Raw genomic sequence first — 57372 nt, 5'->3', positions numbered from 1 at the left:
CGTGGCGCCCGCGCGGTCCAGCGGGGCGATGCGCGTGACTTCGATCTGCGGATCGCCTTCCAGCCGGCCGCCGAAGCGTTCGACCAACTCCATGAGTCGTGTGCCCATGCCCTCGCCTCCTGTCGCATCGTGACGTGTGTAGGCGGTTCGACCGATGCGCCGGCGCAGCAGTTCCGGATCGCGAAGAGAATACTAAAGCGGTGTGAGCTACCGCAAAAGAAAAGGCTGTGTTCGCGTTAAGTATGTGAACTGAATCTGGTTGCGGAGGTCATACGTATCGTCGAGTTAACTCATGAGGAGTGACGATGCGCAGCCTGACGTTCGACGACGTGTTCGCCAAGTTGTCGGCGGTACAGCTGTCGGCTTCCGACCTGGTCCGGCTGCGCGAATGGATCGCGGGCCTCGCGCATCCGGCGGAATGCATCGCGCTGATCGAACACGCGGCCCGAGGTCGGCCATGTCCGCGCTGCGGCTGTGGTCGCGTACACCGCTGTGGCCAGGCGAGCGGCCTGCAGCGCTTTCGTTGCCTCGCCTGCGGGCATCACGCACGAGGCGGTGAACGTGTCGGCCGGCATTCGGGCGCGCGGCGCGATCCACATCCAGAATGTCAAGAGCTGGCTGGTGCGGTTTCGCGGTGTCGCGAGCCGCTATTTGATCAACTATTCGGGATGGCAACGGTTGCTGGACGCGCGGCGCCTGACGATGCCCGCGCACCTGCTGTGCGCTGCGGCGCAGCGCGGCTAGGCGGCAGCGCTCGCTTACCTAATTAACGCGAACACAGCCAAAGAAAAAGCCCCGCTTGCAACCGGCGCGCAGCATGCCGGTCGAAAGCGGGGACAGGGGACGTAATGGGTACTGCGTGATCAGAACTTGCCGCGGAGGCCCAGCTGGAAGGTACGGCCCGGATCATACGAGCTGAACGCCGCGTTCGGGAACTGGAAGTAGCCTTCGCGCTTGGCCTTGTTCAGGTTGACGATGTCGAACGTGATCGTCGGCCAGTTGTCGCGGCCCAGCACCTCTTCCAGGTCCACGCTGGACGAGAAGTCGGCCTGCTTGTACGAGCGGCCGTACAGTGCCGCCAGCGTCACGCCGCTCTGGTTCGCGTTGGCGCTCTGGCTGCCCTGCTGGTACTGGTGCGAAATGCGCGCCATGTAGCCGTGGTTCTCGTAGTAGAAGCCGAAGTTGTTGCTCTTCTTCGGTACGTTCAGGGCGACGAAGCCGTTGGTGCCCTCGCCGCTCGCGCTCTGGTTGATCAGCGTGGCCGTCTCGCTGAAGCCGAAGCCCTTGATCGGCAGCAGCTTGTCGAGCGGCTGGACCCAGCCGATTTCCAGGCCGCGCACGGTCAGGATGCCGCCGGCGTTACGCTCCTGGCTCATCACCACGGTGGCCACGTCCGGACCGCCGCGCGAGTTGATCGCCACCTGCTGGGTCGGGATCAGGTTGTTGTAGGTAATGCCGTAGGCGGCCAGGGCGCTGAACGGCATCGTCAGGTTGTCGATGACGGTGAAGCCCTTCACCTTCTTCTGGAACACGGTCAGGCTGACGTAGCCTTCACGTCCGGTGTACCAGTCGATGCCCAGGTCGATGTTGTTCGACAGGTAGGGTTTCAGTTCCGGGCTGCCGATCGTGCCGACGTCGGCCGACGTGCCGCTGAAGTTGATGCCCGGACGCAGCGAGTTCGGGTTCGCGCGGGTCATCGTCTTCGACAGCGCGACGCGGGCCACGACGTCCTTGCGCAGCGTGATGGCGGCGGTGGCCGACGGCAGCGTGTTGTTGTACGTCGTGTCCTGGTACACCCACTCGGTCACGTTCGGGTACTTCGAACCGTTCTGCGTCAGGGTGGCGTTGCGCGGGTCGCTGAACGAGTTCAGGGAGCCCACGTCCTGCTTGGTACGGACATAGCGTACGCCGGCGTTGTAGCGCACGGGGAAGCTGCCGAGCTTGGTCTCGCCGCTGACCTCGGTGTAGAAGCCGGTCGTCTTTTCACGCACATAGCCCGAGCTGGCGCCGGTCGACGAGCTCGTGGAATCCGGCGCGCTCGAATTGTAGGCGTCGTAGTTCGAATCCTTGCGGAAGCGATCCCAGTCGACGACCACGCGGCCGTTCGGGCCCTGCACCAGGTAGCTCGACAGCTTGTTCAGCGGGATCAGCGAACCCTGGTATACCAGCGGCGCGGTCTGGCCGGCCGTGTAGCCGGTGCCGTAGCCCGGGTACAGCGCGGCGGCGCTGGCGCCCGGCGTGCTGGCGCCGTCGCAGGCCGGGGCGCCGTTCGGGCCCTGCAGGAACACGCTCGGGTTGTTGCCGCAGACGGCAGCCTGCCACGCGGCCGAGTTGTCCTGGCCGCGGATGCGGCGGTCGATGTCGTCGTAGGCGAGGCCGGCCTTGAGGCTCAGCTTCGCATCGCCCCAGGTCAGGTCGGTGTGGAAGCCCTTCGTGCTCGTCTCGCGCAGCTCGTTCTGGATGTTGACGCGGCCGCCGGCCCAGACGAAGTTCGCCGGGTCGTTGACGTCCTGGTTGAACGTGATGTTCGGCACGCCGCCGCCGTTGTTGTTGAAGGTGGCGACGAGGCCGCTGCCGGCGGCCGTGATCGGCATGACGGTCGGCGCTTCGTGCGAGAACGTCGACTTGGTGGCGTTGGCCTGCGCATCCAGTTTCAGGGTCGGGGTGATCTTCCACTCCATGCCCGGGTTGATGCCTTTCAGGTCGGTACGGTCGCGGCGCGGGCCGAACTCGATGAAGTAGCTCGCGTTGGAATACGTGCCCGACGTGACCGTGCAGCCGATGGTGCAGTTGGTGTTATCGACCTGCATGTTCAGCGGGATCGACGCACCGTTGCGGACCGCCCACGTGTAGGCGATGCGCTGCATGTCGTCGTCCTTCTTGCTGTACAGCGTGTCGACGTAGAAGTGCAGGTTTGCCAGCGGACGCCATTCGGCGCTCAGGATGGCCGCGCCCTTGTCGCGCGTGCCGAAGTAATCCATGAAGCGGCCCAGGCGCGGCAACAGGGCGTTGTCGATCTGGTCGATCGTCAGGCCCGGGTTGTGCGACAGCAGGAAGGCCTGGTCGATCGGGGTGCCCGCCACGAGGCCCGCGCCGGCGCCGGCCGGTACGGTGGCCGGAATGGTCCAGTTGCCGCCGCCGGTGCTGTTGCGGGTCGGCGAGGAGCTCTGCGCCGCCGTCAGGTTCGGGTTGGTGAGACCCACGGTCTCGTAGCCGGTCGTGCGCGATTTCTGGCGGTTGACGGTGAAGCCGGCCAGGATACCGAACGTGTCGCCCCAGGTCTTGCTGGCCACGAGGGAACCGCGGCCGCCGACGCCGTCGGCGATCTGCTGCTTCTGCGCAATGGCGCCGTACGAGACGTGCGTGCCCGGATTGTCGAACGGACGCGCGCTGCGCATGTTCACGACGCCGGCGGCGCCGCCTTCGATCAGGTCGGCCGTCGGGCTCTTCGCGACGGTCAGTTTGGTGAACAGGTCGGTCGGCAGCAGGTCGAGGTCGACCTCGCGGTTCGTGTTGGCGCCGTCGATCGGGCCGGACGAGGCCACGGCGATCTGCGCATTGTTCAGCAGGATCTTGGTGAAGCTCGAACCGAGGCCGCGGATCTGGATGTTCGTGCCCTCGCCCGTCACGTCGCGCGCGATCTGCACGCCCGGCACGCGGCTCAGCGATTCGGCGATGTTCTTGTCGGGGAATTTGCCGATGTCTTCGGCGCTGATGGTGTCCTGGAAGCCGATGGCTTCCTTCTTGTCCTTGGCCGACGAAAGCAGACTGGCGCGGTAGCCGGTCACCTTGACGACGTTGACATCGGCCTGGACGGCGGGCGCGACTTGCGCGGGTGCATCCTGGGCCGGTGCTGCGGCTTCCTGCGCATAGGCTTGCTGGATGAGGCCGGCGAGCACGCTCAGGCCAAGCACGACTTGCCGGCGCTGGCGGCGCCGCTGTACGGACTTCTCGATCATTGCTGTCTCCTGTGTTTTTCTGTGCCAAGGACGCGCCGGTAGGCCGTCTTTATCGTTGGCAAACCCAGTGTAGGAGCACAATGTTAGTAGTGTCAATTGCGCAAACAAAAATGTTATGCGCAAACATCATGGCAAACTTCGCGTTTATATGGCATTTAACGCGAGACCGCCTTTTAATATTCTGAGCTACGCTTATTTTCTCGATCAAAAAATGGTAGCGTATAGCAAATAAAAAATCGTTGCAGATGTCTGACATCCGATGAAAAACAAGCAGGGAACCGGCATTTTGAGACATTTATTGCCAAAAATACAGGGCTCGACAGCGCTGATCGGCAGCATTGTCGAGCAAATGCCCTGCGTCTGATCAGACATCAGATGTCTATTCGAGTTGACGACAGTGGGGCTCTGCCCGCTCAGCGGCGCACGACGATGGGCCGCAGCCCGAGCCTCGCCGGCAGCGCACGCGCCGCTTCCTGCGCCAGCGCGCGGGTGTCGAATGGACCGCCATACAGGCGATTGACGCTGCCGGAGCGAACGACCTCGATCGCCAGGTCGACGCCGGATTGCTTGAGCTTTTCGCTGATTTCCTCGGCCTTGCCCGCGCGTCCGTAGGCGCCCAGCTGCAGGTAGAAGCCGGACCTGGGCGCCGCCTGGTCAGGCGCCGCGGCCGCTGCGGCCGCCGCGGCCGGCGCCGGCGCGACGGCGGCGCTGTCCGTGTCGGCCCGGTCTTCCAGCATCAGGGCCGCGATGCCCGGCGGCGGCAGCGCCTGCGCCTCGGACGCGGCGGCGCGGCGCGCGGACGCGAGGCGGATCTCGTCGCCCGGGAACAGGCGGTCGAGCTGGACTTCGTGGCTGCCCTTGCCCAACAGGCCCAGCTTCAGGGCCGCCGTGTACGAGACGTCGACGATGCGGTCGGAATGGAACGGCCCGCGGTCGTTGATGCGCACGACGACGGACTTGCCGTTCTCCAGGTTCGTGATGCGCGCGTACGAAGGAATCGGCAGGGTCGGGTGCGCGGCCGTCATCTTGTACATGTCGTAGGGCTCGCCCGACGACGTGCGCTGGCCGTGGAACTTCACGCCATACCAGCTGGCCACGCCGCGCTGGGTGAACGGTTCATCGTTGACGAGCGGCGTGTAGGTCTGGCCGAACACGGCGTACGGCTTGTTGCCGAACCTGGCATAGGGTTCGTACTTGACGACGGCGTCCGGGGTGTCCATCAGGCCCGGCGGCGGATTCGCGCCGGGGCCGTCGTCCTGGTAGTAGCCGCCACGGCCGGAGCCGGCCGCGGGGAGGTTGGGAAGCGAGGGATCCACGCGGGTCACCTTGTGCCGCCAAGGCAGGGGAATCAGGCTTTTGTGTTCGCCGTTCTGGTCCGTGGTACTGCATCCCGCCATCATTGCCAGCACAGCAATGACCGCTGGGAGCGACCTCGGAACGGCCATCGCGTTCTCTTGCATATCAGGTCTGCACCAGTTTGCGGTGTCGTTGAATACTCATCAATATACCACTGCATAGGCCCAGGGTAATCAGCGCGGTACCGCCATAGCTCATGAAAGGCAGCGGAACGCCGACCACCGGCAGGATGCCGCTGACCATCCCCATATTGACGAAAGCATACGTAAAGAACATCATCGCGACCGCCCCCGCCAGCAGGCGCGTGAACAGGTTCGGCGCATTGGCCGCGATCATCATCGCGCGCCCGATCAGCAGCAGGTACAGGAACAGCAGTATCAAATTGCCGATCAGACCGAACTCTTCGGAATATACCGAAAAGATGAAGTCGGTGGTGCGCTCGGGAATGAACTCGAGATACGCCTGCGTGCCCTTCATATACCCCTTGCCGGACACGCCGCCGGAACCGATCGCGATGGTCGACTGGATGATGTGGAAACCCTTGCCGAGCGGATCGGACGTCGGGTCGATCAGGGTCATGACCCGCTCGCGCTGGTAGTCGTGCATCAGCGACCAGGCCACGGGCAGCGCGGCGCAGCCGGACGCGAACAGGGCGCCGAGCGCCTTCCACGACAGGCCGGCCAGGAAGATCACATAGAAGCCCGACGCGCCCACCAGCAGCGCCGTGCCGAGGTCGGGCTGCTTGGCGATGAGGCCGAACGGGATCACGAGCAGCACCGCCGCCACCAGGAACGACTTCCATTTGAGGGCCCCGGCCCGTGTCTGGAAATACCAGGCCAGCATCAGCGGCGTGGCGATCTTCATGATCTCGGACGGCTGGATGTCCACGCCCACGTGCAGCCAGCGCCGCGCCCCCTTCTTGATGGTGCCGACGGCCGCCACGGCCAGCAGCAGCGCCACGCCGAACGTGTACACCGGCACCGCGAGGCGCAGCAGGGTCTGGGGCGGCACGATGGCCGCGGCCCACATGAACACGAAGGCCGCGACGATGTTGCGCATCTGGCCTTCCAGGCGGCCGGGGAAGTCGTGGCCGGCCGAGGACAGCGTGACGAGTCCCACGCACAGCAGCAGGAACAGGATCAGCGACAGCGCCGGATCGAACACGGTGAAATACGGTTTGAGGCGCCGGCTGAGCGAGCGGCGTTCGGGAAAGTGCGCCATGATTCAGTCCTTGTTGCCGGGGGTCTCGCCGCCCGGCTGGAAGTCGGCGCCGGCCGTGGGCGCCACCTGGTCTTCGTCGGCCGGTACCGGGTCCGCGGGCTTGGGCGGCGGCTTGTCGGCGTCGCCCGGGCGCTTGCCGAGCAGGTAGTAATCGATCGCCTTGCGCGCGATCGGCGCCGCCACGGCCGCGCCGAAGCCGGCGTTTTCGACGACGAGCGCGAGCGCGATGCGCGGGTGGTCGGCGGGTGCGAAGGCGATGAACAGCGCATTGTCGCGCAGGCGCTCCGGCGTCGCCGCCGCATTGTACTTCTGGCCCTTCAGGCCCACCACCTGAGCCGTACCCGTCTTGCCGGCGACCGTGTACGGGACGCCGCGGAACTGGAGGACCGCGGTGCCGGGCGCTTTGGCGTCCGACGTCACGCCGACCATGGCGCGCTTGACGATGTCGATGTTTTCCTGCTTGACGGCGATGCGGCCGGACGCCTTCGCCACCGTCAGCGTGCGCGCGTGGTTGCCGCCGTCCTCCAGCATCTTGACGAGGTGCGGCTTCATGATGACGCCGTCGTTGGCCAGCGTGGCCACGGCGTGTGCCATCTGCAGCGGCGTGTAGCTGTTGAAGCCATTGCCGATCGAGATCGAGATCGTGTCGCCGCCCACCCACTTCTGCGCCGCGCGGTTGCGCTTGAAGCGCTCGCGTTTCCACTGCTGCGACGGCAGGATGCCCGTCTTTTCGTGTTCGAGGTCGATGCCCGTCTTCTCGCCGAAACCGAACGGCTGCATGAAGTCGTGGATGCGGTCGATCCCCATTTCGTTGCCGAGCTGGTAGTAATAGACGTCGCACGACACCGCGATCGACCGGTACATGTCGATGAAGCCGTGACCGCCCTTCTTGTCGTCGTTGAAGCGGTGGCCGCCCAGCATGAAGAAACCCGGGTCGCTGATGCCGTACTCGGGGCGGCGCAGGCCATATTCGAGCGCCGCCAGCGCCATGTACGGCTTGAACGTCGAACCGGGCGGGTACGTGCCGGACAGCGGGCGGTTCATCAGCGGCTTGTCGGGCGACGTATTCAATTCGTTCCAGCTCTGCGAGTCGATGCCGTCGACGAACAGGTTCGGGTCGAAGCCGGGCCGCGACACGTACGCAAGCACGTCGCCCGTCGACGGTTCGATGGCGACGAGCGCGCCGCGGTAATCGCCGAACGCCTGCTCGATGACCTTCTGCAGCTCGATGTCGATCGACAGGATCAGGTTGCTGCCCGGCGTCGGCGGCGTGCGCGAGAGGGTGCGGATGGCGCGGCCGCCGGCCGAGCGTTCCACTTCCTCGTAGCCGGTCTGGCCGTGCAGCTGGTGTTCGTAGCTCTTTTCCAGGCCTTCCTTGCCGATGTGGTCCGTGCCGTTGTAGTTGGCGGCATCGTCGCTGGCGTCGATGATCTTGGCCTCGGCCTGGTTGATGCGGCCGATATAACCCAGCACGTGCGACGCCACCTCGCCCAGCGGATACTGGCGGAACAGGCGCGCCTGCACCTCGACGCCGGGGAAGCGGAAGCGCTGCGCCGTGAAGCGCGCCACTTCGTCGTCCGTCAGGCGGGTGCGGATCGGGACGCTGGAAAAATTCCTGGACTCTTCCATCAGCCGCTTGAAGCGCTTGCGGTCCTTCGGTTCGATCGTCACGAGCTTGGACAGTTCGTCGATGACGGAATCCAGGTTCGCCTCGAGCTTCGACGGCGTGATCTCGAGCGTGTAGGCCGAGTAGTTGCTGGCCAGGACGACGCCGTGGCGGTCCACGATCAGCCCGCGGTTCGGCACGATGGGCACGAGCGCGATGCGGTTGTCCTCGGCCTGCGCCATGTACTGGCTGTGCTTGACGACCTGCAGCCAGACGAAGCGTGCGACGAGCAGGCCGAAGCAGATGAAGACGAACAGCGCGATCGCCGTGAGGCGCATGCGGAACAGGTGGATCTCGCGATCGCTGTCTTTAATCTCGGTCATTCGGAATGGCGTGAATGGTTCTTCAGATCGGACGCGTATGGTCCTTGTCGACCGCGCGGCGCTGCGGCGCCAGCAGCAGCCACGTAATCACCGGCCACAGCGCGACGGCGACGACGCTCTCGATGAACACGAGCGCGCCGGGAAAGCGGCCCGTGACGAAGAAGCGCACCATCACCTGGATCGCCTGGGTCAGCAGCAGGAGCGGGAACACGTGCATCGCCTGCGTGACGAGCGGGAACCATAGCACGCGGCGGTGGATCATGATCGCCAGGTACGACAGCAGCGTGTAGGCCAGGGCGTTCTCGCCCAGCAGCGTCGCGTCGTGCACGTCCATCAGGAGACCCATGCAGAACGCGATGCCGATGCCGACCTTGCGCGGCTGGTGGATGCCCCAGAACACGAGCACCAGCGCGACGAAGTCCGGCGCGCCGACCCAGCGGCCCCAGGGCAGCAGGTTGAGCATGAAGGCGCACACCAGGCTGAACGAGATGAACAGCGGGCTGACCGGCAGCAGGATGTAGTGCGGACGGTTCGTCGTCGGCATCAGTTGCCCTCCTTCGGCCGGGGCGCGGCGTTGGCGGCGGGCGCCGCGGCGGTGCCTTGTGCCGGGACGACGGCCGGCTGGCGTGCGGCGGTGGCGACGGTGCCGGTGGCCGGCGTGCGCGCGACAGTCGGCGCGGCCGGCGCGGCGGTGCCGGTGCCGGCGGCCGGCGCGCGCGCGACCGTCGGCGCGGCCGCGGCCGGAGCACGGGCGGTGGGCGGCGCCGGCGGGCGGGCAACGGGTGCCGTGGCGGCCGGCGTGCCGGCGGCGGGTGCGCCCGTCGCGGGCCCCGGCGCGCCCGTCGCGGCCTTCGGGGTCGCGCGCGCGGGCGCGGGCGCGGCGGCGTTCGCGTGCGGCGTGGCCGGACGCGCCCCGTTCGCGGCGCCGGCGGCCGGCGCGACGGCCGGGGCCAGCGGCTGCGGCGCCAACGGCAGCGGCGGCAACGGTGCCATGCGCGGCAGATTCTTCCGGGACGCCGCGCTGGCGGCGGCCTTGGCCGGTTCCGCGGGCGGGCGCGGCGGCAGCGGCTGGTCGGACATCACGATCAACAATTGGCGGTAGCGGTCGATGCCGGCCAGCGGCTGGCACACGACGCGGCCGAAGGCACCCTGCACCACGTTCTCGACCTGGATCACCTTGGCCACCGCGAGGCCGGCCGGATACACGCCGTCCAGGCCCGACGTCACGAGCACGTCGCCGACCTGGATGTCGGCGTTCGGCGCGACGAAGCGCAGGTCCAGCAGGCCGGACTGGCCGCGGCCGTAGGCCACGCTGCGCAGGCCGTTGCGCAGCACCTGCACGGGGATCGCCTGCTCCTTGTCGGTCAGCAGCGTGACTTCGGACGTGAACGGGAACACGCGCGTGACCTGGCCGACGACGCCGGCGTTGTCGATCACGGGCAGGCCGAGCTTGACGCCGTTGCGGGTGCCGCGGTCGAGCACCACGCGGCGCGTGGACGGGTCGCGCGCGTCATACAGGATCTCGCTCATCTGCGAACGCACGGGCAGGTGTTCGCGCGCGTCCATCAGGCGCCGCAGCTGGGCGTTCTCGGCCATCTGGAGCTGCGCCTGCTGCATGGCCTGGGCCATCGCGACCTGCTGGCTCTTGAGGTCGTGCACTTCCTTCTGCAGGGCGGAGATCGAGGAGAAATACGTGCCCATATTCGCCAGCGCATCGCGCGGCATCAGGGCAGCCATCTGGAACGGGTACAGGACCGTTGCCGCCACCTGGCGCACGGCGGTGAGCGCATGCAGGCGGGCGTCGACCACGAGCAGAGCGATCGAGAGCAGAGCGAACACGGTCACCTTGACCCTTGCGGGGGCGCCTTGCTTGAACAGCGGCGGAGGACTGTATTCCATGACTTCCAATAATGCGGGGCTAGCTGCGCCCGCGTCGATGTAGACGCCCGGCGCGAGGATACGACTGCCGGGCGGCGCCAAACGCGGACGGCGCGTGTCGCCCCGGGATCGCCGGAACGGTCACACGCCCTGTCCGCGTTGCCACTGCCGGGTTACTCGTACGAGAAGATCGAGCCCAGCTTGTCCATGCGCTCGAGCGCCATGCCGGAGCCGCGCACCACGCAGGTCAGCGGATCCTCGGCCACCAGCACCGGCAGCCCGGTCTCTTCCATCAGCAGGCGGTCGAGGTCGCGCAGCAACGCACCGCCGCCGGTCAGCATCATGCCCTTCTCGGCGATGTCCGCGCCCAGTTCCGGCGGGGTCTGCTCGAGGGCGTTCTTGACGGCCGAGACGATGTTGTTGAGCGGGTCGGTCAGCGCTTCGAGGATCTCGTTGGACGAGATGGTGAAGGAACGCGGGATGCCTTCCGACAGGTTGCGGCCCTTGACTTCCATCTCCTTGACTTCGGAGCCCGGGAACGCGGAACCGATGGCCTTCTTGATCGACTCGGCGGTCTGCTCGCCGATCAGCATGCCGTAGTTGCGGCGGATGTAGTTGACGATGGCTTCGTCGAACTTGTCGCCGCCCACGCGCACCGAACCTTTATAGACCATGCCGCCCAGCGAGATGATGCCGACCTCGGTGGTGCCGCCGCCGATGTCGACGACCATCGAACCGGTCGCCTCCGACACCGGCAGGCCGGCGCCGATCGCGGCCGCCATCGGCTCTTCGATCAGGTAGACCTGCGACGCGCCGGCGCCCAGCGCCGATTCGCGGATCGCGCGGCGCTCGACCTGCGTCGAACCGCACGGCACGCAGATGATGATGCGCGGCGACGGCCGGAAGAACTTCGAGTCGTGCACCATGCGGATAAACTGCTTGAGCATCTGCTCGGTGACGGTGAAATCGGCAATCACGCCATCCTTCATCGGACGGATCGCTTCGATGTTGCCGGGAACCTTGCCGAGCATCTGCTTGGCTTCCTTGCCGACTGCCTGGATCGTCTTCTTGCCGTTCGGACCGCCTTCCTGGCGGATCGCGACGACCGAAGGTTCGTCCAGTACGATGCCCAGACCGCGGACATAGATCAGCGTGTTGGCGGTACCCAGGTCGATGGCCAGGTCGTTCGAGAAATAGCTACGTAAAAAACCAAACATGTGTGTCCTGATGTGCGCAACGAGGTGCGCCTAACATTAATCGGGGAATCTTCGCCGCGACGCCGAATCCGCATCGAGGGCTTTTTCATGCGTGGAAGTCGGGCCGGTTTGCCCGGAGAACGCATTAGCCCGCCATTCTACCTTATAATTTGCCGATTAAACGCTGAAAAACGGGTGGTTTCATGCCCATATCAGCCGGTGAGATGGACGGTATTAGAAAGCTTTTATCAGCTTTAGCGCGCCGTTGTCCAAATTTCATTATCTACACATTCATCTTTGAACGCGGTGCCGAACCGCGCTTTTTGCCATGTCCCTGACACTTTCAGACGTAAAACGGATCGCCAATCTGGCTCAGCTCGATATGGACGAGGCACATGCCGAAATCGCCTTGAACGAGCTGAACGGGATCTTCGCCCTGGCCGAGCAGATGCAGGCCGTCGACACCAGCGGTGTTGCGCCATTGTCGCAACCGCTGGCGGCCGTGCTTGCCCTGCCGCTGCGCCTGCGCGAGGACGTGGTGACCGAAGACAACCACCGCGACGACTACCAGGCCCCGGCCCCGACAACCCAGGACGGCCTGTACCTCGTGCCGAAAGTCATCGAATAACCCGCAGCGAACGCCGACCATCATGATGCATCAAAAAACCATCAAGGAGCTGTCCGCGCTCCTGCACACGAAACAAGTCTCGGCAACGGAGCTGGCGCAGCACTACCTCGACCGCATCGCCGCGAGCAGCCACAACGCCTTCCTGGACGTGAATCCGGAGCTGTCGCTGGCCCAGGCCAGGGCCGCCGATGCCCGCATCGCGGCGGGTAACGCCGGGCCGCTGACCGGCATCCCCATCGCGCACAAGGACATCTTCGTCACGCAAGGCTGGCGCTCGACCGCGGCCTCGAAGATGCTGGGCAATTACGTGAGTCCGTTCGACGCCACCGTCGTGACGAAATTCGCGGACGCCGGCATGGTCACCTTGGGCAAGCTGAACTGCGACGAATTCGCGATGGGCTCGTCGAACGAGAACTCCGCGTTCGGCGCCGTCAAGAATCCGTGGGATGCGCTGGCCGTGCCGGGCGGCTCGTCGGGCGGCTCGGCCGCCGCGGTCGCCGCGCGCCTCGCGCCCGCCGCGACCGGCACCGACACGGGCGGCTCGATCCGCCAGCCGGCCGCGTTCTGCGGCATCACCGGCATCAAGCCGACGTACGGCCGCGTGTCGCGCTTCGGCATGATCGCGTTCGCCTCGTCGCTCGACCAGGGCGGCCCGATGGCCCGCACGGCCGAGGACTGCGCGCTGCTGCTGAACGAGATGGTCGGCTTCGACGAGCGCGACTCGACGAGCCTCACCGCCGAGCAAGGCAATGCGCGCGAAGACTTTGCGCGCGACCTGAACGCTTCGTTGCAAGGCCTGCGCATCGGCGTGCCGAAGGAATACTTCGGCGAAGGCCTGGCCGGCGACGTCGAGCAGGCCGTGCGCGCCGCGCTGGACGAATTCGTGAAGCTGGGCGCGACGCTGGTCGAGATCTCGCTGCCGAAGACGGCGCTGTCGATCCCCGTCTACTACATCATCGCGCCGGCGGAAGCGTCGTCCAACCTGTCGCGCTTCGACGGCGTGCGCTACGGCTACCGCGCCCCCGAGTACACCGACCTGCAGGACATGTACAAGAAGACGCGTGCGCAGGGCTTCGGCAAGGAAGTCCAGCGCCGCATCATGGTCGGCACGTACGTGCTGTGCCACGGCTACTACGACGCCTATTATGTGCAGGCGCAGAAGATCCGCCGCCTGATCGCCGACGACTTCCAGGCCGCGTTCCGCGACCAGTGCGACGTGATCATGGGCTCGGTGGCCCCGAGCGTCGCCTGGGACCTGGGCTCGAAGGCGAACGACCCGGTGGCGAACTACCTGGCCGACATCTTCACGCTGTCGACCAGCCTTGCCGGCCTGCCCGGCATGTCGATCCCGGTCGGCTTTGGCCAGGGCGAGAAGAACGCGAAGCGTCCGGTGGGCCTGCAAATCATCGGCAATTATTTTGCCGAGGCGAAGCTGCTGAACATCGCGCACCAGTACCAGCAAGCCACGGATTGGCATACCCGCGCGCCGGAAGGCGTTTGATGCATGGTGGGCACGGGGTGCCCACCCTACGGCACGAATGCATCGTAGGGTGGGCTCCCCGAGCCCACGCGTGACGCATGAAGGGCCCGCGCGTGACGCGTGACGAGCCCACGGCGGCACATGCGAACGTAACGACAAAGAGAGAACACTATGCAATGGGAAGTCGTCATCGGTCTTGAGAACCACGTCCAGCTCACGACCAACTCCAAAATCTTCAGCGGCAGCTCGATCAAGTTCGGCGCCGCGGCGAACACGCAGGCCAGCCCCGTGGACCTGGCGCTGCCGGGCGTGCTGCCCGTGATGAACAAGGGCGCGGTCGAACGCGCCATCCGCTTCGGTCTCGCGGTGGGCGGCAAGATCGCGCCGCATTCGGTCTTCGCGCGCAAGAACTACTTCTACCCCGACCTGCCGAAGGGCTACCAGATCAGCCAGTTCGAGGACCCGGTCGTGCAGGGCGGCAGCCTCACGTTCGCGTTCGAGAAGGACGGCAAGCTGGAGACGAAGACCGTCAACCTGACCCGCGCCCACCTCGAGGAAGACGCCGGCAAGTCGCTGCATGAGGACTACCACGGCATGAGCGGCATCGACCTGAACCGCGCCGGCACGCCGCTGCTGGAGATCGTCTCCGAGCCGGAAATCCGCAGCGCGGCCGAAGCCGTCGCGTATGCCAAGGCCCTGCACGGCCTCGTGATGTGGCTCGGCGTCTGCGACGGCAACATGCAGGAAGGCTCGTTCCGCTGCGACGTCAACGTATCCGTGCGCCCCGTCGGCCAGAAGGAATTCGGCACCCGCTGCGAGATCAAGAACCTGAATTCGTTCCGCTTCATCGAAGAAGCCGTGCATTACGAAGTGCGGCGCCAGATCGAGCTGATCGAGGACGGCGGCAAGGTCGTGCAGGCCACGCGCCTGTGGGACCCGGACCGCAAGGAAACGCGCCAGATGCGCAGCAAGGAAGACGCGCAGGACTACCGCTACTTCCCCGACCCCGACCTGCCGCCGCTCGCGATCTCGCAGGAGTGGATAGCCCGCGTGCAAGCCGGCATGCCGGAACTGCCGGCCGCGATGCGCGAACGCTTCATCGGCGCCTATGGCCTGCCCGAGTACGATGCGCTGATCCTGACGTCGTCGCAGGCGATGGCGACGTATTACGAAGCCGTCGTCGCCAAGGCCGGCAAGGAGAACGCCAAGGCCGCCGCGAACTGGCTGATGGGCGACGTGTCGTCCGCGCTGAACCGCGCCGACGTCGCCATCGAGGCGTCGCCGGTCGAAGCGTCGCAACTGGCCCTGCTCTTGCAGCGCATCGCCGACGGCACCATCTCGAACAACGCCGCCAAGAAGGTCTTCAGCCTGATGTGGGACGCGCAATCGGCGGACGACCATCTGGCCGACACCATCATCGAGCGCGAAGGCCTGAAGCAGATCTCAGACACGGGCGCGCTCGAAGCGATCGTCGACGAGGTCCTGGCGGCCAACGCCAAGTCGGTCGAGCAGTACCGCGCCGGCAAGGAAGCGGCGATCAACGCGCTGATCGGCCAGTGCATGAAGGCGTCGAAGGGCAAGGCGAATCCGGCGCAGGTCACGGAACTGCTCAAGAAAAAGCTGGCAGGCTGAAAAAACCGGGGTCAGAGCCCGGTTTTGGGTAATTGCCCCAGAGATCGTGCCAAAAAACGGGCTCTGACCCCGGTGTCATTCATAGCGGAGCGCCTCGATCGGGTCGAGCCGCGCCGCCTGGCTGGCCGGCACGACGCCGAACACGACGCCCACCGAGCCCGAAAACAGCACCGACAGCGCCACCGCCCACCACGGCACGACGGCCGGCGGGAAGTCGGGGATCATGGCGGCGATCGCCGCGCCCAGCGCGTAGCCGATCACGAGGCCCAGCAACCCGCCCAGCAGCGACAAGGTGACGGCCTCGATCAGGAATTGCAGCAGGATGTCGCGGCTGCGCGCGCCGATCGCCTTGCAGATGCCGATCTCGCGGGTGCGTTCCTTCACCGACACCAGCATGATGTTCATGATGCCGATCCCGCCCACCAGCAGGGCGATGCCGACCACGCCGCTCATCACCAGCGTCACCGTGCTGCTCAACTTGTCGAAGGACTTCGCGATCTGGTCGGCCGATTCGATCTCGAAATCGTCCGGCTCGTCGGCCTTCAGGCGGTGGGCCTGGCGCATGACCATGCGGATGTGGCTGCGGGTCGCGTCCAGCCGGCCCAGGTCGCGCACCGCGACGGTGATCTGCAGTTGCGGGCGCGTGTTGTTGCCGATGATGCTTTGCCCCGTCTTGAATGGGATGATCATGTAGTTATCCTGCGACATGCCGAAGATCTCGCCCCGCTTTTCCATCACGCCGACGATCTTGAACCACTCGTTCGCGTACAGGACGAATTGCCCGACCGGGTTGGGCGGCAGGTGCAGGTCGTCGATGAGCTTCTCGCCGATCACGGCCACGCGGCGCGCGCTGGCGTCGTCGGACGCGCTGAGAAACCTGCCCAGGCGCGCGTAGCGGCCGTTCACTTCCTGGTAGCTGGCCGTCGTCGCGAACACCTGGGCCGTGGCCGACAGGCCGGTGAAGCGCACTTCGGAAAAGCCGGGCGTGAAGACGGGGCTCAGGTCGCGGATGCCCTCCACGCGCAGGTGCAGTTGGGCCACGTCCTCGAAATGCAGGAAGTTCACCTTGCCGCGCATGACGTCCTTGAACTCGTTGTGCGGCCGGATCGTCAGGCCGTTGCCGCCCAGGCCCTCGAACTGGTCGCTGACGCTCTTGGAGAGGCCCTGGATCAGCGAGATCACGGTGATCACGGACGCCACGCCGATCACGATGCCGAGCGACGTGAGGAAGCTGCGCAGGCGGTGCGCGCGGATCGACGCCAGCGCCGAGCGCAGGCTTTCGAGGAACAGGTTCATGCCGCGTTCTCCGCGTCGTTTGCCGTATCCGACACGATCCGGCCGTCGCGCAGGCGCACGATGCGCCGGCATTGTGCGGCGATCTCGGGTTCGTGGGTCACCATGACGACCGTCTGCCCGCCCGCGTGCAGTTCGCGGATCAGCGCCAGGATCTCCTCGCTGGTGGTCGAATCGAGGTTCCCCGTCGGCTCGTCGGCCAGCAGGATCGCGGGATTGCCCACGAGCGCGCGGGCGATCGCCACCCGCTGGCGCTGGCCGCCCGACAGCTCGTTGGGCCGGTGGTGCACGCGTTCGCCCAGGCCCACGCGCTGCAAGGCCCGTTCCGCCAGCGCCAGGCGCTCGCGCAGCGGTATGCCGCGATAGATCAGCGGCTGCGCCACGTTGTCGAGCGCGCTCGCGCGCGGCAGCAAATGGAAACTCTGGAAGATGAAGCCGATCTCCTCGTTGCGCACGCGCGCCAGCTCGTCGCCGGACATGGTCGCGACCTCGCGCCCGTTGAGCCAGTACGCGCCGCTGCTGGGGCGGTCGAGGCAACCGACGATGTTCATCATGGTCGACTTGCCGGACCCGGACGCGCCGATGAACGCCACGAACTCGTTGGCCCGGATGTGCAGGTCCACGCCCTGCAGCGCGTGCACGGTCTGGTCGCCCATCTGGTATTGCCGGGTCACGCCTTCGAGCCGGATCACGGGTGCTCTCCATCGGTGGATTTGACGTCGGCGACCTTTACCTCGGCCTTCTTGGCCGTGACGGCATCGCCGTCGTGCAGCTCGCGCAGCAGGCGCGCCGGACCCACGGCGATCGTCTGGCCGACCGCCAGGCCCTTCGTCACTTCCTGGTTGGCGTCGTCGGACAGCCCCAGCTCCACCGTGGTCTTTTTCACCTTCCCGTCCTGTACGGCGAACACGTAACTGGCGTTCTTGACCTTGTCCTTGGCGCCCGGGATTTCCTCGCTCATCACGGCCTGGATCGGCACCGCGGCGCGGGCCGCGCCGTTGCCGACGACGATCTCGACCCGGCACGTCATCCCGGACCGCAGCGCCAGCTTCGTGTCAAGCAGGTGCAGCTTGACGACATAGCTGCGGCCCTGGCTCTGCGCGCCCAGCGTGTTCCGGGGCGCCATGGCCACGCTCTCCACGCTGCCCGTCACCGGCTGGTCGGGGAACGCGGCCGGGAACACCTTGGCCTGCTGGCCGACCGCCACGCGCGCGATGTCCGCTTCGTCCACGTTCACTTCCGCCATGATCGAGCCGACGTCGGCGATCGTCATCAAGGACGATCCCGCGATGCCGGTCGCGCTGGCGACGGCGGTCTCGCCGACCTTGATCGGCACGGCCGTCACGGTGCCGTCGATGGGCGCGCGCACCTCGGTCTTGGCCAGGTGCTCGCGCGACTGCGACAGCAGCGCGCTGGCCTGTTCGAGCGATTCGCGGCTGGCGCGCACCTCGACCTTGGCCAGGTCCATCTGGTGCACGGCGTCGTCGTACTTCGAGATGTCGATGTACTTCGCCTTGTACAACTGGCCCGTGCGGTCCAGGCTGCGCTGCTGGTTGGCGAGGTTGATCTGGGCGCGCTCGATGGCGATCGCCGCATTGCGCCGGTTGGCTTCCTGCTGCGCCACCTCGGCCTGGTACACGGTCGGATCGAGCCGCAGCAGGATCTGCCCGCGCTCGACCCGGTCGCCCTCCTTCACCAGCACGCCGGACACCTTGCCGATCACCTCGGCCGACAGCTGCACCTCCTGGCGGAACACGAGGTTGCCCGTGGCGAGGATCGACGGATGGATCGCCAGTTTCTGCACCGTCGCCAGCTCGGCCTCGCGGCGCGTCGGCTTGCCCGCGAACTTGATCGCCAGCGGGACGAGGAAGAACGCCGCGACGACGGCCGCGCCTATCGCTTTCTTGTTCATGCGCTTACCCGACGAAGGCGATCTTCGCGGCCCAGATGCCGTAGACCAGTGCATACGGCAGCACGGCGACCGTCACGCAGGCCCCGGTCGAACGCCCCGTCCAGGCCTTCAGGCCGATCACGGCCAGCGCGATGGACCACAGCGACGTCAGGTCGAGATTGGTGGCGAAGCCGAACCAGGGGTTCGACATCGGCACGTGCAGCAGCAGGTAGTTGAGCGACACCATGTTCATGTCTTCCGGCGCCAGGCGGCCGCCCGACGTCACGATCTGCAGCGCCGACAGCGGCAGCGCCAGCAGGCGCGGGATGCTGGTCCAGACGGCGAAGCCGAACCACTTGCCATAACCGATGCCGGTACCCATCACCTTGGCCGCCAACAGGTAGTACAGCGCCACCAGGGCGCAGAGGACCGGCGTGCCCAGCACCGCGCCGGCACCGGAACTCCACATCATCGTCTTCGGCGTCAGGAAATGCTCCAGCGCGGCCCGCGCTTCCGGCTTGGCCGCCCCCTGCGCCGCCAGCATGTGCTCGCGGAACCAGGCAAAATCGAGCGTCGAGATGTACCAGTACGTGACGCCCAGCGTCAACAGGACGAGGACCAATAAGGGAATCCAGGGGCGCGGCTTGTCCTTCAGCCGCGCGAACGTGGGCGACGGTGCGAGGATGACGTTACCGATATCGAAGAATGCCTGTGTGGCCATATGTTGACTCCCTAGTCTTGTTTGCGATGCGCAGCGCCCGCTGCACAGCTGCCGGTAGTCTAGGGGATTTGCGCCACGGAAAACTCACCAATTGTCATTACGAAATCGTCCACGCGGCGGCGAAACCGCGTTTTCACTCTGGGACGGCGCGCCGCCGTTTACGCGGCCCTTGCGCGGCGCGCGCAACTTTATACACGGCGTTTACATCCCGTCCAGCAGCGCCAGCGCCTGCTCCCGCGCCGCCGCCCGCAACGATGCGCGCAGCGCGGCATCGTCCGTCGTGCGCGCCAGCACCATGCCGCCGACGCACAGCGCCACGATCGCCTGCGCGCGCTGGTCGCCGTCGGGTTCGTGCGCGAGCGCGCCCGCGTACACCTGCACGAGATTGCGGATCAGCTGCGTGTACGCCTTCTGCGGCGACAGTCCCGCGCGCGCCACGTCGCCCGGCAATGCATACAACGGACAATGCGCCTCGATGTTGTCGAACACCTCGTCGCTCAGGTAGATGTCGACCAGCATGCGCGCCAGCCGGTGCGGTTCGGGCGGCGGCCTGTCCTTGAAATCGGACATGAACGGATTGCACGTGCTGAAGCTGGCGACGGCCGCCGCATACAGCTCGTCCTTGCTGTCGAAGTGGTGATAGAAGCCGCCGCGCGTCAGGCCGGCCTCGGACATCACGCGGTCGATCGACACCTGTTCGAAGCCATGGCGGTTGAACAGCCGGCGCGCCGCATGCACGATGCGTTCGCGGGTCTGGGCCTTGTGTTCGCTGCTGTAGGGCATCTCGCATCTCCTTTCGAGAACGGCATTATGCGCGCATCCACATTATGTTCTTGAACATATTTTGTGCCCGCGTATGCTGGTCGACATTCACCCCAAGGAGACGACCGATGCCTACCCTGACCACTTTCCGTTCCGTTCCTTCGTTTGCCGTCGGCCACGTGCGCGACCTGCGTGTGCGCTGGGCCCTCGAGGAGATCGGCCAACCGTACGACATGCGCCTGATCGGCTTCGAGGAGAAGGACTCGCCCGCGTATCGCCGCGAGCAGCCGTTCGGCCAGGTGCCGGTGCTGCAGGACGGCGACCTGACGCTGTTCGAATCCGGCGCGATCCTGCTGCACCTGGGCGAGCGCCATCCCGCCCTGCTGCCGCGCGATCCGGCCGAGCGCGCGAACGTCACGATGTGGATGTTCGCCGCCCTGAATTCGGTCGAGCCCTATCTCGGCAACCTCGCCAACCTCGTCGCGTTTTCCATGGACCAGCCGTGGGCCGCCGCGCAGCGCCCGGTGCTGGAAGAGATCGCGCTGAAGCGCCTGGGACAGGTGGATGCGTGGCTGGAAGGCCGCGCTTACCTGGCCGGCGATTTCAGCGCGGCCGACATCCTCATGACGACCGTCGTGCGCCTGCTCGACGGCATGGGCTATGTCGAGCGCTTCGCGCGTCTCACTGCCTGGCGCGACCGCTGCACGGCCCGTCCCGCCTACCGCAAGGCGCTGGCGGACCAGGTGGCGCAGTTCGCGGCGGCGCCCATGGCGGCCTAGGTTTTTACGCCATCGTTGCGAGCACGCCCGATCTTTATACACCGCGTTTACGCCCGCTCCGCTACGCTGATCTCGTCATCATTCGTCGAAAGGACGTCATATGTTCGAGATCATCGCCGTCGCGGCCGCGGGTCTGCTGCTTGGCATCCTCCTGGTGTTCGTGCGCAGCTGCGTCGTCTACATCCCCAACGACAAGATCGGGGTCGTGGAAAAGAAATGGTCGGGACGGGGCTCCGTGCGCGCCGGCTTCATCGCGCTGCAGGGCGAGGCGGGCTTCCAGCCGGACTTGCTGCGCGGCGGCTTCCACTTCTTCGCGCCGTTCCAGTACCGCGTGCACCGCGAAAACCTCGTGACCATCCAGCAGGGCACCCTCGCCTATGTGTTCGCGCGCGACGGCCTGCCGATGGCGCCGAGCCAGAACCTCGGCTGCAACAAGGTCGCCGCCGATTTTACCGACGTCGCCGCGTTCCTCGCGCAAGGCGGCCAGAAAGGCTTGCAGCGCAAGATCCTGCGTGAGGGCACGTATGCCATCAACCTCGCGCAATTCGTCGTGCTGGCCGAGGACCGCGTGTACGCACTGGCGCTGCCGGGCGACGCCAACGTCGATGGCAAGGGCGGGATCGGCGGCATCCTGGCCGCCGTCCACGACGACCTCGTCGCCCGCGGCGGCTTCCGCCCGCTCGTGATCCGCGAAGACAAGCTGGCCGTCGTCACGACGCACGAAGGCCAGTCGCTGCCGGAAGGGACGATCGTCGCGCCCATCGTCGGCGCCGATCCGGCCGACGCGGCGCGCTACCACCACGATTACCAGAACCCGGAAACATTCATCGACGCCGGCGGCTACAAGGGCCGCCAGCTGCAGGTGCTCGTCGAAGGCACCTATTACCTGAACGCGCGCTTCGCGTCGTGGGAGATCGTGCCGAAGACCGAAGTGCCGGTGGGCTTCGTCGGCGTCGTCGTGTCGTACACCGGCAAGGCCGGCACGGACCAGACAGGCGACGACTACCGCCACGGCGAGCTCGTGGCCACCGACGAGAAAGGCGTGCAGGCGACGCCGCTCCTGCCCGGCAAGTACGCGCTGAACCCGTACGCGAAGCGCGTGATCGAAGTGCCGACGACGAACTTCATCCTGAAATGGCAGGCCGGCGCCATCGGCTCGCACGAACTGGACAAGCATCTGTCGGAAGTCTCGCTGATCACGAAGGATGCGTTCGAGCCGGACCTGCCGCTGTCGGTCGTCGTCAACATCGACTACAAGATGGCGCCGCTCGTGATCCAGCGCTTCGGCGACATCCGCAAGCTGGTCGAGCAGACGCTCGATCCGATGGTCGCCGCGTATTTTAAAAACGTCGGCCAGCGCAAGACGCTCATCGAGCTGCTGCAGGAACGCTCGGACATCCAGGAACGCGCGATGGCGGAAATGCGGCGCAACTTCGAGGGCTATAACCTGACCCTGAACGAAGTCCTGATCGGCACGCCGCGCGCGAAGGAAGGCGACACGCAGATCGAGACGATCCTGCGCCAGCTGCGCGAACGGCAGGTCTCGCGCGAGCAGCTGGAGACCTACCGCACCAAGGAAGCGGCCGCGCAGCAGGAACGCATCCTGCGCGAAGCGGAGGCGCGCGCCAAGCAGCAGACGTCGATCACGGAATCGGAACTCGCGGTGCGCATCGCCGAGAACCAGGGCAGCGCGGCCGTGCAGAAGGCCATCAAGGCGGCCGAGGAAGCGCGCCAGCACGCGGCCGGCGCCGCCGACGCCAAGCGCCGCCTGGCCGAGGCGGAAGCGTTCCAGCTGGAAGCCGTCGGCCAGGCGCAGGCCAAGGCGACGGAACTGAACGTGGCGGCCTACGGCGGTCCGGAACTCCAGTTCCAGCAGACCGTGCTGCTGCGCTTCGCCGAAGCGATCGAACGGGGCCAGGTGGCGCTCGTGCCGTCGATCCAGGTGGGCGGCAGCGACGGCCGCGGCACGGCGCTCGACGCCTTCCTGGCGATGGCCGTCAAGCAGCAGATGGCGGCGCCGGCACCAGCGGTATCGTAGGTCTCCCGCGTCGGCGCACGAAGTCGGACGCGATGCCGGCGCGGATGTGTTCGAGCCGGCGGCCGTCGCGGTACAGCAGGTTGTAGCTCTCGAACGGGACGAGGCGGCCGTCCGGCAGCGCGAAGTGGATGCACGATTTCTTCAGCGCGCGCACGTCCAGCGAATACGCGTCCATGAACTGCACGATCAGCACGCGGAACACGTTGTCGTAACGGAGTGCGGACGGCGCGCTGATCAAGGGCAGGCAGCACATCAGCTCCGACAGGCAGTTGGCCTGCGATTCCGGCGAGTGGTTCGTCGAGAACAGCTTGAATACCTGGTCCTTCACGACGTTGCGCATCCCCGCATCGCGCTCGAACACGATCGTGTTGCCGCTGCCTTCGACGAGCGCCTGCGGATCGAGCCAGCGCGTGAGCGGCACGGTGCCCTGCTCCGTCTTGATCGCGTAAGCCATCGCCAGCGTGTCCGGGTTGCAGGGCACCGGCACCACGTCTTCCAGCGTGAACAGGCGGCTCTGTTCGGCGATGCGGCGGCGGATCTCGGACACCGTCAGGCGGTGCAGGCGCGGGTCGTAATCCTCGACGCGGCCGGCGTCCTGGATCGGCTGCAGGGTCACGCCGCGCACGCAGGGCTGCTGCAGCGCGAAGTCGATGATGTCTCCGATCTCGCCGTCGTTCAGGCCTTTCTTGAGCGTGACGACGAGCGTCGTCGACAGCCCGGCCTCATTGAGGTTGTCGAGCGCCTGGCGGCGGATGCGCGTGAGGTCCGCGCCGCGCAGTTCGCGGTGGACCTCCGCGCGCAGCGAATCGAACTGCAGGTAGACCTCGACGCCGGGCGCGTAGCCGGCCAGGCGCGCAACGAAACCCTTGTCCTGCGCGAGCACGATGCCGTTCGTGTTGACCATCACGTGCTTGATGGGGCGCGCCTTCGCGGCATCGAGGATGTCCCAGAACTGCGGGTGCAGCGTGGGTTCGCCGCCGGACAGCTGCATCACGTCGGCCTCGCCCTCGTTGGCGACGACGGCGTCGAGCATGCGAATCACCTCGTCGAGCGGGCGATGCCGTTCGCGGTGCGTGCCGCTCTCCGCATAGCACACGGGGCAGTTCAGGTTGCAGTTGTCCGTGATTTCGACGACGGACAGGCACGAGTGCTGCATGTGGTCGGGGCACAGGCCGCAGTCGTACGGGCAGCCGTATTCCATCTTCGTGTTGAACTGCTGCGGCATCTCCGGATGCTTGACGAAGACTTCGCGGCACAGCCGGTAGTAGGCGACGTCGTCGCTGACGAGCACGCGTTCAAGGCCGTGCGCGCCGCACCACTTGTCCATGTAGACCTTGTCGTCCTTGAACACGATCTTCGCTTCGACCGGGTGCAGGCAGGTCGAGCACACGGAGGTCGTGGTGTCGTAGAACAGGTAGGGGCGGGATTTGCGGCTCATGGCAGTTCCTTGCGCGGCGGTGCCGGGTAATCCCGTTCGGACGCGGCGACCTGGCGGCGCAGGTCGGCGGCGAGGCGCTCGGCGGCGGCGACCGTGTCCGCCGGCAGCGCGGCCCTGGCCTCGGCGATGGCCTTCGCGTTGCCGGTCAAGGTCAACAGCGCCAGCGTCTCGGTGCGCTCCACGGGCTTGATGTACTTGGACTCGGCCTGCGACGCAAGATACCCGGCGTTCGCGCCGCCGCAATGCACGATGCCGCGCGCCCGCCAGAGCAGGGATTCGTCGGGCAGCCCGGCGACGCCCAGCATCTGCGCTGCCCTCTGCGCCGGCTCGACGTGGTAAATGCCCGGCCCGGGCCGGTACGAGCAAGCCTTCGTGGCCGCACGCTGCAGCAGCGCGATGCCGCGCGTGAGCGCGCGTGGGTCGGGCGGAAAACGTCGGGGCACGTGCAGAAATACCGCCGACCCGGTCAGGATCTCGCCCAGCATCGCCTGGGCCATGCCGTAGTCCTGTGCGGCGGCCTGCTCCAGCAGGGCCAGCGCACGCGGCGCGTCGTCCTGCCTTCGGTCCGACGCCGACACCAGCGCATAGGCGAGCGCGGTGCGCGCCGCCGGATCGCCCGCCGCGGCTGCCGGCGTCTGCTCGGCGATGCGGCGCTGGCGGTCCGCCTCCGCGTCGCGCTTCTGGCGCTCGTAGCGGTTCTTGTTGACCGCGTCGATCGCGACGCAGCCGGTACCGCCGATGAAGGCGAGGGCGAGGATCAGCATCCCGCCGCGTGCGCGGGAATCGGATAAAAACGTCATGTGCGGGCAAGCTCCCGGGATTGAAAGAACACGAACGGCAGGTAGCACGCCAGCGCCAGCACGCATACCCACTGGATGCCGGACAGCCCGAACGCATACGCATAGGCCACCGGCTTGATGCCGTCCACGAACAGGCGCCAGGCCAGGTAGGACGCCAGGTACAGCTTGAACGCGAGCCCCGGGCTGCGCGCGAGCGGCCTGCGCGCGCGCCACAGCAAGGCGCCCACGGCCAGCACGAACAGCATGTCGTAGATCTGGGTCGGATGGCGCGGGATGCCGTCGCCGAAATCGACGCCCCACGGCAGCGTGGTCGGCACGCCGTAGGTGCCGTCGTGCAGGCCGGCCAGGAAGCAGCCGATGCGGCCCACGATGGTTCCCGCGATCAGGGGCAGGATGAACTGGTCGCCCGTCGACCCGCGGATGCCCGCGGTCTTCTTGGCGATCTCCACGCCGAGCAGGCCGCCCAGCAGCCCGCCGACGATCGACTGGCCCGACGCGATCAGGCGCCAGTCTGGATCGAGCCCGTGCCACAGGTGCGGCATCTCGATCCAGAACACGAGCTTGTTGCCGATGGCGGCGCCGAGGATGCAGCCGACGACGACGGCGAAGGATCCCGGTTGCAACAACGCGGGCTGGGACGCGCGCCGGCGCTGCCAGCGGTACAGCTGCACGCCGCCGGCCAGGGCCAGCCATTCGAACACGAGGTGGACCAGCTGCGCCGTCGCGGCGGGGAGGACGGGACCGGTCATTCGGTGCCGGGCAGGCGCTTGCGCCGCAACCTGAGGACGAAGAACAGGCATGCACCAGCGATGGCGAGTCCGGCCAGCCCGCAGATGAGCATGAGCTGTCCGATGCCTCTGCTTTCGGCCGACGAGTCGGACATGCTGACGATGCCGCCGAAGGTGCCGACGGCGCCGCACAGGCCGAAGCCCGCGAGCGCCAACGAGAGCATGACGGTCAGAATGCCGCGGGCGATATTGTTCATGGCAGCTCCGGAAAAGTTGCCGCCATTACATCACATTACGCGGGATCACACCACGCCGTATTGCTGGCGATACGCCGCCACGGCGTCCTTGTACTGGGCCAGCTTCGGATCGGCCTCCAGGTAGCCGAACAGGTCGGTGAGGCTGGCGATCGAGATGACGGGGATGCCGTAGGTCTGGCTGACTTCCTGCACGGCCGACAGCGGCGACAGCACGCCGTCCTTGCCGCCCCGTTCCATGCGGTCGAGCGCGATCAGCACGGCGGCAGGTTCGGCGCCGGCGGCGCGGATCATCGCGACGGATTCGCGCACCGACGTTCCCGCCGAAATCACGTCGTCGATGATGACGACCCGGCCGGCCAGCCTGGCGCCGACGATCGTGCCGCCCTCGCCGTGGTCCTTGGCTTCCTTGCGGTTGTAGGCGAACGAGGTGTTGCGGCCTTTTGCCGCCAGCGCCACGGCCGTCGCGGATGCCAGGGTGATGCCCTTGTAGGCGGGGCCGAACAGCATGTCGAATTCGAGGCCGGAATCGAGCAGCGTCTGGGCGTAGAACCCGGCGAGCTTGCCGAGCGTGGCGCCGTCGTGGAACAGGCCGGCGTTGAAGAAGTACGGCGACTGGCGGCCCGCCTTGGTGGTGAATTGGCCGAACTTCAAGACTTCGGCTTCGACTGAAAACGCAATGAACTGTTGGCGCAGATTGTCCACGACACGACCCTCGAACTGTGAAAACCGGTATTGTAATCCGCCCCGCGCGCACCCGCGAAGCCGGCTTTCCACCAGCCGCGCGAGGCGCCGCAGCCGCCGTTCGGTGCGCGGCGCCCGCAGCGACCGGCCGAGCATGGCGAGGAATGCCTCCTCGGCGCGGCCGGCCGCCTCCAGCGCGGCCACCAGTCCGGCGTGGCGGGCGCTGGCGCACGCGATCTCGTCCAGGCTGCGCGCCTGGTCGGTGACGTCGCGCGTGAAGCAGCGGGTGTAGCGCAGGTGGCCGTCCTCGAAGCAGGCGTTCGAGCGGACGACCACGTGCCGGATCGAGCCGTCCTTGCAGCGCAGGCGCGCCGGCTCGTCGAGCACCGTTTCTCCGGCCGCGAGCCTGGCCAGCATGTCGTCGGCGGCGGCGGCATCGGCGTGAAAGCGGGCGACGTGGTGCCCGACGTATTCTTCCCAGCGGTAGCCGAGCATCTGCAGCTCGGCCTTGTTGGCCCACAGGATGGTGCCGTCGGCGCCGATCCGGTGCAGGCCTTCGGCCGCGTTCTCCACGACGTCGGCGAATTCGCGCTCGCGCCGGAGCAGGTCTTTTTCCGCCTGCCGGCGGCGTGCCGCCTCCGCCTGCAGCGCATGCATCTTCTGCTCCAGCCTGACCAGGTTGATGTCGACGCCCCGCCCGGGCGGCAGCGGGGCGGCGGCGTCCGCGCACGCATGGTCGTGCTCCGCGCACACCTGGCGGAACACGTGCGCCACGTCGGCCGTCGGAAACAGGCCCCACGGATACGCGCAGAACAGCGAAAAATCGAGCTTGCGCGTCAGCTCGTTCCACAGCCGCTCCAGATGCAACGCCGCATCGTAGCGGCCGCGCGCGCACAGCAGCGCCATCATGTCGCCGAACACGTGCACGGGCGCCCCGCCGGCGCGCGCTTCGGCCACGATCCGGCCGACCTCGTACTCGAAGCGGGTCCGGTCGGGCCAGCCGCCGGCCATCAGGCGCGCCAGCGTGGTTTCGGCGTCGAGCCACACGATGTCCCAGGACGGCGGCGCCGCCCGCCCTTCGGCGCCCGCCAGCTCGTCCAGGCGGCGGCGCAGCGCGTCGGCGTGCGCGCCGGTGGCGATCACGATGCCGCGGCCCCGTGCCCGCAATCCCCGCTCGATGAAGGACGCGACTTCGTCGAGCAGTGTGTCGCTGTCGTCGTAAAAACGGACGAAATGCCCCGTCTTGCCATGTTTTCCGGACAACAGGTCATCGGTCTTGATCAGCACTTGGGTCTCTGGTGGGTGGAAGGAGGCGTTGACGTCGCGCATAGAAACATTACAGGGATGTCATTCTAGCGAGCAAAACGACAACATCTGGGCAGGTCGTAACGGTGTTGATTTGGATCAAAACACGTTACGTCCGGACTTCGCGAAGTTTCCCACCGGCACAACACCGACGCTCAGACGGTGCTGCGTCCCCCGGCCAGCCGCACCACCAGATCGGGATTGACCGGTTTGACGAGGTGCGCATCGAATCCGGCCTCGGCGCTGCGCGCGCGGTCCGCGGCCAGGCCATAGCCGGTCAGCGCGACGAGGCGGCACGGGTGGCCGTCCAGCAGCGGACGCAGGCGGCGCGCCACTTCGTAGCCGTCGAGGACCGGCAGGCCGATGTCCAGTACCGCCAGGTCGGGCAGGAAGCCCGGAATGGCGGCAAGTGCGGCCACCGGTTCGTGGAAGACCCGCACCTCGTGGCCGTGCGCGGCGAGCAGGCGCGCCAGGGTGTCGGCGCCGTCGACGTTGTCGTCCACCAGCATGACGCGGCGCCGTTCCGCCGCCGGGGCGGACAGCAGGCGCGGCACGTCAAGCGCCGCGCCTGCCGCCGGCGTGCGCCGGAGCAGCAGCACGACGAATTCGCTGCCCATGCCCGGTCCGGCGCTGTGCGCTTCCACGCTGCCGCCATGCAGCTCGACGATGTTCTTGACGAGCGCCAGCCCGATGCCCAGGCCGCCCTCGGCGCGGTCGATGTCGCGCTTCCCCTGGAAGAACAGCTCGAACACCTGGGCGCGCAGTTCCGGGCTCATGCCGATGCCGGTGTCCCTCACGTCGATGCGCAAGCGCGCATCGTCCTCGCCGCGCGCGCGCAGCACGACGTGGCCGCCGGCCGGCGTGTAGCGCGCCGCGTTGGTCAAGAGGTTCGACACCACCTGGGCCAGGCGCATCGGATCGCCTTCCCAGGCCAGCCCCGGTTCGATCTCGACGTCGAGCCGGTGGCGGTGCTGTTCCAGCAGCGGCCGGGCCATCTCGACGGCCTTGCCCAGCGGCTGGGCGAGCTCGACGCGTTCGCACTTCAGCTCCACCTTGCCGCGGGTGACGCGCGACACGTCCAGCAGGTCGTCCACCAGCCGCACCAGGTGCTGGACCTGGCGTTCGATGACCTCGCGCTCGCGCACGGAACCGGTCTCGCCGCGCATGCGGATCAGCTCCAGCGCGCTGACGATCGGCGACAACGGGTTGCGCAGTTCGTGGCCGAGCATCGCCAGGAATTCGTCCTTGGCGCGGCTGGCGGCCGTCAGTTCGGCCAGCAGCTCGGCGCGCTCGGCGTGGGCGTGCTCGATCTCCTGGCGGGTGCGTACGTGCTCGGTGACGTCGACGGCAACCACGATCATGCCGCGCTCCTCGCCCTCCTCCACCGCCAGCGGCTCGACGCTGAACTTGAGGAAGCGTTCGTGCTCGCGGCCGGCGGTGTCGCGCAGCAGCACGCGCAGCTCTTCCGCGCGCGCCGCCCGGCCGCTGCCGTGCGCCTGGTCGAGCAGGTGGTGGATCTCGCTGCCGCGCAGTTCCGGAAACGCCTGCAGCAACGGCTGTCCTTCGATGACGTCGCGGCCGGCCAGCTCGCGGTAGCAGCGGTTGGCCAGGCCGACGACGAAGTCCGGGCCCATCAGCAGGGCCGCCGCCACCGGCGCGTCGAGCAGCATGCGGTCGCGCTGCGCGAGCGCGATGTCGCGTTCGCGCCGCTCGGTGGCGTCGCGCGTGAAGCAGCGGGTGTAGCGCAGCCGGCCGTCCTCGAAGCTGGCGTTCGAGTGGATCAGCACGTGCTTGATCGACCCGTCCTTGCAGCGCAGCCGCGCCGGATGGTCGTACAGCGTTTCGCCGCGCGCGAGCCGGGTGATGATGTCGTCGATGGCCGGCCGGTCGGCGTGGAATTCGGTGATGTTGCGGCCGACGTATTCCTCCCAGCCGTAGCCGAGCATCTGCAGTTCCGCGCGGTTCGCCCACAGGATGGTGCCGTCGGCGCCGACGCGGTGCAGGCCCTCGACCGCGTTCTCGACGAAGTCCGCGAGTTCGCGCTCGCTGCGGCGCAGCGCCCGTTCGCTGTCCTTGCGCCGGGCCACGTCGGCGCGCAGCGCCCGCACCTCCTGCTCGAGCCGCAGGCGGCCGATATCGGCGTCGCCCTCGGCCGGCAGGACCAGCGCCGTGTCGGCGCAGGCATGGTCGTGCTGTGCGCACACCTGGCGGAAGGCTTGCGCCAGGTCGGGCGTCGGAAACGCATCCCAGGGATAGGCGCAGAACAGCGAGAAGACGTGCTGCTCGGCCAGTTTGTTCCACAGCGCCTCGAGCTCGAGCGCGGCATCGTGGCAGCCGCGCGCGCACAGCAACGCCACCATTTCGCCGAATGCATGCACGGTGGCGCCGCCGGCGCAGGCCGCGGCGACCGCGGTCCCGATCGCGGCCTCGAAGCGTGCCGCGTCCGGCCAGCCGTCGACCATGAACTGCGCCAGCGCGGCGTCGGCATCCATCCATGACACCCGCACGGCCGCCGGGCCGAGGCGCCGGCGCAGCACGTCGATGTGGTCCTGCGTGGCGATCACGATGCCCTTGCCGTCGGTGCGCACGGCCTGGGCGAGGAACGTCGCGACTTCGTCCAGCATGACGTCGCCGTCGTCGTAAAACCTCACGAAATGGCCGCTCCTGCCGTGTTTTCCCGACAGCAGATCATCTGATCTGATCAGCACGCTGGCTCCTTGTGCACGGTGAACGTGCCCGCCCATCGGGCACAGCATTGGAGCTTAGCATGTTGTGCGATTTTCTTAACATTTGTATCGCGCGCTGCTCCGTGCTGTCAGCGGTAACATTCGGCATGAATGTGTTGATACATGTCAAAACACGCTACACTGTTGCCCTTATCGTGTGCGCCGCCCTTTCGTTCCCATGCCAAGAATTATTTCCGCCAATTTGAACGGCATCCGTTCCGCCCATAAAAAAGGTTTCTTCAACTGGATGGCCGGCCAGGACGCCGATTTCATCTGCGTCCAGGAGCTGAAAGCCCAGCAGGCCGACATGACCGAGGAATTCCTCGCGCCGCACGGCTACCACGGCCATTTCCACTATGCCGAGAAGAAGGGTTACTCGGGCACCGGCGTCTACAGCCGCACGAAGCCGGACGCCGTCAAGACGGGATTCGGCTGCGTCGAATTCGACAACGAAGGCCGCTACACCCGCGCCGACGTGGGCAATCTGACCGTCATTTCCGTGTACTGCCCGTCCGGCTCGTCGTCCCCGGAGCGCCAGGAAGCCAAGTTCCGCTTCATGGAAGTGTTTTTGCCGCACCTGCAGGCGCTCAAGGCCGAAGGCCGCGAGATCGTGATCTGCGGCGACTGGAACATCGCGCACAAGGAAATCGACCTCAAGAACTGGAAGGGCAACCGGAAGAATTCGGGCTTCCTGCCGGAGGAACGCGCCTGGATGACGCGCATCTTCGACGAACTGGGCCTCGTGGACGTCCACCGCGGCATCGACCAGCGCCCCGAGCAGTACACGTGGTGGAGCAACCGCGGCCAGGCCTGGGCGAAGAACGTGGGCTGGCGCATCGATTACCACGTCGCCACCCCGGGCATCGCCGCCAGGGCGCACGCGGTCGCGATCTACAAGGACGAGCGGTTTTCGGACCATGCGCCGCTGATCATCGATTACGCGCTCTGATTCCCCCCGGGCGAGGGGATTTATCGCGAAGAATGTCGTAAAAACATCAACTTACACACTTTCTGAAGATCGGGAAGTGGTTTGTTGATATGATCGTCCGCTAAGCTTTCCGTACGGAATCTTTTTCCACGGTGCCAAAAACTGTCCGCGAACGATCATGACCACTCAGCCCACCGCCCCGACCACGACCGCCCCCGCCACCGCGAGCCTCACGCCGCCGATCCTGCAACCCGGCGTCAAGGCGACCGGCACGGCGCGCGACATGAGCATCACCCTGGATTTCGACCAGGCGATGGCGGCCGGCAACGGCACGATCATCGTCACGGACGGCGCCGTGCAGACCGTGATCGACCGCGCGACCGGCCTGCCCACGATGCGCGTCGTCGGCGCGACCGACACCCACACGGTATCCGCGTCCAGCCTCCTCTTCGACGGGGCCGAGGTCACGCTGCACGTCACGAACCTGCTGCCCGGCCACAAATACAGCGTGGTGATGGGCGCGGACGCGCTGCAGTCGAGCGACCACGTGGCGTTCGCGGGCGTGCGTTCCACGGCGCTGCTGTCGTTCCCCACGCCGACCGTCGGTCCGGCGCTCGTCTCCGCCGGTGCGGACGGCGCCATCCTCAAGATGGACGGCAGCATCGCCGTCACGCTGACGTTCTCGGAAGCCGTGACCGACCTGCCGCTGGGCGCCCTCAGCGCGCCGCACGCGGCCGTCACCGGCGCCACGACGGCCGATGGCGGCATCACCTGGGTGGTGCACCTGGGGACGCCGCCGAACCCCACCACGGCCGCCGGCAACGTCCTGAGCCTGGACATGAGCCGGCTGGTCGACATGTCCGGCGACCACGGCAGCGGCACGCGCACCCTGGCCACCTACGCGGTCGACACCCAGGCGCCGACGGCCACCGTCGCGCTGGACGGCACGCTGCTCGCCTCCGGCCACGACGCCGTCGCAACCATCCATTTTTCCGAAGCCGTCACCGGCCTCACCCCGGCCGCCCTGAGCGCCGGCCATGCGGCGGTCTCGAACCTGCACACCACGGACGGCGGCACGACCTGGCTCGTCACGCTGAGCGGCAATGCCGCCACGACCGCGGGCGACAACGTCCTCGCCGTCGACCTGGCCCAGGTGCGCGACCTGGCCGGCAACGCGGGCAGCGGCACCGCCGCCTCGGACGCCTACACGGTCGACACCCAGGGGCCGACCGCCAAGCTGGAACTGAACGGCGGCATCCTGCACACGGGCGGCAACCTCGGCCTGACGCTGCGTTTCAGCGAAGCCGTGACGGACCTGATGCCGGCCGCCCTGCGCGCGCCGGGCGCGACGCTTGGCAACCTGCAGCACTCGGCCGATTACCTGACGTGGACGGCCACGCTCACCCCGCAGGCCGGCGTCACCGACGCGACCAACGCGGTCAGCCTCGACCTCACCCAGATCCATGACGCGGCGGGCAACAACGGCAGCGGCAGCACGTTTTCCGGCAACTACGCCGTCGACACGCAGGCCCCGGACACGGTCGCCATCGCCCTCGACGGCGCCATCCTCGGCGGCGGGCGGAGCATCCACGCGACGTTCACGTTCGCGGAAACCCTGCAGGACCTGCCGCTGGCCGCCATCAGCGCGCCGCACGCGAACGTCGCCGACCTCAAGTCGATCGACGGCGGCAAGACCTGGACCGCGACGCTCACGGCCAACGGCAGCGGCACCTGGGCCGACAATGCCGTCAGCGTCGACCTGACGAAGGTCGTCGATTCGGCCGGCAACACCGGCAACGGCACCGGAACCGGCACGGCATACGCGGTCGACACGCAAGGCCCGGCCGCCACGCTGGCATTGGCCGGCGGCGACCTGACGATCCATTTCAACGAAGCCGTGACGGACCTGACGGCGGCCGCCCTGCAGGTGCCCGACGCGACGCTCGGCAACCTGCAGCACTCGTCCGACTGGCTGACGTGGACGGCGACGGTGACGCCGCTGGACGACAACGGCGGCGCTACCGCCAGTCTCGATCTCGCGCAGGTGCACGATGCGCTCGGCAACACGGGCAGCGGCATCATCACGACGTCCGCGGTCGACGTCACGCCGCCCACCGTGATGGACATCCTGTTCGACGACACGACGATCGGCCCGGCGCACGGCATCCGCTTCACGATCACGTTCTCGGAAAGCGTGACCGGCCTGACGGCGGCCGCGCTGCAGGCCCCGCATGCCGACGTGAGCGGGCTCGCGACGGCGGACGGCGGCAAGACGTGGACCGGCATGCTCACGGCCGCCACCGGCGCGACGAGCAGCAAGGACAACGCGCTCGGCGTAGACCTGACCCAGGTGCACGACGCGGCCGGCAATGCGGGCACGGGCACGGCGACCTCGCTGTCGCATTACGGCCTGAACATGGAGCACGTCGGCGCCACGGTCGACCTGGACGGCGCCGCGCTGGTCAACGGCGCCAGCGTCGGCGTCACGATCCACTTCTCGGCCCCGGTGGCGGCACTGGACGCGGCCGCCATCAGCGCGCCGCACGCCACGCTCGCCAACCTGCACCACTCGGACGACAACCTGACCTGGTACGCGACCTTGTCCGCGGCCGACGCGGGCGTCGTCGACAGCACCAACGTCGTCAGCGTGGACCTGGCCCAGGTGCATGACGCGCTCGGCAACGCGGGCAGCGGCACGGCCAGCTCGGGCAACTACACGTTCGACACGACGGTGGCCGGGTACGTGTCCGGCATCGAGGTCAACGACGCCGGCCCGTTCGCCGACGATGGCGTGACGAACGCCGGCAACGAATACGCCGCGGGCTATTTCGTCGGCACGCTGACCGACACCCAGCACCTGGTGGTCACGTACGACGGCCAGGACGTCGACCCGTACGGCCTGCACGTGGGTACGCCGGGCGGCGGCGTGACGGCGTGGTACTACGCGGGCGAAGCGTACATGGCGGAGGGCGTGCACACATACACGGCGAGCATCGTCGATACCGCCGGCCACGCCAGCGTGACGGTATCGAAGCAGATCACGGTCGACACGACGAACCCGCGCCTGACCGGCTCACCCGACGGCAACGCCGCGTTCGACGTGGCGGGCAACCTCGTCCTCACGTTCGACAAGGCCGTCTACTGGACGCACGGCGAGAGCGCCAGCGACGGCCTGCAGCTGTACGACCACGACGGCGCCAGCACCTATCTCGACCTGGCGGACAGCGACTTCTCGAGCGACCACAAGACCATCACGCTGACCGCCGACGAGCTGCACCTCGGTTCGGGCAACGACTATTCCCTGTACCTGCCCTACACGCTGACCGACCTGGCCGGCAACCAGGTGGCGTCCGAAGGCATCGGCTTCCACACGGCCGGCGCCTATGTCGACGTGACGCCGCCCTCGGCGACGGGCCTGGCGGCGGGCAGCGGCGGCACTTACGGTGTCGGCGCGACCATCGACATCAGCGTGACGTTCAGCGAACCGGTCAACGTGGCGGGCGACGGCGCGCCCGTCCTCCATCTCGACAACGGCGCCACGGCCACGTTCCTGAACACCAGCGCGGACCGGCGTGCCGCCGTGTTCGAATACAAGGTGGCGGCCGGCGATCAGGATGTCGCCGGTCTCGACATCGCCAGCAAGGCCGACCTGGCCGGCCACTTCGCCGACGATGCCGGCCACCTGCTCGACCTGGCGCACATCACGTTCGGGTACCTGCTCGACGGCGACGGCTACGGCCACTCCATCCAGATCGACGCGCACGCGCCGGACGCGCCGCCCGCGCCGCACCTGGCCGCCGGGTCGGACACGGGCACCGTGGGCGACGACATCACGAGCATCATGGCGCCCAACATCACGGGCAGCGGCGCCGAAGCGTGGGCCAGGATCGACCTGTACGCGGGCGACCACCTGGCCGGCAGCGGCCAGGCCGACGGCAGCGGCAACTGGACCATCGATACCGCCGTGCTGGGCACCGACGGCATCTATACGCTCACCGCCGTCCAGTACGACGGCGCGAACAATGCCAGCGCGCCGTCGCAACCGCTGACGGTCACCGTCGCCGGCACAGCGGCCGCGGTGACGGCACTGGACGCGGGCGTCGACAACGGCTTGTCCGCCACCGACAACATCACGAACCTCACCCGGCCCGCGTTCACGGGCACCGTGGCCGCCGGCACCAGCGTGACCGTGTGGGACGGCAGCACGGTACTCGGCACGACCACCGCCGGCGGCGACGGCGCCTGGCATCTCACGCCGGGCTGGGACCTGGCGAACGGCCAGCACACGATCACGCTGGCACTGGCCGACACCAGCAGCAACGTGACGCCGCGCGAGCTGTCGGCGCCCTACACGTTCACGATCGACGCCGTCGCCCCCGACGCGCCCGGCGCGCCGCTGCTGGCCGCGGGCAGCGACACGGGCATCTCGGCCAGCGACGGCATCACGGCGGACACGACGCCGACGCTGACCGGCACGGCGCTCGAGGCCGGCGGCAAGGTCGAGGTGTACGAAGGCGACACGCTGCTGGGCAGCGCCGACGTCGGCACCGACGGCGCCTGGTCGTTCACGCCCGGCGCCGACAAGGCGTTCGCGGACGGGGTGCACACGCTCACCGCGCGCCAGGTCGATGCGGCCGGCAACCGGAGCATCGCCTCGTCGCCGCTGTCGATCACCGTGGACACGACGGCGCCGACCGTCACCGTGAGCCAGTCATACACGAAATCGTCGGCGAACTGGCACAGCCTGGAATTCAGCGAACCTGTCGTGTTCGTGCAGAACGGCGCGATCGACGTGCTGAACAGCTTCAACGTCGGCAAATCGCACCATGCGTGGGACCTGACCAACTGGGACATCACGACGAACGCGGACGGTGTGCAAAACACGCTGGAACTCAACCTCGGCACGCTGAACGGCAGCTTTCACCTGGCGGTGGAAGACAACGCGATCCAGGACGTGGCGGGCAACGTCGCCATCATCGGCACCTCGAATTTCTCGGTCGGATTGGCCTGACGGGCGCCGGGAACCTGTCCCGGTTCGGGGGTATCCCGTTTTCGCATGCATCCGCGTGCCGGACAGGTGCTACAGCGCCGGCCAGTCGAGCGCGCGCGTGCTGGCGAAGCTGCGCGGCGCGCCCGTGAGCGGATCGTCGAACGCGATGGCGCGCGCCAGCAGTTGCAGCGGCGCGGAAAAATCGTCGCCCTTGCACGGCAGCGCGACCGGATAAAACGCGTCGTTCAGGATCGGCACGCCCAGCGCCGCCATGTGCAGGCGCAGCTGGTGCTTGCGGCCCGTGTGCGGATGCAGCCGGTAGCGCGCGACGCCGCCGCGCGTTTCCAGCAGTTCGACGAACGTCTCCGAATTCGGCTCGCCCGGCTCTTCGCGCATCACGAAGAACTTGTCGCCGTCGACCATGCGGCTCCGGTAGGTGAACGGGAAGTCCCGTCCTGCCAGCACGGGCGCCAGCGCCTCGTACACCTTGCGGATGCTGCGCTTCTGGAACATCGACTGGTAGGTCCCGCGCGTGGCCAGGTTGTGCGAGAAGATCACGACGCCGGCCGTCTCGCGGTCGAGGCGGTGGATCGGCGTCAGGTGCGGCAGGTCGCATCGCTGCTTCAGGCGCACGAGCAAGGTCTCGCGCAGGAAGCGCCCGGTCGGGATCATCGGCAGGAAGTGCGGCTTGTCGACGACGAGCAGATGCTCGTCCTGGAAGATGATCGATTCCTCGAACGGGATCGGCGTCTCGTGTTCCAGCTCGCGGTAGTACCAGATGCGCATGCCCTGGCGCACGTGGCTGTCGGCGCCGAGGCGCTCGCCCTGCCCGTCGACGACGTCGCCTTTCTCCAAACGCGCGGCCCAGGACGGGCCCGCGATGTCGGGAAAACGCGCTTCCAGGAACGCCAGCATGCCGCCGGTGCGGGTGTCCGTGATCCACAGATAACTGGGCGCCACGCCGTCCTTCACCGGCAGCGGCACGACGGCGTTGGCGGCGGCCTGGTGACCCTTCCTGACGAAACGTGCCATCGGACCCGGTCAGCGCTGCGCGACGCTGGAGCGGTACGGCGGCAGGCGGTCGACCGGCACGCCCTTGCTGCGCGCATACAGCGGCAACAAGACGTTCATGTGGTTCTCGATCTGCTCGATGCGTTCGCTGCCGCCCGGGTGCGTGGACAGCAGTTCGATCGGCGCGCCGCTCTGGTTCAGGACGGCCATCTTGTTCCACAGCGCGATGCCGGCGCGCGGGTCGTAGCCGGAACGCGCGGCGATGTCCAGGCCCACGAGGTCGGCCTCGCGTTCCTCGTCGCGCGAAAACTTCAGCACGGCCAGCTGGCCGACCGCATTCGCCGCGCCGCGCACGTCCACGCCGAGCCAGGCCGACAGCGCGGTGCCGCCCAGCTGGCTGACGAGGCCCGTCGCCGTCGCCTTGCTCTGGCGGTCGCGCCCGTGCTCGCGCAGCGCGTGCGCGATCTCGTGGCCCATCACGGCCGCGATCTCGTCGTCCGTCAGGCGCAGCTTGTCGATGATGCCGGTATAAAAGGCGATGCGCCCGCCCGGCATGCAGAAGGCGTTCACTTCGCCGGACTTCAGCAGGTTGACCTGCCATTTCCACTGCTGCGCGTCCTGGTTCCACCGGACGGTGTTCGGGATGATGCGCTTGGCGATGGCGCGCAGGCGCTGCACCTGCGGATCGGATTCGGGCACGAGCGCCCCCTCCTGCTTCGCCTTGCCGATCAGCGCCAGGTATTGCTGGGCCGACTGCTGGTTGATCGCCTCCTCGGGCGCCGCGAAGTCGCGCCATGCGCTGCCCAGCCGGTTGCGGTTGAGCGGCTTGACGGCGATGCCGTCCTGCACGACCTGGTCCTGGTTCGGGCGGTCTTCCTGCGGGCGCGCGGCATACGCGCCCTGGGTGGCGGCGCACCACGCAAGCAGTACGGCCGCGCTGCGTTTGAGGATGGGGTTCATGGTTTTCTCCTGCTGGGTTCTGACGACATCATGCCCGCGACACGCACGTATGTACAACACGATACGCGGGCATGCAAGCGCAAAACGTTCAGGCCTTGCCCGCGAGGTCGCGCTTGCGCAGGCGGAATACCGCCAGGCTGCCGCGCAGGTTGGGCAGGAACGACACCGGCCTGCCCTCGGCCAGCGCGACGTATTCCAGCACTTCCAGGCCGCATTTCTCGGCCAGGTCCTTGAAGTCGTAGATCGTCGCGTAGCGCAGGTTCGGCGTGTCGAACCACTGGTAAGGCAGCGTGCGCGACACCGGCATGCGCCCTTTCAGCAGCGCGGCGCGGTGCGGCCAGTAGGCGAAGTTCGGGAACGACACGATCGCCTCCTTGCCCACGCGGACGATGTCGCGCAGGCGCGCCTCCACGTGCTGCATCATCTGCAGCGACGACAGGCACAGGACCACGTCGAACGCGTCGTCCGCGAACAGGCCGAGGCCCTGCTCCATGTCGTGCTGGATCACGCTGATGCCGCGCTGCGTGCTTTCCAGGACCTTGTCGTCGGCGATCTCGACGCCGTAGCCGGTGCAGCGCTTGGCCTGTTCCAGGTAGCGCAGCATGGCGCCGTCGCCGCAGCCGACGTCCAGCACGTGCGCGCTGTCGCCCACCCAGTGCGCGATGAAGGCCAGGTCGGGGCGCAGGGTGCTCAGGTCTTCGAATTTCATGCGGCCTCCTTCTGCTCGCCGGCGATGCGCTCGAAGTAGGCGCGCACGATGTTCATGTAGCGCGCGTCCTCCAGCAGGAAGGCGTCGTGGCCGTGCGGCGCGTCGATCTCGGCATAGGTCACCTTGCGGCGGTTGGCCAGCAGCGCTTCGACGATCTCGCGGCTGCGCTCCGGCGAGAAGCGCCAGTCGGTGCTGAACGAAGCGATCAGGTATTGGGCGCGCGTGTTTTCCAGCGCCTTGGCAAGCACCCCGCCATGCTCGCGCGCCGGGTCGAAGTAATCGAGCGCCTTCGTGATCAGGAGGTAGGTGTTGGCGTCGAAGTATTCCGAGAATTTATCGCCCTGGTAGCGCAGGTACGATTCGATCTCGAAGTCGACGCCGAAGTCGAACTTGTACTCGTTGCGCTCGGCCGCGTTGCGCAGCTTGCGGCCGAATTTTTCCGCCATGTCGTCGTTCGACAGGTACGTGATGTGGCCAACCATGCGCGCCACTTTCAGCCCGTTCCTGGGCACGACGCCGTGTTCGTAGAAGTCGCCGCCGCGGTAGTCCGGGTCGGTGAGGATGGCCTGGCGCGCCACGTCGTTGAACGCGATGTTCTGCGCCGACAGCTTGGGCGTGGACGCGATCACGATGCAATGGCGCAGGCGCGCGGGGAACATGATGCTCCACGCGAGGGCCTGCATGCCGCCCAGCGAACCGCCCATCACGGCCGCGAACCGTTCGATGCCGAGGCGGTCGGCCAGGCGCGCCTGCGCGGCGACCCAGTCTTCCACCGTCACGACGGGGAAGGCGGCGCCGTACGGCTTGCCCGTGGCCGGATTCACGTGCATCGGGCCCGTCGAACCGAAGCAGGAACCGAGGTTGTTGACGCCGATGACGAAGAAGCGGTCGGTGTCGACCGGCTTGCCCGGTCCGACCATATTGTCCCACCAGCCGGCGCTCTTGGGCTGGTCGGCGTAGTGGCCGGCGACGTGGTGCGACGCGTTCAGCGCGTGGCAGATCAGCACCGCGTTCGATTTGTCGGCGTTCAGCGTGCCATACGTTTCGTACACCAGCGTGTAATCGCCGAGCACCGCGCCGCTTTGCAGATGTAGTGGTTCGGCGAACTGCATCGCCTGGGGGGAGACTATTCCGATCGATCCCATGAAGACTCTTAAGTTGTAACTAGACGGACTGCAGCTGCTCCACGGCGTCGGCGATCGCCGCCGGTTCCATCGCACGCAGGATGCGGCGGGTGCGCGGCACGAGCAGCGCCAGGTCGCTGGACAAGATTTCCTGCTTGACGGCCAGCAGCTGGGCCGGATGCATCGAGAACTCGCGCAGGCCCATGCCCAGCAGCAGGCGGGTGAGCTTGACGTCGCCCGCCATCTCGCCGCACACGGCCACGTCGACGCCGGCCTTGCGCCCGGCCTCGATGGTCATCGCGATCAGGTTCAATACCGCCGGGTGCAGCGGATTGTACAGGTGCGCCACCTCGTAGTCGACGCGGTCGATCGCCAGCGTGTACTGGATCAGGTCATTCGTACCGATCGACAGGAAGTCGAGGCGCTTCACGAACATCGGCAGCGCCAGCGCGGCCGCCGGGATCTCGATCATGGCGCCGACGTCCACGTCGTCGTCGAACCCGACGTTCTGCTCGCGCAGCTGGGCCTTGGCCTGTTCGATCATCGCGAGCGACTGGTCGATCTCGAACGCGTGCGCCAGCATCGGGATCAGGATGCGCACCTTGCCGAACGCGGACGCCCGCAGGATGGCGCGCAGCTGCGTGAGGAACAGCTGCGGCTCGGCCAGGCAATAACGGATCGCGCGCAGGCCCAGCGCCGGATTCAGCGCCGTGTGCTCGGTCTGGTCGAGCGGCTTGTCGGCGCCCACGTCGAGCGTGCGGATCGTGACGGGCCGGCCCTTCATCGCCAGCACCGCCTTGCGGTACTGCTCGAACTGCTCGTCCTCGCCCGGTACCTTGAGGCCTTGCGCGCCGCGTCCCATGAACAGGAATTCGGAGCGGAACAGGCCGACGCCGACGGCGCCCGCCTCCAGCGCCGGGCCGCAGTCGTCCGGCAGCTCGATGTTGGCGAGCAGCGTGATCGGCGTGCCGTCCTTGGTGACGGCCGGCGTCTTTTTCAGCTTCAGCAGGCGCTTGCGCGCCTTCATCAGGTTGGCCTGGCGCGCGCGGTACTGCTCCATCACGAGCGCGCTCGGATTGCAGATGACGACGCCGGCATCGCCGTCGACGATCACCCAGTCGTCCTGCTCGATCAGGCGCGACGCCTGGCTCATGCCGACGGCGGCCGGGATGTCGAGGCTGCGCGCGACGATCGCCGTGTGCGAATTCTGGCCGCCGACGTCCGTGACGAAGCCGACGAACGAACGGTCGCGGAACGCGAGCATGTCGGCCGGCGAGATGTCGTGGGCGACAACGATCATCTGCGGCTGGAAGTGGTCTTCGCCGACCGGCGGCGGGGCCGGCAGCGCGGTCCCCATCAGCACCTTGAGCACGCGCTCGGCCACCTGCTGGATGTCCTGCTTGCGCTCGCGCAGGTACTCGTCCTCGATCTCGTCGAATTGCGCCGAGAGCTCGTCGATCTGCGTGACGAGCGCCCATTCCGCGTTGTAGTGGCGGCTGCGGATGATGTCGAGCGGCGCCTCCGAGATCATCGGATCGGACAGGATCAGCACATGCACGTCGATGAACGCGCCCAGTTCCGTCGGGGCCTCCTTGGGCAGCTCGGTCCACAGTTCCTGCAGGTTGCGGTGCACTTCGGCGATCGCGTCCTGCAGGCGTTTCACTTCCGCCTCGACCTGCTCTTCCGGCACCAGGTAGTGCTTGACGTCGAGCGCGGCCGGCGTGAGCAGGTGCGCGCGCCCGATCGAAATCCCGCGCGAGACCGGAATGCCGTGCAATGTGAACGATGCCATGGAGGGTCCCGGGTGACGTGCGCCGCGTGTATCCGGCATTACTCGCCTTCGCCGAATTTGTCGTTGATGAGGCCGGCAAGCGCCGCGATGCATGCCTGTTCGTCGGGGCCGTCCGCCTCCAGCGTCACCTTGGCGCCCTTGCCGGCGGCGAGCATCATGACGCCCATGATCGACTTGGCGTTGATGCGGCGCGCGTTGCGGGTGAGCCAGACGTCGCTCTGGAACTTGGCGGCGAGCTGGGTGAATTTGGCGGAAGCGCGGGCGTGCAGGCCCAGCTTGTTGATGATCTCGAGTTCCTGTTGAATCATATTGTAGTTGTCTAATCTCTCGTTCATCGGTCCGGTCAGGTGCCGAGCCGGATCCTGTTGTCCACCCTGACGGCGCCGTTCTGGGCGCCGGCCAGTGCCATTTCGACCACGACGTCCAGCGTGTCGCGCCGGTACGTGATCGCGCGCAGCAGCATCGGCAGGCTGATGCCCGCGATGATTTCCACGCGCCCGGCCTCGGCCAGCGAATTGCAGCAGTTGGACGGCGTACCGCCCTTGATGTCGGTGATGACCAGCACGCCGTCGCCCTCGTCCAGGCGCTGGATCGCGCTCTTCGCGAGCGCATGGATTTCGTTCGTGTCCTGGTCCGCCGTCACGTCGATCGCCTCGAAGCGCTCGGTGGGGCCGCGGAACACGTGCGCAACCGCGGCGATGAATGCCTGGCCCAGCGGAGCGTGGGTCATCAGCAGAATGCCTACCATTGTCTTAGTTTCCCGTTACCCGGTTTTCGATGGCATCGATGAACATCGCCGCGACGTCGAAACCGGTCTGGTCGGCGATCTCCTGGAAACAGGTGGGGCTGGTGACATTCACCTCGGTCAGGAAATCGCCGATCACATCCAATCCTACCAGCAACAGCCCACGCGCGGCCAGTACGGGGCCGAGCGTTTCCGCGATCTCGCGGTCGCGCGCCGACAGCGGCTGCGCGACGCCGGTGCCGCCGGCCGCCAGGTTGCCGCGCACTTCGCCGGCCTGCGGAATGCGCGCCAGCGCGAACGGGACCGGCTTGCCGTCGATGACGAGCACGCGCTTGTCGCCCTTGACGATGGCGGGAATGTATTTCTGGGCCATGATCGTGCGCGCGCCGTTTTCGGTCAGCGTCTCGATGATCGAACCGAGATTGAGGCCGTCGTCCTTGACGCGGAAGATGCCGGCGCCGCCCATGCCGTCCAGCGGCTTGAAGATCACGTCGCCGTGCTCGGCGTGGAAGGCGCGCAGGCGCGTGCCGGACGACGACACGAGCGTCGGCGACGTGAACTGGCTGAACTGGGCGATGGTCAGCTTTTCGTTGTGGTCGCGGATCGCCGAGGGTTTGTTGAAGACGCGCGCGCCCTGGCGCTCGGCCAGCTCCAGCAGATAGGTGCCGTACACGTATTCCATGTCGAACGGCGGATCCTTGCGCTCGATGACGGCGTCGAATCCGGACAGGGGCACGATATCGGTGTCGCCCTCGCGGTACCAGTCGTCGGCGTCGCCGGTCAGATGGATTTCCGTCGCCTCGGCCGTCACGGCGCCCTCCTCCAGCGCCAGGTGGCGCTGTTCGAAGGCGTAGATCCGGTGACCGCGCCGCGCGGCTTCGCGCATCATCGCGAAGGTCGAGTCCTTGTAGATTTTGAAGCCGGACAGCGGATCGGCGAGAAAAGCGATTTTCATGATGGTCCCAATGGAGGCAATGCCTCGATTTTAGCCGGAAACGCGGATGTTCGCGGAAAGGCGGCCGCGACCGCCGGACGAGTTGGCGAGGCAGCTTCCTGTTGGCAAAAAGTCATCTAGTCAGCCCGCATTTGCGTCCCCTCAAACGTGCTTCCGGCCCGCTTGGGAAGATGCGTTCGAGGAGGACACGATGAGCGACCGTGCCGAACAGGAACGCATCAACCAGGTCTATCGCCAATGGCATCGCGGCGCCGCGCTGGCGAAATATGCCTGGCACCGGCCCGACGTCGTCCGCCAGGCGGCGGCGCGGTCGCGCGCGCTGGCCGAGCTGCTGCCGCTGACGGTGGGGCGCGACCTGTCCGCCGTGCGCGTGCTCGACGTGGGCTGCGGCAGCGGCAGCTTCCTGCGCCAGCTCATCGACTGGGGCGCCACGCCGGCCCACCTGGCGGGCACGGAGCTGCAGCAGGACCGCCTCGACCAGGCGCGCACCCGCGCGGCGCCCGGCATCCGCTGGCATCTGGGACAGCTCGACGCCTTTCCCGACGCCAGCATGGACCTCGTGAGCGCGCACACCGTGTTTTCCTCGATCCTCGACGAAGACCTGCGGCGCGACCTGGCCGCCGAGATGTGGCGCGTGCTGCGTCCGGGCGGCTGGACGATGATCTTCGACTTCCGCTACGCCAGTCCGCGCAACGCCCACGTGCGCAAGGTGACGGACGTCGAGCTGCTGCGTTTCTGGCCCGCCGCCAGCCGCCACTACCGCACGCTGGTGCTGGCGCCGCCGCTGGGCCGTACCCTGGCCGCCCTGCCGTGGCTGATACCGGAAGCGCTGGCAACGCTGATCCCGCCGCTGCGCTCTCACTTCATCTACATGGCGCGCAAGCCCGAGACGGACCGGGCGGAATGAATCAATAGGTTTCCGGGTCTGAGCGCTCCAGCGTAGGGTGGGCACCCTGTGCCCACGCGTAACGCCAACATGCCGCAAACATCCGCGCGGGCTCTGAGAGCCCACCCTAGTGCAACGAAGACCAGCTACAGCGTCAATAAATCTCCGGATCCGGATCGGTCCGCTCCAGCTCCAGCGACGCCGCCAGCAACGCGAGACGCGCCACGACGCCGTACACATAAAAGCGGTTCGGCGCGGCCGTCCCCGGCTTGGCCTTCAGGTCCGGCACGGCATGCTGCTGCGCGAACGCGAGCGGCACGTATTGCGAGCCCGGCGCGTTCAGGTTCTGATCGACGCCGCGCTCCGCATGCACGCGATAGAAGCCGCCGACGACGTAGCGGTCGATCATGTACACGACCGGCTCCGCCACCGCGTCGTTGATCGACTCGAACGTGGGCACGCCTTCCTGGATCATCACGTCGGTGACGGTGACGCCGTCCTTGATGACCGACATCTTGTTGCGCTGCTTGCGGTTCAGGTCCTTGACCTCGCTCGCGTCCTTGACGGTCATGATGCCCATGCCGTACGTCCCGGCATCCGGCTTGACGATGACGAAGGGTTTCTGGTCCTTCATCCCGTATTCCTTGTACTTCTTCTTGATCTTCGACAGCAGCGCCGACACGTTATCGGCCAGGCATTCCATGCCGACGTCTTCCTGGAAATTGACCTCGCCGCATTTACTGTGCAGCGGGTTCACGAGCCACGGGTCGATGTCGATCAGCTTGCCGAACTTCTTCGCGACCTCGTCGAAGGCCTTGAAGTGATTGCTCTTGCGGCGCACGGCCCAGCCGGCGTGCAGCGGCGGCAGGAGCGATTGCTCGTGGACGTTTTCCAGGATGCTCGGGATGCCGGCGGACAGGTCGTTATTCAGCAGGATCGTGCACGGGTCGAAGTCGGCCAGGCCGACGCGGCGGCCGTTGGGCGAGCGCACGAGCGGTTCGACGACGAGCATATTCCCGTCCGGGAGCGCGAGCGGCGTGGGTTCCGTCACGTCGGGCGACAGCGAGCCCAGGCGCACGTGCAGGCCGGTCTGGCGGAAGATCTGCATCAGCCGCTGCACGTTCTGCAAATAATATGGGTTGCGCGTATGGCTTTCCGGGATCAACAGGAGGTTGCGGGCGTCCGGGCAATACTTGTCGATCGCGGCCATGGCGGCTTGCACCGTCAGCGGCAGCATCTCGGTCGACAGGTTGTTGAAGCCGCCCGGGAACAGGTTCGTGTCCACCGGCGCCAGCTTGTAGCCGGCATTGCGCAGGTCCACCGAGCAATAGAACGGCGGCGTATGCTCCTGCCACTCGAGGCGGAACCAGCGTTCGATGGCGGGCGTGGCTTCGAGGATCTTCTTTTCCAGGTCCAGCAGGGGACCGGTCAGGGCGGTGGCGAGGTGGGGAACCATAAAAATGACGTCCTTCGGGCTTCTTGGCGATATGGTAAGCCGAGATTGGGTCGGATGAACGTTTTTTAAAGTCCTATATTCGTTCAGGAAACAAAAAAGCGCCAATAAGGCGCTTTTTTGAAAGCGCTAAGAAGGCGCCTTTTTGAAAGCGCCCGAAAGCGCTTTTTTGAACCACATTGCCGATTCGACAATCAGGAGTGATAAGCCTGCTCGCCGTGGCTCGTGATGTCCAGGCCTTCGCGTTCTTCGTCCTCGGGGACGCGCAGGCCCACGACGACGTCGACGATCTTGTAGGCGACGAACGAGACGATGGCCGACCACGCGATGGTGGTGCCGACGGCTTCCGCCTGCACCAGCACCTGGTGGGCGATCGAGTACGGATCGGCGGACATCTTGTTGGTGACGTAGTCGAAGATGCCCTGGCCGCCCAGCTGCGGCGCCGCGAACACGCCGGTCAGCAGCGCGCCCAGGATACCGCCCACGCCGTGCACGCCGAACACGTCCAGCGAGTCGTCGGCGCCGATCATGCGCTTCAGGCCGTTCACGCCCCACAGGCAGACGATGCCGGCGACGAGGCCGATGATCAGCGCGCCCATCGGACCGACGAAGCCGCAGGCCGGGGTGATGGCGACGAGGCCGGCGACGGCACCCGAGGCACCGCCCAGCATCGACGGCTTGCCCTTGGTGATCCACTCGCCGAAGACCCACGACAGGGTCGCGGCGGCCGTGGCCAGCAGGGTGTTGACGAAGGCCAGCGCGGCGACGTCGCCCGCTTCCAGTGCCGAACCGGCATTGAAACCGAACCAGCCCACCCACAGCAGCGAGGCGCCGATCATGGTCATGGTCAGCGAGTGCGGGGCCATCGATTCACGGCCGTAGCCGACGCGCTTGCCGATCAGGACTGCGCCGACGAGGCCGGCGATAGCGGCGTTGATGTGCACCACGGTGCCGCCCGCGAAGTCGAGGGCGCCCTTCTGGAACAGCCAGCCGGCCTTGGCGGTCTCGGCGTCGAGGGTCGCCGCGGTGATGGCGTCTGGACCGGTCCAGAACCAGACCATGTGGGCGACCGGCAGGTAGCCGAACGTGAACCACAGCACGACGAACAGCAGCACGGCCGAGAAGCGGGCGCGCTCGGCGAAGGCGCCGACGATCAGGCCGCAGGTGATGGCAGCGAACGTGCCCTGGAAGGCCACGTAGACGAACTCAGGAATGACGACGCCCTTGCTGAACGTGGCCGCCGTCGAGAACGCGCCCTTGACCGGATCCCAGATCCCGTTCAAGAACAAGCGGTCGAAGCCGCCGATGAACGCGGTGTTCTCGGTGAACGCCAGCGAATACCCGTACAGGCACCACAGGACGATGATGACGGCGAAGATCATGAACACCTGCAGCAGGATGGACAGCATGTTCTTCGAACGGACCAGGCCGCCGTAGAACAGGGCCAGGCCCGGGATCGTCATCATGATCACCAGCAGGGTCGACACCATCATCCAGGCGGTGTCGCCCTTCTGCGGCACGGGGGCGGCGGCCGGCGCCGGTGCTGCGGCGGCCGGTGCTGCGGCGGCCGGTGCTGCTGCGGCCGGTGCTGGCGCAGCGGCAACCGGTGCCGCATCGGCGGCGGGTGCGACAGCGGCGGGGCCGGCGGCGGCCGGTGCGCTCGCGGCCGGGGCCACGGCGGCAGGTTTGGCGGCGTCCTGGGCCAGGGCCGGCGCGGATGCGGCCAGCGCCATGGCGACGGACACGCCTGCGATCAGTTTTGTGATTGTATGGATCATCGGATTCCCCTTACAGCGCTTCGTTGCCGGTTTCGCCGGTACGGATACGGACTACCTGCTCCAGGTTGGAGACGAAAATTTTGCCGTCACCGATCTTGCCGGTGCGCGCGGCGCTCTGAATGGTGTCGATCACCTGGTCGACGATGGCGTCGTCGACCGCTGCCTCGATCTTCGTCTTCGGCAGGAAATCGACGACGTATTCCGCACCACGGTAGAGCTCGGTATGGCCCTTCTGGCGACCGAAACCCTTCACCTCGGTCACCGTGATACCCTGGACGTTGATTTCCGAGAGGGCTTCACGCACCTCGTCGAGCTTGAAGGGTTTGATGATGGCGGTGATCATTTTCATGCTTTTGCCTCTTCAGAAAGTTTTTGACACAGTGAGCAGGGCCGCGGACTTGCCCAGGTTTTCTGCGGACGGGCTCAGGTAGGCACTGGTGTCGGCCTTGATGAAGGCCAGGGCCACCGAGCAGACGCCCAGGTCCTTGGTCACGCCGATCTTGTAGTCAGTGTAGGAAAACGAACCGTTGTGGCGCACGTTCTGGCGGCCGGCATGCAGGTTCAGCGTGAAGCCGTTGCTGACGTCGACGTTGGCGCCGATGTCCAGGTAGCCGCTGCCCTTGCTGTCGGCCGTGCCGAACAGGTTCGTCAGCGAATGCGAGTACTTGACGTAGGCCGGGCCGAAACCGAGCTGGCCGTACAGTTCGAACGTGTTGGCGTTCGGATGCAGGCCATTGCTCGGGTAGAAGTAGTACAGGCCGCCGACGTCATACGTGACGTCCGCGCTCAGGTTCCCGCGCTTGCCGCCATACAGGTCCCATTCGACGTCGCCGCTGCCGCCCAGGTCCTTGGTCCACTTGATGGTCGACAGCCAGGTGCCCGCGTACAGACCCGTCGGGTTGTTCGTGTAATCGGCGCCGCCCTGCAGCGCGGGGTCGAGGCGGGACTGGGAAATGCCGCGGTAGCGATAATCGCTCGTCACCGCCGCGTTGTAGCTCACTTCATTGTCCGGCTTCTGCTCTTCGGCGGCGGCCAGCCCGATGCCGAGAGTCCACAAACTTGCAGCCAGTATTGCGACTTGGGGCCAATTGCTGTTACGACGCTTCATACGACACTCCCTTGTAGTTGAACATATTCTTGAGTTGCGGTTTACAATCCGGGATCGCGACCTCGTTATGGTTTATGGTTGATTAGCAGGATGCGTGCCACCCCTTGCCGGGGCAGGTATCGCCTTGTTTTTCATGCCTTATGCCCCCACTTTTTTGGTTTAAAAAAACAAACGAGACCAGGACGCGTGCGCCGTCCCGGTGCACGCACCAATTCAGGTACATACGCACCGCATTGGTGCGACGCACCGACTCAAGGAATAGTGTGAAATGAATAATTTTTTTAATGATTTGCAGGGCAAGCTCAACGAAGTCTTCGAGAACTCGCCTGCCAAGGACATCGAGCGCAACGTCAAGGCGATGATGACCCAGGGCTTTTCGAAGCTGGACCTCGTGACGCGCGAAGAGTTCGATACCCAGGCGCAAGTGCTGGCGAAGACGCGCGCCAAGCTCGACGCACTCGAATTGCGCGTGGCCGAACTGGAAGCCAAGGTGGCGGCGGCCGACACCAAGGCTTGAAGCACCGCGGGCGGCCTTGCGCCGCCCCCGCGCCGGTCCTATCGCCGCCGCACCGCCACCCGCACCACCGCCCGCCACGAGGCGAACAGGACAGCCCCACCCAGGCTGACCGCAAGCACGATCGCGACCATCCAGCCCACCGGATTGGGCAACCCGGCACTGTCGGCGGCAAACATCAAGGCACACGCCAGCGCCACCTGCGCGATCCAGACGCCGCGCACCGGCCGGAACGCGCCCAGGTCCCCGCGCCGCCACAGGCGCAGCGCCACCCAGGTCACGGGTCCGCACAGCAGGCAGAACAGGACCGCGATGGCAAGCAGGGAAAGAATCAGTCTGGGCATGCGTGGATTGGAGAAGGCCGGACCCGCTACCTTACCAGAGCGCATGCGAAAAAAGTTCGGTATGCACGCCTGTCCCCTCTCAACAGGCGTCGGCTCCGCTTGCCTAAGATGGGGCCTCGCCCACCGCTGAAGGAACCCGATTGAGCCTCGCCGTCCTCAGGAGCCGCGCCCTCGCCGGCATGGCAGCGCCCGCCGTCAGCGTCGAGGTCAACCTGGCCAACGGCCTGCCGGCCATGAATATCGTCGGCCTCGCGGACGCCGAAGTGCGCGAGTCGAAAGACCGCGTACGCGCCGCGCTGCAGAACTCGGGCTTCGACGTACCCAGCCGCCGCATCACCATCAACCTCGCGCCGGCCGAACTCCCGAAGGAATCGGGACGGTTCGACCTGCCGATCGCGCTGGGCATCCTGGCCGCGTCGGAGCAGATCCCTGCCGGCGCGCTGGACGGCTACGAATTCGCCGGCGAGCTGTCGCTGTCGGGAGAATTGCGCCCCGTGCGCGGGGCGCTGGCGATGAGCTTTGCGATGCTGCGCCGCCACGCACACCCGGACGAACCGGCACGCGCCTTCGTGCTGCCTTGGGCGAACGCGGACGAAGCCGCCCTCGTGACGGACGCTGCCATCTACCCGGCCCGCTCGCTGCTGGAGGTGTGCGCGCACTTCGCGGCCAAATCCGACGACACGCGGCTCGCGCGCTACCGCCCTGCCGCCGCCGACGATCCGCCCGTGTACCCGGACTTCGCCGACGTCAAGGGCCAGCAACAGGTCAAGCGCGCACTGGAAGTGGCAGCCGCGGGCCTGCACTCCGTGCTGCTGATCGGGCCGCCCGGCGCCGGCAAGAGCATGCTGGCATCCCGCTTCCCCGGCCTGCTGCCGCCGATGTGCGAAGACGAAGCGCTGGAAACGGCGGCGCTCCAGTCGCTGGCCGGCAGCTTCGCCATCGAGCGCTGGCGCAAGCGGCCGTTCCGCAACCCGCACCATACGAGCTCCGGCGTGGCCCTGGTCGGCGGCGGCGCCGTGCCGCGCCCGGGCGAAATTTCCCTGGCCCACCATGGCGTGCTGTTCCTCGACGAGTTGCCGGAGTTCGATCGCAAGGTCCTGGAAGTGCTGCGCGAACCGCTGGAAACGGGCGGCATCACGATCTCGCGCGCCGCCCGCCAGGCCGACTTCCCCGCCAATTTCCAGTTGATCGCCGCGATGAATCCGTGCCCGTGCGGCTGGCTGGGCCATCCGTCAGGCAAATGCCGCTGCACACCGGATGGCGTCCAGCGCTACCAGGACCGCATCTCCGGCCCCCTGCTCGACCGCATCGACATCCAGGTTGCCGTCGCGGCGATGGCGCCGGACACGATGGCGCAGCTGGCCGACGGCGAGCCGAGCGCCGCCATCGCGGAGCGCGTCGCGTACGCGCACGCGCGCCAGCTGGCACGCCAGGGCAAGGCCAACCAGAAGCTCACGACGCGCGAGATCGACACCCACTGCCGCCTCGACGCCGCCGCCGAGCGCCTGCTGGGCGACGCCATGCAGCACCTGCACTGGTCGGCGCGCGCCTACCACCGCGTGCTGAAGGTGGCGCGCACGATCGCCGACCTGGCCGGGTCAGATGCGGCGCAGGCCATCCACGTGGCCGAGGCGATCCAGTACCGGCGCGGATTGCGCGATCACTGACGGAAAATCAGGCGAGCCCGGTCGACGCCTGCTCGCGCGCAGCGCGCTTGATGGCCTGGGGCGGCTGGCCGAAGGCGCGCAAAAAGGCACGGCGCATGCGCTCGGGGTCGGAAAAACCGGTCTCGCGCGCCACCACGTCGATCGAATGGTTGCTGCCCTCGATCATGGCGCGCGCCGCTTCCACGCGCAGCACCTCGATCGCGCGCGCCGGCGACTGGCCCGTCTCGATGCGGAAGGTGCGGCTGAACTGGCGCGTGCTCAGGTTGGCGGCCTCCGCCAGCTCGTCCACGGACAACGGCTTGCGCAGGTGGGTTTTAGCGTAAGACAGTGCCTGCTGGATGCGGTCGGATTTCGGCTCCAGCTCGAGCAGGGCAGAGAACTGCGACTGCCCGCCGCTGCGGCGGTGGTAGACGACCAGCTTGCGGGCGATGTTGCGCGACAGTTCGATGCCGTGGTCGCTCTCGACGAGGGCCAGGCACAGGTCGGCGCACGCGGTCATGCCGGCCGACGTCCAGACCTTGCCCTCGTTGATGAAGATGCGGTCTTCCTCGACGCGCACTTTCGGGTACATGCGCTGCAGGTCGCGCGCCAGCGACCAGTGCGTGGTGGCGCGCTTGCCGTCCAGCAGGCCCGCTTCGGCCAGCAGGAAGGCGCCCGTGCAGATACTGCCCACGCGGCGCGACTGCACGCCGGCCTGGCGCAGGATCTCGACGAAGCCCGGCGACGACGGCCGGCGCGGCACCATCTGCCCCGCCACCAGCAGGGTGTCGTAGTCGCAGCGCGTGACGGCATCCGTCAGCACGTTGATGCCCGAGGAGCTGGCCATGACGCCGCCGTGCTCGGACAGGATCGTGACTTCGTACAAGGGTTCGTCGGACAGGGCGTTGGCGAATTCATAAACCGTCGTTGCCATCAGATCCAGGGCCTGGAAGCCGGGGGGCAGCAAGAGTCCGATTCTGCGTTTCATGTTGTCCTCAGTGATGATTAGGCTTGCCGGCTGGACCGGATTACAGCATCTGCTGCAGTGCATGATGGTAATCATACGACACCAGCTTCGTCCCGGCCAAAAACAACTGACAAAGTAGATAGGAGGCATTTTTGATGTGCTTACACACACATTGTCCTGATTCGAGGGTTCTTTGTCATTCAAGGCATGAGTGTTTGCGCCAACATGGAGCCCTGACGACAACCGGAGAACAAACATGCAATTGACGGACAACACTATTTTCATCACGGGTGGCACCTCGGGCATCGGCCGCGGCCTGGCGGAAGCCTTCCACCGGCTCGGCAACCAGGTCATCATCGGCGGCCGTCGCAAGGCCTTGCTGGACGAGGTGACGCGCGCCAATCCCGGCATGCGCGCCATCGAACTGGACATCGCCGATCCGGCCAGCATCGACCGCGCCGCCGCGACGCTGATCGCGGACTATCCGACGCTGAATGTCCTGGTCAACAATGCCGGCATCATGCCCTTCGACGATCCGTCCGGCCCGATCGACGACTTGACGGCCGTGTCGACCATCGAGACGAACCTGCTTGGCCCGATCCGCATGACGGCCAGCCTCGTCGGACACCTCAAGAAGCAGCCGCGTTCGACCATCGTCAACAACACGTCGGTGCTGGCCTATGTGCCGATCGCCACCAGCGCCGTGTACTCGGCCACCAAGGCCGCGCTGCACTCGTACACGCTGTCGCTGCGCTTCATGTTGCGCGCCACCAGCGTGACGGTGCAGGAAATCGCACCGCCCTGGGTCAACACGGACCTGATCCACAAAGGCGACGATCCGCGCGCCATGCCGCTCGACGCCTTCATCGCGCAGACGATGCAGGCACTGGCCACGAGCCGGGAAGAAGCGCTGGTCGACAGTGCCGTCCCGCTGCGCAACAATGTCGGCCCGGACGAGCACAAGCTGGTCAACGACTTCAACGCCCACATCGCGGCACATCCAATTCCCGTGGGCGCCTGAAGCGCCGGGCGGTCGAGGGCCGCCCGGCGCTGGCTGCCGGTTTCGCCGCTCGGCAAGCCCTGTTACCATGGCGTCATGACAAGACGACTCTTCGCGTTTTCCGCGGCCGCCGCGCTGTGCCTCCTGGCGGCCTGCTCCCCCAAATACAACTGGCGCGACTATGCCAGTCCGGACGCCCGCTACCGCGTCACGTTCCCGGCCAAGCCGGCCACCTTCACCCGCAACATCGACCTGGACGGCATGCAGGTCGCCATGACGATGACGGCGGCCGAAGTCGACGGCGCGACCTTCGCCGTCGGCGCGGCCGAGGCACCGGATGCCGCGCGCGCACAGGCTGCGCTGGAAGCGATGGAGGTCGCGCTGGTGCGCAACATCGGCGCCACCGTGACGAGCCGGAATACGACGGTGGACAACAACGACCGGGCGACGCGCGACATCGACGCCAGCGGGACCAGCCAGGGCGTCCCGATGCGCCTCGTCGGCCATTTCGAATCGCGCGGCAAGCGCTTCTACCAGGTGATCGTGCTCGGCAAGACGCAAGCGCTGCCGGCCGAGCAGGTCGAACAATTCCTCACGTCCTTCAAACTGCACTGACATGAACACTGCGTCTCCCGCCCTGCGCCTGTCGGCGCTGCGCAAATCCTTCGGCCGTCCGGCCGTCGACGGCCTCGACCTGACGGTGCGGCGCGGCGAACTGTATGCGCTGCTGGGCCCCAACGGCGCCGGCAAGACGACGACGCTGCGCATGGTCACGGGCCTGCTGGCGCCCGATGAAGGCACCGTCGAGGTGCTCGGCATCGACCTCGCGCGCGATCCCGCGGGTGCCAAGCGCGGCATGGCCTATCTGCCGGACGACCCGCTGCTGTACGGGAAACTCAAGCCCACGGAATACCTGGAATTCGTCGCCGGCCTGTGGGGCATCCGCGCCCAGGACGCCGAACCCCGGGCGCGCCGCCTGCTCGACTGGCTCGACCTGACGCAACACGCGCACGAACTGAGCGAAGGATTTTCGCGCGGGATGAAGCAGAAGCTGGCGCTGGCCGGCGCGCTGATCCACGAGCCCGAACTGCTGATCCTGGATGAACCGCTGACCGGCCTGGACGCCGCCGCGGCGCGCCAGGTGAAGGACCTGCTCGTGTCGCACGTCGACAAGGGCGGCACCGTGATCCTGACCACGCACATCCTCGAAGTGGCGGAGCGCCTGGCGCAGCGCATCGGCATCATCCGCCAGGGCCGCCTGATCGCCGAGGGCACGCTGGCCGAGCTGCGCGCACGCACGCAGGGCGGCAGCCTGGAAGATGTGTTCCTGCAACTGACCGAAGGACAGCCGGGATGAGTGCCGCTCCCGGAAGCATCCTCTGGCTGTTGGGCCATGAGCTGCGCATGGCATGGTATGGCACGGGACTGAACAAGGGAGGCAAGCGCGGCCGGGGACGCTTCGGCATGGCGTTCATCGTCACCGTCGGGCTCCTGCAGCACCTGGTCGCGTTCGCCATGCTGCTCGCACTGGAGCACAGCGGCATGGACGAGGCGTTCCTGGCCATTCCCCTCTCCGCCATCCTGCTCGTGTGCGCGACCTTCATGCTGTCGAGCGCCCTGTCGAGCTGCGTGATGGCGCTGTTCGAGCGCGGCGACCTGGACCTGCTGCTATCCTCGCCGCTGCCCTCGCGCAGCGTCTTCGCCGTGCGCCTGCTCGGCATCGCGGGCGCCACCGCCACCCCTTACCTGTTCCTGGCGGGCCCTGTCGCCAACGTCGCGCTGGTGCTGGGGCATCCGGGATGGCTCGGGTTGTACGTGGTAATTTGTACCTGCGCCATGCTGATGGCCTGCGCCGGCATGTTGCTGACGCTGGCGCTCGTGCGCACGCTCGGCGCGCGCCGCACGCGCGTCGTGGCCCAGGTGATGGCCGCCATCGCGGGCGCGCTGGTGTTCCTGCTGTCGCAGGCGTACAACTTCACCCGCCACGACGGCAGCGCCGGACCACGGCTGCTGGCCATGCTCGCCAGCCAGCACCTGTTCGGCCCCGGCAGCGCGTTGTGGCTGCCCGGCCATGCCATCCTCGGCGCGCCCATGCCGCTGCTGGCCGCCCTCGTGCTGGCCGCGCTCGCGTTCGCGCTGACGGTGGGCCGTACCCACCGCTTCTTTGTCCATGGCCTCCAGCAGGCCGCGGGGGCCAGCCGCGTGCGCGCCAGGCCGGCCGGCGCCGTCCGCTTCCATTTCCGCGGCAGCCTGTTCGACACCATCGTCGTCAAGGAGTGGCGCCTGATCGCGCGCGACCCGCACCTGATCACGCAGGTGCTGTTGCAGCTGATCTATCTCGTGCCATTGGTGCTTCCGATCCTGCGCGACAATTCGACCAGCGCCGCGCTCGGCGCCGGCCTCACGCTGCTGTGCAGTTCGCTGACGGGCAGCCTGACCTGGATCGTGATCTCGGCCGAGGACGCGCCCGACCTCCTGCTGTCTGCACCGGCATCGAGACGCACCTTGCAGCTGGCCAAGCTGGCCGCGGCCACGATGCCTGCCCTGCTGATCGTCGCGCTGCCGTTGCTGTGGCTGATCGTGCACGCGCCGCTGACCGGGCTGCTCTTCGCGTTCACCGTCAGCGCGGCCGTGCTGAGCGCCGGCCTCATCGTGCAGTGGACGGGGCGGCCGGCACCGCGCAGCGATTTCAAGATGCGTGGCAAGGGAAATTTCCTGAGCACGATGCTGGAACTGATCAGCAGCCTCTGCTGGGGTTGCCTCGGCTGGCTGCTCGTCCACCTGGTTGCGGGCGGTGCAAGCTGGGTGCTGTTTGCGGCCGCTGCGCTGCTGGCTGCGGGACTGGGCGTGTTGCTGCTCGCCTGGCAGCTCCGGCGCCGCCCCATGTGAGAGCGAGCGCACTGACCTTCATGCGCCACTCGTGTTATCGTTTGGCTACTAGCGATTGAATGAGACAACTATGCTTATTACCTTTAAATCCAAAGCCTACCCCAACGTCATGATGTACCAGGATCACGCCAGGCGGATCCTTGACCTGTTGCACAAAGATAGCGAACGCGGCGTCATTACCGCCGAGGAAGCCGGCAAGGCAGTCAAGCTGCTGGAATCCGAGATGGAAGAAAGCCGCAAGCACCAGGCCTCGGACGAAATGGAGCAGGACGTCAAGGCCCACCATGGCGAAGCAGATACGGAGCATGAGACGATCGAGGCGGTGACGTTCTCGACCCGCGCTTTCCCTCTGCTGGAAATGCTGCGTGCCGCACGCGACCATCAGACCGACGTGCTCTGGGGCGTCTGAGCCCCGGCCAGGACGTTTCCCGCTCGAGCTTGGCCGCCCGGCAGCGACGCGGCCTTTGCCCTTGCGCTTGGCTTCATAATCGCCCAGCGCGGGGCCGCGCTCGCGGCCCCGCCCCGCCCCGCCTGGTTGTAGCCCGTCATACCGGTCCGACCGTCGGGCCAGCGCTCCTTGACGACTCCGATTACGGGTTGCACGTGCATGCGAAAGCAAAGGGCCAGCCCGTTTCTCGTCTTCCCAAAGCAAAAGGCCCGCTCAGTATCAACTGAGCGGGCTTCTGCATATAACTAGCCTGACGATAACCTACTTTCACACTGGTTGCAGCACTATCATCGGCGCAAAGTCGTTTCACGGTCCTGTTCGGGATGGGAAGGGGTGGTACCGACTTGCTATGGTCATCAGGCATAAC

At 66.9% G+C, this 57372-nt stretch carries 48 protein-coding genes, 1 rRNA gene and 3 pseudogenes (1 of these 52 only partly in view); 17 read left to right on the top strand and 35 right to left on the bottom strand.

Annotation, left to right across the window (positions count from 1 at the left end; genetic code table 11):
• Positions 1–108 carry the start of a UDP-3-O-(3-hydroxymyristoyl)glucosamine N-acyltransferase gene (lpxD, locus tag U9J41_RS21645; protein WP_322404226.1) on the bottom strand. Its footprint begins 954 nt before the window's first position, so 108 of the gene's 1062 nt are visible here — the first part of the coding sequence; it begins with the start codon at positions 106–108; its stop codon lies off the left edge, out of view.
• A 320-nt stretch (positions 109–428) separates the two neighbouring features.
• On the opposite strand from lpxD, the pseudogene U9J41_RS29360 reads away from it, so the two are divergent.
• Both U9J41_RS29360 and U9J41_RS21640 read left to right on the top strand, forming a co-directional pair.
• Positions 429–542 (top strand): annotated as a pseudogene (locus tag U9J41_RS29360) (transposase-like zinc-binding domain-containing protein); the annotation flags it as partial.
• Positions 526–744 (top strand): annotated as a pseudogene (locus U9J41_RS21640) (IS1595 family transposase); the annotation flags it as partial. The pseudogenes U9J41_RS29360 and U9J41_RS21640, both read left to right, overlap by 17 nt.
• A gap of 119 nt (positions 745–863) precedes the next feature.
• On the opposite strand, the gene U9J41_RS21635 reads toward U9J41_RS21640, so the two are convergent.
• From U9J41_RS21635 to U9J41_RS21605, 7 genes are all read right to left on the bottom strand, one after another.
• Positions 864–3959 (bottom strand): TonB-dependent receptor, encoded by a 3096-nt coding sequence (locus tag U9J41_RS21635; RefSeq protein WP_322404225.1) that lies wholly within the window; start codon positions 3957–3959, stop codon positions 864–866.
• Between the two features lie 413 nt (positions 3960–4372).
• Positions 4373–5275, bottom strand: coding sequence for a septal ring lytic transglycosylase RlpA family protein (locus U9J41_RS21630; RefSeq protein WP_322404224.1), 903 nt, complete (start codon positions 5273–5275; stop codon positions 4373–4375).
• 145 nt (positions 5276–5420) lie between these two features.
• A complete protein-coding gene (rodA, locus tag U9J41_RS21625; protein ID WP_322404223.1) occupies positions 5421–6536 on the bottom strand; it encodes a rod shape-determining protein RodA in 1116 nt (371 codons plus the stop codon).
• 3 nt (positions 6537–6539) lie between these two features.
• Positions 6540–8525 (bottom strand): penicillin-binding protein 2, encoded by a 1986-nt coding sequence (mrdA, locus tag U9J41_RS21620; RefSeq protein ID WP_322404222.1) that lies wholly within the window; start codon positions 8523–8525, stop codon positions 6540–6542.
• Between the two features lie 22 nt (positions 8526–8547).
• On the bottom strand, positions 8548–9069 hold the full coding sequence (mreD, locus tag U9J41_RS21615) for a rod shape-determining protein MreD (protein ID WP_322404221.1): 522 nt from the start codon (positions 9067–9069) through the stop codon (positions 8548–8550).
• A complete protein-coding gene (gene mreC, locus U9J41_RS21610; RefSeq protein WP_322404220.1) occupies positions 9069–10424 on the bottom strand; it encodes a rod shape-determining protein MreC in 1356 nt (451 codons plus the stop codon). Before mreC ends, mreD begins: the two co-directional genes overlap by 1 nt.
• A 152-nt stretch (positions 10425–10576) precedes the next feature.
• The gene (locus U9J41_RS21605) at positions 10577–11620 is read right to left on the bottom strand and encodes a rod shape-determining protein (RefSeq protein ID WP_025511657.1); all 1044 of its coding nucleotides are present in this window, start codon (positions 11618–11620) and stop codon (positions 10577–10579) included.
• Positions 11621–11927: 307 nt separating this feature from the next.
• Here U9J41_RS21605 and gatC point away from each other — a divergent pair, with 307 nt between their 5' ends.
• From gatC to gatB, 3 genes are all read left to right on the top strand, one after another.
• The gene (gene gatC / locus U9J41_RS21600) at positions 11928–12227 is read left to right on the top strand and encodes an Asp-tRNA(Asn)/Glu-tRNA(Gln) amidotransferase subunit GatC (protein ID WP_322404219.1); all 300 of its coding nucleotides are present in this window, start codon (positions 11928–11930) and stop codon (positions 12225–12227) included.
• Between the two features lie 25 nt (positions 12228–12252).
• Positions 12253–13728: an Asp-tRNA(Asn)/Glu-tRNA(Gln) amidotransferase subunit GatA gene (gene gatA, locus U9J41_RS21595; RefSeq protein WP_322404260.1), complete on the top strand. Its 1476-nt coding sequence runs from the start codon at positions 12253–12255 to the stop codon at positions 13726–13728.
• Between the two features lie 150 nt (positions 13729–13878).
• On the top strand, positions 13879–15339 hold the full coding sequence (gene gatB / locus U9J41_RS21590) for an Asp-tRNA(Asn)/Glu-tRNA(Gln) amidotransferase subunit GatB (protein WP_322404218.1): 1461 nt from the start codon (positions 13879–13881) through the stop codon (positions 15337–15339).
• Positions 15340–15414: 75 nt separating this feature from the next.
• Here gatB and U9J41_RS21585 read toward each other — a convergent pair whose 3' ends face one another.
• From U9J41_RS21585 to U9J41_RS21565, 5 genes are all read right to left on the bottom strand, one after another.
• Entirely contained in the window at positions 15415–16635 is a 1221-nt protein-coding gene (locus U9J41_RS21585; protein ID WP_322404217.1) for an ABC transporter permease, read from the bottom strand.
• Positions 16632–17324, bottom strand: a complete 693-nt coding sequence (locus U9J41_RS21580; RefSeq protein ID WP_322404216.1) for an ABC transporter ATP-binding protein — start codon at positions 17322–17324, stop codon at positions 16632–16634. The genes U9J41_RS21585 and U9J41_RS21580 overlap by 4 nt, the downstream gene beginning before the upstream one ends.
• A complete protein-coding gene (locus tag U9J41_RS21575; protein ID WP_322404215.1) occupies positions 17321–18544 on the bottom strand; it encodes an efflux RND transporter periplasmic adaptor subunit in 1224 nt (407 codons plus the stop codon). The genes U9J41_RS21580 and U9J41_RS21575 overlap by 4 nt, the downstream gene beginning before the upstream one ends.
• 4 nt (positions 18545–18548) lie before the next feature.
• Entirely contained in the window at positions 18549–19244 is a 696-nt protein-coding gene (locus tag U9J41_RS21570) for a YIP1 family protein (protein ID WP_322404214.1), read from the bottom strand.
• Positions 19245–19445: 201 nt separating this feature from the next.
• A complete protein-coding gene (locus U9J41_RS21565; protein WP_322404213.1) occupies positions 19446–20027 on the bottom strand; it encodes a TetR/AcrR family transcriptional regulator in 582 nt (193 codons plus the stop codon).
• A gap of 107 nt (positions 20028–20134) precedes the next feature.
• Here U9J41_RS21565 and U9J41_RS21560 point away from each other — a divergent pair, with 107 nt between their 5' ends.
• Positions 20135–20785, top strand: a complete 651-nt coding sequence (locus U9J41_RS21560) for a glutathione S-transferase family protein (protein ID WP_322404212.1) — start codon at positions 20135–20137, stop codon at positions 20783–20785.
• Between the two features lie 100 nt (positions 20786–20885).
• On the top strand, positions 20886–22823 hold the full coding sequence (locus U9J41_RS21555; RefSeq protein ID WP_322404211.1) for an SPFH domain-containing protein: 1938 nt from the start codon (positions 20886–20888) through the stop codon (positions 22821–22823).
• On the opposite strand, the gene U9J41_RS21550 is transcribed toward U9J41_RS21555, so the two are convergent.
• The 7 genes and pseudogenes from U9J41_RS21550 to U9J41_RS21520 all read right to left on the bottom strand — a co-directional run bounded on the left by U9J41_RS21550 (position 22783) and on the right by U9J41_RS21520 (position 30740).
• On the bottom strand, positions 22783–24261 hold the full coding sequence (locus tag U9J41_RS21550; protein ID WP_322404210.1) for a radical SAM protein: 1479 nt from the start codon (positions 24259–24261) through the stop codon (positions 22783–22785). The two genes, U9J41_RS21555 and U9J41_RS21550, sit on opposite strands and share 41 nt — an antisense overlap.
• Positions 24258–25061 (bottom strand): hypothetical protein, encoded by an 804-nt coding sequence (locus tag U9J41_RS21545; protein WP_322404209.1) that lies wholly within the window; start codon positions 25059–25061, stop codon positions 24258–24260. Before U9J41_RS21545 ends, U9J41_RS21550 begins: the two co-directional genes overlap by 4 nt.
• Positions 25058–25810 carry a prolipoprotein diacylglyceryl transferase gene (locus tag U9J41_RS21540; protein ID WP_322404208.1) on the bottom strand — a complete coding sequence of 251 codons (753 nt, stop codon included), beginning with the start codon at positions 25808–25810 and terminating at the stop codon, positions 25058–25060. Before U9J41_RS21540 ends, U9J41_RS21545 begins: the two co-directional genes overlap by 4 nt.
• Positions 25807–26046, bottom strand: coding sequence for a hypothetical protein (locus tag U9J41_RS21535; protein WP_322404207.1), 240 nt, complete (start codon positions 26044–26046; stop codon positions 25807–25809). Before U9J41_RS21535 ends, U9J41_RS21540 begins: the two co-directional genes overlap by 4 nt.
• A 45-nt stretch (positions 26047–26091) precedes the next feature.
• Positions 26092–26748 (bottom strand): orotate phosphoribosyltransferase, encoded by a 657-nt coding sequence (gene pyrE, locus U9J41_RS21530; protein WP_322404259.1) that lies wholly within the window; start codon positions 26746–26748, stop codon positions 26092–26094.
• Positions 26749–26988: 240 nt separating this feature from the next.
• Positions 26989–28056: pseudogene (locus U9J41_RS21525) on the bottom strand (MEDS domain-containing protein); the annotation flags it as partial.
• Positions 28057–28187: 131 nt separating this feature from the next.
• Positions 28188–30740: an ATP-binding protein gene (locus U9J41_RS21520; protein WP_322404206.1), complete on the bottom strand. Its 2553-nt coding sequence runs from the start codon at positions 30738–30740 to the stop codon at positions 28188–28190.
• 196 nt (positions 30741–30936) lie between these two features.
• Between U9J41_RS21520 and U9J41_RS21515 the strand changes: the two genes are divergently transcribed.
• Together U9J41_RS21515 and U9J41_RS21510 are read left to right on the top strand one after the other, a co-directional pair.
• A complete protein-coding gene (locus U9J41_RS21515) occupies positions 30937–31707 on the top strand; it encodes an exodeoxyribonuclease III (protein WP_322404205.1) in 771 nt (256 codons plus the stop codon).
• A 157-nt stretch (positions 31708–31864) separates the two neighbouring features.
• Entirely contained in the window at positions 31865–36697 is a 4833-nt protein-coding gene (locus tag U9J41_RS21510; RefSeq protein WP_322404204.1) for an Ig-like domain-containing protein, read from the top strand.
• 69 nt (positions 36698–36766) lie between these two features.
• On the opposite strand, the gene U9J41_RS21505 is transcribed toward U9J41_RS21510, so the two are convergent.
• The 8 genes from U9J41_RS21505 to gshB form a co-directional block, all read right to left on the bottom strand.
• Positions 36767–37708, bottom strand: a complete 942-nt coding sequence (locus U9J41_RS21505; protein WP_322404203.1) for an RluA family pseudouridine synthase — start codon at positions 37706–37708, stop codon at positions 36767–36769.
• A 9-nt stretch (positions 37709–37717) separates the two neighbouring features.
• Positions 37718–38647, bottom strand: coding sequence for a M48 family metallopeptidase (locus U9J41_RS21500; RefSeq protein WP_322404202.1), 930 nt, complete (start codon positions 38645–38647; stop codon positions 37718–37720).
• Positions 38648–38735: 88 nt separating this feature from the next.
• On the bottom strand, positions 38736–39356 hold the full coding sequence (metW, locus tag U9J41_RS21495; protein ID WP_322404201.1) for a methionine biosynthesis protein MetW: 621 nt from the start codon (positions 39354–39356) through the stop codon (positions 38736–38738).
• Positions 39353–40468, bottom strand: coding sequence for a homoserine O-succinyltransferase MetX (gene metX, locus U9J41_RS21490; RefSeq protein ID WP_425260890.1), 1116 nt, complete (start codon positions 40466–40468; stop codon positions 39353–39355). The genes metW and metX overlap by 4 nt, the downstream gene beginning before the upstream one ends.
• Before the next feature lie 52 nt (positions 40469–40520).
• Positions 40521–42272, bottom strand: a complete 1752-nt coding sequence (gene ptsP, locus U9J41_RS21485) for a phosphoenolpyruvate--protein phosphotransferase (protein ID WP_322404199.1) — start codon at positions 42270–42272, stop codon at positions 40521–40523.
• A gap of 38 nt (positions 42273–42310) precedes the next feature.
• Entirely contained in the window at positions 42311–42580 is a 270-nt protein-coding gene (locus U9J41_RS21480; RefSeq protein WP_322404258.1) for an HPr family phosphocarrier protein, read from the bottom strand.
• A gap of 35 nt (positions 42581–42615) precedes the next feature.
• On the bottom strand, positions 42616–43020 hold the full coding sequence (locus U9J41_RS21475; RefSeq protein ID WP_322404198.1) for a PTS sugar transporter subunit IIA: 405 nt from the start codon (positions 43018–43020) through the stop codon (positions 42616–42618).
• Between the two features lie 4 nt (positions 43021–43024).
• A complete protein-coding gene (gene gshB, locus U9J41_RS21470; RefSeq protein WP_322404197.1) occupies positions 43025–43972 on the bottom strand; it encodes a glutathione synthase in 948 nt (315 codons plus the stop codon).
• Positions 43973–44162: 190 nt separating this feature from the next.
• Here gshB and U9J41_RS21465 point away from each other — a divergent pair, with 190 nt between their 5' ends.
• On the top strand, positions 44163–44879 hold the full coding sequence (locus U9J41_RS21465) for a class I SAM-dependent methyltransferase (protein ID WP_322404196.1): 717 nt from the start codon (positions 44163–44165) through the stop codon (positions 44877–44879).
• A gap of 133 nt (positions 44880–45012) precedes the next feature.
• Here the strand turns inward: U9J41_RS21465 and gshA are convergent, their stop codons facing one another.
• The 4 genes from gshA to U9J41_RS21445 all read right to left on the bottom strand — a co-directional run bounded on the left by gshA (position 45013) and on the right by U9J41_RS21445 (position 49197).
• A complete protein-coding gene (gene gshA / locus U9J41_RS21460; protein ID WP_322404195.1) occupies positions 45013–46314 on the bottom strand; it encodes a glutamate--cysteine ligase in 1302 nt (433 codons plus the stop codon).
• Between the two features lie 191 nt (positions 46315–46505).
• Positions 46506–48089 carry an ammonium transporter gene (locus tag U9J41_RS21455; RefSeq protein ID WP_322404194.1) on the bottom strand — a complete coding sequence of 528 codons (1584 nt, stop codon included), beginning with the start codon at positions 48087–48089 and terminating at the stop codon, positions 46506–46508.
• A gap of 10 nt (positions 48090–48099) precedes the next feature.
• Positions 48100–48438: a P-II family nitrogen regulator gene (locus tag U9J41_RS21450; protein ID WP_025511601.1), complete on the bottom strand. Its 339-nt coding sequence runs from the start codon at positions 48436–48438 to the stop codon at positions 48100–48102.
• 12 nt (positions 48439–48450) lie between these two features.
• Complete coding sequence (locus U9J41_RS21445; RefSeq protein ID WP_322404193.1) at positions 48451–49197, bottom strand: TorF family putative porin; 747 nt, start codon at positions 49195–49197, stop codon at positions 48451–48453.
• A gap of 268 nt (positions 49198–49465) precedes the next feature.
• Here U9J41_RS21445 and U9J41_RS21440 point away from each other — a divergent pair, with 268 nt between their 5' ends.
• Positions 49466–49714: an accessory factor UbiK family protein gene (locus U9J41_RS21440; protein WP_322404192.1), complete on the top strand. Its 249-nt coding sequence runs from the start codon at positions 49466–49468 to the stop codon at positions 49712–49714.
• Positions 49715–49752: 38 nt separating this feature from the next.
• On the opposite strand, the gene U9J41_RS21435 is transcribed toward U9J41_RS21440, so the two are convergent.
• Positions 49753–50055: a hypothetical protein gene (locus tag U9J41_RS21435; protein WP_322404191.1), complete on the bottom strand. Its 303-nt coding sequence runs from the start codon at positions 50053–50055 to the stop codon at positions 49753–49755.
• A gap of 140 nt (positions 50056–50195) precedes the next feature.
• Here U9J41_RS21435 and U9J41_RS21430 point away from each other — a divergent pair, with 140 nt between their 5' ends.
• Positions 50196–51722 carry a YifB family Mg chelatase-like AAA ATPase gene (locus U9J41_RS21430; RefSeq protein ID WP_322404190.1) on the top strand — a complete coding sequence of 509 codons (1527 nt, stop codon included), beginning with the start codon at positions 50196–50198 and terminating at the stop codon, positions 51720–51722.
• Between the two features lie 7 nt (positions 51723–51729).
• On the opposite strand, the gene U9J41_RS21425 is transcribed toward U9J41_RS21430, so the two are convergent.
• Positions 51730–52689, bottom strand: a complete 960-nt coding sequence (locus U9J41_RS21425) for a GlxA family transcriptional regulator (RefSeq protein ID WP_322404189.1) — start codon at positions 52687–52689, stop codon at positions 51730–51732.
• Between the two features lie 235 nt (positions 52690–52924).
• Here U9J41_RS21425 and U9J41_RS21420 point away from each other — a divergent pair, with 235 nt between their 5' ends.
• The 5 genes from U9J41_RS21420 to U9J41_RS21400 all read left to right on the top strand — a co-directional run bounded on the left by U9J41_RS21420 (position 52925) and on the right by U9J41_RS21400 (position 56966).
• On the top strand, positions 52925–53689 hold the full coding sequence (locus U9J41_RS21420) for an SDR family oxidoreductase (RefSeq protein WP_322404188.1): 765 nt from the start codon (positions 52925–52927) through the stop codon (positions 53687–53689).
• 75 nt (positions 53690–53764) lie between these two features.
• Positions 53765–54283 carry a hypothetical protein gene (locus tag U9J41_RS21415; RefSeq protein WP_322404187.1) on the top strand — a complete coding sequence of 173 codons (519 nt, stop codon included), beginning with the start codon at positions 53765–53767 and terminating at the stop codon, positions 54281–54283.
• Between the two features lies 1 nt (position 54284).
• Entirely contained in the window at positions 54285–55025 is a 741-nt protein-coding gene (locus U9J41_RS21410; protein WP_322404186.1) for an ABC transporter ATP-binding protein, read from the top strand.
• Positions 55022–56557, top strand: a complete 1536-nt coding sequence (locus U9J41_RS21405; protein ID WP_322404185.1) for a hypothetical protein — start codon at positions 55022–55024, stop codon at positions 56555–56557. The genes U9J41_RS21410 and U9J41_RS21405 overlap by 4 nt, the downstream gene beginning before the upstream one ends.
• A 70-nt stretch (positions 56558–56627) precedes the next feature.
• Complete coding sequence (locus U9J41_RS21400; protein WP_322404184.1) at positions 56628–56966, top strand: DUF1840 domain-containing protein; 339 nt, start codon at positions 56628–56630, stop codon at positions 56964–56966.
• Positions 56967–57253: 287 nt separating this feature from the next.
• Here the strand turns inward: U9J41_RS21400 and rrf are convergent.
• Positions 57254–57366 (bottom strand): 5S ribosomal RNA (gene rrf / locus U9J41_RS21395).
• Positions 57367–57372: the final 6 nt, after the last annotated feature.

This window comes from Massilia luteola (genome assembly GCF_034420155.1).
Lineage (GTDB): Bacteria > Pseudomonadota > Gammaproteobacteria > Burkholderiales > Burkholderiaceae_D > Telluria > Telluria luteola.
This window is presented reverse-complemented; position numbering and strand designations above follow the sequence as displayed.

Bases quoted from the DNA above. Each gene is read 5' to 3' on its own strand.
- U9J41_RS21635 (WP_322404225.1), bottom strand. From the start codon at position 3,959: ATGATCGAGAAGTCCGTACAGCGGCGCCGCCAGCGCCGGCAAGTCGTG.
- rodA (WP_322404223.1), bottom strand. From the start codon at position 6,536: ATGGCGCACTTTCCCGAACGCCGCTCGCTCAGCCGGCGCCTCAAACCG.
- mrdA (WP_322404222.1), bottom strand. From the start codon at position 8,525: ATGACCGAGATTAAAGACAGCGATCGCGAGATCCACCTGTTCCGCATG.
- mreD (WP_322404221.1), bottom strand. From the start codon at position 9,069: ATGCCGACGACGAACCGTCCGCACTACATCCTGCTGCCGGTCAGCCCG.
- mreC (WP_322404220.1), bottom strand. From the start codon at position 10,424: ATGGAATACAGTCCTCCGCCGCTGTTCAAGCAAGGCGCCCCCGCAAGG.
- U9J41_RS21605 (WP_025511657.1), bottom strand. From the start codon at position 11,620: ATGTTTGGTTTTTTACGTAGCTATTTCTCGAACGACCTGGCCATCGAC.
- gatC (WP_322404219.1), top strand. From the start codon at position 11,928: ATGTCCCTGACACTTTCAGACGTAAAACGGATCGCCAATCTGGCTCAG.
- gatA (WP_322404260.1), top strand. From the start codon at position 12,253: ATGCATCAAAAAACCATCAAGGAGCTGTCCGCGCTCCTGCACACGAAA.
- gatB (WP_322404218.1), top strand. From the start codon at position 13,879: ATGCAATGGGAAGTCGTCATCGGTCTTGAGAACCACGTCCAGCTCACG.
- U9J41_RS21585 (WP_322404217.1), bottom strand. From the start codon at position 16,635: ATGAACCTGTTCCTCGAAAGCCTGCGCTCGGCGCTGGCGTCGATCCGC.
- U9J41_RS21575 (WP_322404215.1), bottom strand. From the start codon at position 18,544: ATGAACAAGAAAGCGATAGGCGCGGCCGTCGTCGCGGCGTTCTTCCTC.
- U9J41_RS21570 (WP_322404214.1), bottom strand. From the start codon at position 19,244: ATGGCCACACAGGCATTCTTCGATATCGGTAACGTCATCCTCGCACCG.
- U9J41_RS21565 (WP_322404213.1), bottom strand. From the start codon at position 20,027: ATGCCCTACAGCAGCGAACACAAGGCCCAGACCCGCGAACGCATCGTG.
- U9J41_RS21560 (WP_322404212.1), top strand. From the start codon at position 20,135: ATGCCTACCCTGACCACTTTCCGTTCCGTTCCTTCGTTTGCCGTCGGC.
- U9J41_RS21555 (WP_322404211.1), top strand. From the start codon at position 20,886: ATGTTCGAGATCATCGCCGTCGCGGCCGCGGGTCTGCTGCTTGGCATC.
- U9J41_RS21550 (WP_322404210.1), bottom strand. From the start codon at position 24,261: ATGAGCCGCAAATCCCGCCCCTACCTGTTCTACGACACCACGACCTCC.
- U9J41_RS21545 (WP_322404209.1), bottom strand. From the start codon at position 25,061: ATGACGTTTTTATCCGATTCCCGCGCACGCGGCGGGATGCTGATCCTC.
- U9J41_RS21540 (WP_322404208.1), bottom strand. From the start codon at position 25,810: ATGACCGGTCCCGTCCTCCCCGCCGCGACGGCGCAGCTGGTCCACCTC.
- U9J41_RS21535 (WP_322404207.1), bottom strand. From the start codon at position 26,046: ATGAACAATATCGCCCGCGGCATTCTGACCGTCATGCTCTCGTTGGCG.
- U9J41_RS21515 (WP_322404205.1), top strand. From the start codon at position 30,937: ATGCCAAGAATTATTTCCGCCAATTTGAACGGCATCCGTTCCGCCCAT.
- U9J41_RS21510 (WP_322404204.1), top strand. From the start codon at position 31,865: ATGACCACTCAGCCCACCGCCCCGACCACGACCGCCCCCGCCACCGCG.
- U9J41_RS21505 (WP_322404203.1), bottom strand. From the start codon at position 37,708: ATGGCACGTTTCGTCAGGAAGGGTCACCAGGCCGCCGCCAACGCCGTC.
- U9J41_RS21500 (WP_322404202.1), bottom strand. From the start codon at position 38,647: ATGAACCCCATCCTCAAACGCAGCGCGGCCGTACTGCTTGCGTGGTGC.
- metW (WP_322404201.1), bottom strand. From the start codon at position 39,356: ATGAAATTCGAAGACCTGAGCACCCTGCGCCCCGACCTGGCCTTCATC.
- metX (WP_425260890.1), bottom strand. From the start codon at position 40,468: ATGCAGTTCGCCGAACCACTACATCTGCAAAGCGGCGCGGTGCTCGGC.
- ptsP (WP_322404199.1), bottom strand. From the start codon at position 42,272: ATGGCATCGTTCACATTGCACGGCATTCCGGTCTCGCGCGGGATTTCG.
- U9J41_RS21480 (WP_322404258.1), bottom strand. From the start codon at position 42,580: ATGATTCAACAGGAACTCGAGATCATCAACAAGCTGGGCCTGCACGCC.
- U9J41_RS21475 (WP_322404198.1), bottom strand. From the start codon at position 43,020: ATGGTAGGCATTCTGCTGATGACCCACGCTCCGCTGGGCCAGGCATTC.
- gshB (WP_322404197.1), bottom strand. From the start codon at position 43,972: ATGAAAATCGCTTTTCTCGCCGATCCGCTGTCCGGCTTCAAAATCTAC.
- U9J41_RS21465 (WP_322404196.1), top strand. From the start codon at position 44,163: ATGAGCGACCGTGCCGAACAGGAACGCATCAACCAGGTCTATCGCCAA.
- gshA (WP_322404195.1), bottom strand. From the start codon at position 46,314: ATGGTTCCCCACCTCGCCACCGCCCTGACCGGTCCCCTGCTGGACCTG.
- U9J41_RS21455 (WP_322404194.1), bottom strand. From the start codon at position 48,089: ATGATCCATACAATCACAAAACTGATCGCAGGCGTGTCCGTCGCCATG.
- U9J41_RS21450 (WP_025511601.1), bottom strand. From the start codon at position 48,438: ATGAAAATGATCACCGCCATCATCAAACCCTTCAAGCTCGACGAGGTG.
- U9J41_RS21445 (WP_322404193.1), bottom strand. From the start codon at position 49,197: ATGAAGCGTCGTAACAGCAATTGGCCCCAAGTCGCAATACTGGCTGCA.
- U9J41_RS21440 (WP_322404192.1), top strand. From the start codon at position 49,466: ATGAATAATTTTTTTAATGATTTGCAGGGCAAGCTCAACGAAGTCTTC.
- U9J41_RS21435 (WP_322404191.1), bottom strand. From the start codon at position 50,055: ATGCCCAGACTGATTCTTTCCCTGCTTGCCATCGCGGTCCTGTTCTGC.
- U9J41_RS21425 (WP_322404189.1), bottom strand. From the start codon at position 52,689: ATGAAACGCAGAATCGGACTCTTGCTGCCCCCCGGCTTCCAGGCCCTG.
- U9J41_RS21420 (WP_322404188.1), top strand. From the start codon at position 52,925: ATGCAATTGACGGACAACACTATTTTCATCACGGGTGGCACCTCGGGC.
- U9J41_RS21415 (WP_322404187.1), top strand. From the start codon at position 53,765: ATGACAAGACGACTCTTCGCGTTTTCCGCGGCCGCCGCGCTGTGCCTC.
- U9J41_RS21410 (WP_322404186.1), top strand. From the start codon at position 54,285: ATGAACACTGCGTCTCCCGCCCTGCGCCTGTCGGCGCTGCGCAAATCC.
- U9J41_RS21405 (WP_322404185.1), top strand. From the start codon at position 55,022: ATGAGTGCCGCTCCCGGAAGCATCCTCTGGCTGTTGGGCCATGAGCTG.
- U9J41_RS21400 (WP_322404184.1), top strand. From the start codon at position 56,628: ATGCTTATTACCTTTAAATCCAAAGCCTACCCCAACGTCATGATGTAC.